This is a genomic window from Cerasicoccus frondis, assembly GCA_031296915.1.
In the GTDB taxonomy this organism is placed as follows: domain Bacteria; phylum Verrucomicrobiota; class Verrucomicrobiia; order Opitutales; family Cerasicoccaceae; genus Cerasicoccus; species Cerasicoccus frondis.
The window spans coordinates 1-41,674 of record JAVDPC010000040.1 but is presented as its reverse complement, the minus strand read 5'-3'; the positions used below and the strand labels follow the sequence as shown (position 1 = coordinate 41,674).

Sequence of the window (41,674 nt, the reverse complement as noted above, 5' to 3'; positions counted from 1 at the left end):
CGACGCTCAAGCCGCCTTGCTGGACACGAAAAATCACTGCGGCCTGATCGGCCAATCTAGATGAAAAGTGCTCTAGAGGCATCATGAAGTTGCTCCAAAGCTTGCCCTTTGTCCGGTGAGACACCGGTCGTTATCGGTGTATCTATTGTCGGCCGGGCTCTTCGGCCAAATCGCGGAAATACTCTTCCACCAGTTCGCGGTATTTCTCGGGGGGCGGTCCACCCTCCTGCTGAAAGCGCATGCGCTGTTCGCCGATTTCGCGCATCAGGTATTCCTGCAACGTGCGCGCAGTGGCGTCGAGAACGGAGGCGGCGGAGGTCCCACCAGCGCCTTCGCCCGCCTTGGTCGCATTGAGCTCCGAACCTAGGCGTTCCAAGGATTGGTCTTGCAAGGCGCGACCAGCCTGAGAAATGGAATCGCCGAGGTTGCCAAAACGTGAATCCGGCTGCGCTTCTTCCCCGGATTGACCTTCGCCGGACTGGCTGGCTTGCTCGCTCTGCCCTTCGCCCTGGCCTTCTCCTTCACCCTCCCCCTGGCCTTCCTGGCCAAGCTGACTGCGCGCTTCCGCCACGCGTTCGAGCAGTTGACGCAATTCACTGGGCGATAGGCCGGGCAACGTTCCTGCGGCGGCATCGAGCTGGCTCGCGATTTCCGCCAAGCCTTCGGCGGCGGCGTTCTGAGAATCCGACGCCCGTTCAAATCGCCCGTAAAGCAGGGCATTGGCCGCACGGGACATATTCCGGTCCACGTTCTGCTCACGCGCCTGGCGGGCAACTTTGTCGAGCGCTTCAGCGGCTTCCGGGAAGACTTTGTTGAGCTCGCCGGTGAGCTGCTCCATCTCCTTGCGCAAGTCGTCCCAATTGTCGTTGAGTCCGCGCTGCTGCTCCTTGAGCGCATCTTTCTGCGCGTCGTCGGGGTTGCCTGCGGCGGCCCCACGGCTATCGGCTGCGGCGGCGCCCTGCCCCTGCGAAAGCTTCTCGGCCTGCTGCGCCAGCCCGGAAATGGCGGCCGTGGCCTGCTTGCGAATGCGCTCGTCCATCAGACCGGCGGCGTCCATGAGCCCTTGTCGGGCGCGCGCTCCGGCGCGACTGGCGCGACTGGAGTCCCCCTGTCGGGCGGCTCCGGCAGCCTGCTCCATTTGCCCCTCGGCGCCCCGCAAGGCGTCGCGGACATCCATGCCCTGCATCAGGCGGCTGAGTTCATTGGTCAACTTATCCACCTCTTCGCCGATTTCCTGCTGCATTTCCTGCAGCTCGTTGCGCTCGGATTCCCCCATGCCGGAGGACCGGTCAAAGCGTCGGTTCATCGCCGCCTGCTCGTCGGCCAGGCGATTCATTTCTTCCAAAGCATCCTGCATTTCGGCGATCGACATGCCGCTCTCGCCCTCGCTCTCCTCCTCGCTTTCGCCTTGGCCCTGCCCCTGCGATGGCTGCCCTTGCCCACTGGCGCCCTGTTGTTGCCGGGGGGGGAACAGCGCCTGCAAATACTTCTCCAGCCGGATCAGCATGGACATCGATTCCTGCATAGGGACGGTCGCTTCGCCCGGCTGGTTCGCGTTCGCGAGCTCCTCGGCTTCGACCATCTTGTAAATCGCATCGAGGAACATTTCATACGGCCTGCCCTCGTCGACGGTGCCCAAAATCGCGCCAACCTGCGCCAGTATGCTATTGGACTCGGTGGCGACCTTACCCAAGCTGGCGCCCAGCTCCTGACTGCCCAGCGTGCGGCGCTCGCCGACTTCGGCATCGGCGCGGTAACCAAGGCGTATGAGGCGCTTCAGCTCAGTGATGATCGCGCGGAGGTCGACATCTTCCTCGCTTTGGCCGCCGCCTCCGCCGCCCTGCGAATCCTCCTGCTCCTGCTCCGGACCATCGATGGACTCGACTGCTTCGATGAAGTAAATCTCCGAGCGGCTCATTTGGGGCTCAGGCTCCCGGTTATCCCAAACCTTCGCAAAATAGGTGATAACATCGCCAAACTCCACCCCCAGACGCGACAACTCGATGTTGGGCAGCGACGTTTGCTCCAGCGGGTAATTGCCGTCCGGCGCCGTAAAGACCTTGATAGGCGAGCGCGGCAGGCCGGACACCGAAATTTCCACCTCAACGCGGCTCACGCCATAATCATCAGCCGAGTAAATATCGAGCGGGACGATTTCATCGAGCAAGGCCTGGACATCGCGCCCCGGCTCGATCAGCGCGACCGTCGGCGGCTCATCCGGCCTCACTTCGAGCACATAGCTTTCGGTGACAGCTTCGCGGCCCTCATCATTGCGCAGGCGGAACTGGTATTCCGTCGTCTCGCGAGCCGTGATCTGGACCTCGCCTTCGAACGGATACTCCTCCTCGCCAACACGGAGCCACGTCTCGATGCCCGGCGCCGTGTCCAACCGGAAATACACCTTGCTGTCCTCTGGCGCAAAGAGATCGAGCAACTGCGTGAACGCCAATGGCTCCTCCTTCGTGTAAGCGGGGGGGGTGACTTTGATTTCCACTTCGTCGATTACGGGCGGATCAAACACCGTCACCGAATACCAATCCGACTCCAGCGAGGGCGTGCGCACACGGTAGTCAAAATCCGACTCCAACGCATAAGCGGTAAAGGCAAACTCGCGCTCGCCGACCATCGACATCGGGTAAGTCTCCACCTGCCCATCGACACGATAGTCGATGAATGCTTCGAGCCGCCAGCGATTGATGGTCGCTGTGATGTCAAGGTCTGTGCCAACGGGCGCATCGGCGTTGCCGGGCTCAATCGCGAGGCCAGTTTGCTCGCCCGCACGCAGATCCGCCAAGTAATACTGCGCCTTGAGCATGATTGCGGATTCGCGCGCCCAGTTCGACAGGAAGAACGACGCAATGACCAGGCCAATCACCACCAGTGGATGCAGGCGCTGCGGCAGCGTCGCCGTCCGAAAATTAATCTCCTCCGAACGCTTCTCCACGGACTGGAAAAGCGCGGCTTCGAGCGCATTCGTCGGCCCGCCCTTGCGCTGCTGGATTTCCACAGCGGTCGAGAGGCTTTCCCGCAAGTCCGGGTGCCGCTCTTCCACCATCCGCGCCAGCGTGATGAGACTCGGACGGCGCACGACGGCGTAGGCCAGGGCCAGCAAGTAGGCCGTTAGCCCAAGCACGGTCAGGGACAGGATCAGCTTAAAGGCGCTGCTTTCCAGCCACGGGTCAATGCCGTTCAACGCATTGGCCACCAGCACCGCCAAGCTAAATGCGCCTAAAAACGAGAACGCCAGCACGATCAACAACAGCCACAGGAGCGCGCCCCGTTGCAGTTTCAGTCGTTCAAAAAATTCGGGCAATGGATTCAAGCCGCGACCTCCGTTCCGTGTTCCATCCGCGTCGTGAGCGCGGTTTCGAGGATGCAAGCTAGCAGCGCAAAAGCCGCCAGCCAAGGCCATAAAGGCTCGCCCGGCTCTTCACCGGCGGCTGCAGTCGAGGCGAGTTGCGGCCCGGTTTGCTCGCCCAACAGACGCGCGCGAACATCAGCCAGCACAGCGCCTTGGGCAACCGACTCTGCCCGCGAAACATTCACCTGCACTGCGGTGTTGCCCACCATCACGACGCCTGGGCGCGAGGTGTCAAACTCGCCAGCCATGCCATTGGGCGTCAGGTCAGCTGGTACGGGTTCGCCGACCGAAATGCTTGGCACGCCTTCGTCGGCTGCCAGAGATTCGCCCAAAGTTTCCCACAAGACCGGCACAAACGAATTGCGCAGCACGAGGTCCGTCATCGCCGGATCAAATTCGAGCGCGCTGACCACGACTGCGCCTTTGCCGAGACGTTCGCGGATGAGCAGCGGGCTGCCGTCCTCGGTCTGCAGCAGCACCTCGGCGCCAGCTCCGGGCTTGACCTGCCAGTGCTCGTAAATGTCCGTCAGGTAGAGGTCCTCGCGCGCGTCGTCGTCAAACACCTTGGCCAAAGCGCCATCCACTGGCAACTCGCCGATACGGTAAGTCGAAGCCTCATTGCGCGCGCGGCGCGGCTTGCCAACATACGCCGTTTTGCTGATGCCAGCTTCGCGCATCCCACGGAACATGCGAGGCGCGTTCTTGCCCGGAGTCACGAACAACACGCCGCCATTCTCAACAAAGGTCTTCATTTGCCCCCACATTGTCGCGTCGAAATAAGCGCCAGTGCCCGGCAGGTAAATGGCGTTCATTTGCTCGATCCAGTTGGGCTCATCACCACTGACGGGCAGGAAATCGAACTGCGAGGCGCTGGAATCGTCCCCCACCTGCAAGGCGCGGGAGACAAAGCTGGCTTCCCGCATTTTGCCGGGCTCAGCATCCAGGGGCAACAAGGCGCCAACCACCGCTGAGCCGGGATCGCCCAGCCAGAAATAATACGTGTCGTCGCCCGCGTAGGGATTGGTTTCCGGGTGGGATTCGTCGCTGACGACCGCCAATTTCAGCTCCGCCGCCTGCGGGCCGGATGCGTTGTCTTCGGCGCGCACGTCGATGGTCACCAGTTCCGCAGCGTTGGGCTGGAGCGTGATCTCCTTTTCCACCCTGGGCAGATCCAGTGACAAACGCGCTGTCACGGGCGCCGCGTTGTCATTACGCACCCGTGCGAAAATGCGGAGACTGCCGTCGCGCTTGTTAAACGCCTTCACCCACTGGATGCCCACGTTGTTCCAGGGGTCCGGACGGACTGAAATAAGCTCCAACGTTGACCCTTCCGGCAATCGCGGCGCGGCGACCTGTTGCCAGTCGGTCGATTGAAAATCGGACAACACAAATACCTCGCCTGGACGGCCATTCAGCAGGCGCACGGCTTCCGCAAAACCCAACGATGGCTTGCCCGCGCGATCAAATGTCGGCTTTGAGTCGCGCCACCCATCAAGGACGGCGCTGCGGTCCGTGGACGGCTCAAGCGCGAGGCGCACTTGATCATCGTAGATCACCAAGCCGATTTCCGCGCCCACCGGTTGCCCGTCGACGACTTGCTTCAGCGCCTCGGTCAGGTTGTTGAAGGTGGCGCGGTGCGACATGCTCGCCGAGGCATCCACCACGACCACCGCTACCGGAGTTTCCGGTTCGACGGGCGCCGCATCGCCCTCACTGACCCAACGCGGGTTCGCCAGCGCCAGGATCACCATTGCGTAGACCAGCAGGCGCATCAACAGCAGCAACCAGTCACGCAGGCGTCGGCGGCCCTGCTGCGGCAGGCGGGATTGCTCGATGTAGCGGATCGACGGGAACTTCAGCACCACCGCGCGCTCCCGGTTGATCAGGTGCACGATCACCGGCGCTGCGAGCGCCGCCAGCGCCCAAAGAAAGGCTGGAGAGCCGAATGCTAACATTCGGCGTGCCTTGGGTTCGGGTGCTTGATTGGTTGCGGCATGGGGAAATCTGTGAGGGTCACAAAGTGCGGTGATGGAGGTATTGGGCGAGCGCGAGACCAAGGCTGTCGGTCGTTTGCAGGCGCAGGTAATCGACCTGACTCTTAAAGAAACCGGTCTTCAGCGTCGCAAGAAATTCGTCCATGCGGCGCGTGTATTGCTCGCGGACGGAGGATGGCCAAGCGACAACTTCCTTGCCCGCTTCAATGTCCTGAAAACGCGTCACCTTGGGCTGCGGGAGATCAAGTTCATCGGGGTCGAGAACCTGCAGGGCAATCACGTCGCAGTGGCGGTAACGGAAATTGCGCAGCAGGCGCGGCAACTCGTTTTCGGACTCCAGCATGTCAGAGATCAGCACCACGATGCCGCGGTGTTTGAACGGATGCGTGAGGTTGTCCAACGTGCGCTGATGCGCGGCGGCGCCATGCGGCTTGAGACGCGCCAAGGAATGCATCACGCGACTAAGCTGCCCGCTGCGATGGCCTGGCTCAACGGCTTCGAGCAGCTCGTCGCTGTAGGCGAAGAGGCCCACGTTGTCACCCTGGCGACCGGCTAAATAAGCGATGCACGCGGCGATCATCGCGGCGTAGCGAAACTTCGTGCAGGGCGCGCGGCTTCCTGCGTAATCAAGGGAGCCCGAGCAGTCCAGCAGCACGGTGACGTTCATGTTCGTCTCCTCCTGATAGACCTTCGTGTAAAGCTTGTCGCTGCGCGCGAGCACCTTCCAGTCGAGGTATTTCAAGTCCTCGCCCGGCGAGTAATTCCGATACTGCAAAAACTCCGTCCCAAAACCATGAAACACACTGCGATGCATCCCGCTGAGAAAGCCCTCCACGGCCGTCCGCGCCAGCAACTGCATGTTCGCAATCTGCGTCAGGTGCGCGGGATCGAGGAGGTCTTTAACGGTGGTGGACATGGGATTATATTCTCACAGAGACACAGAGAACACGGAGAGCAAGCTACAGGGTTCCATTAATGGTTCGGGTGACTCCATTTTTCATGTATTCTTCGCCAAAATTGAGCAGGTAACCGAGCTTGAGCCCGGAGAGTTTGAGATAAGTAAGCAATTGTTTTTTGTGAACGGGAAGAATCGCTTCAATCGACTTTAACTCAATGATGACGCGTTGATTAATAATCAAGTCAGCCCGGAATCCGGTTTCGAATTTCTTACCATCATACTCAACCGGAATTGAAACCTGTCGCTCGACTGTGAGCCCCTGCTTTTCTAACTGATGCGCGAGCGTCATTTCGTAAACACTTTCCAAAAGACCGGGCCCCAGCGCCATGTGGAGCTTCACTGCCGAATCGACAATGATGGTGCCAATCTCGTTTTCGTTCATCTTTGTGTCTCTGTGTCTCCGTGAGAAACTTCGGCCCTATCCCTCCACGGTTTTCAGGAGCTCGGCGATGAGCTGGTCGCTGGTGACGCCTTCGGCTTCGGCGTGGAAGCTCGGGATGACGCGGTGGCGGAGGACCGGTTTCGCCAAGGCTTTGATGTCTTCGATCGCCACGTTGTAGCGGCCGTCCATCAGCGCGCGGGCTTTGCCGGCGAGGACCAGGGCCTGCGAGGCGCGGCTGCCCGCCCCCCACTTGATCTTTTCCTTGGCCAGACTGCTGGCGTTCGCAAGCGTTGGGCGCGTGGCGCTGACCAAATTCACCGCGTAACGGACGACCTCCGTCGACACCGGCACCGAGCGGACGAGGGTTTGAATTTCCTCGATCTCCGGCCCCGTGAGCACTGCGGCGGGCTTTTCCTTGTTCGGCGAGGTGGTCGCGGCGACCATGTTGATCTCGTCTTCTTTCGGTAGGTAGTCGAGCACGGTGTTGAGCAAAAAGCGGTCGAGCTGCGCTTCGGGCAGCGGATAAGTCCCCTCCAGTTCGATGGGATTCTGCGTCGCCAACACGAAAAACGGCGGCGCGAGCGGGTGAGTTTCGCCAGCGGCGGTCACCTGACGCTCTTCCATCGCTTCGAGGAGCGCGGCCTGAGTCTTCGGCGGAGTGCGGTTAATTTCATCCGCCAGGACCACATTAGCGAAGATCGGCCCCTTCACAAAGCGAAAGGCGCGCTTGCCCGTGGCCGGGTCTTCCTCGACGATTTCCGTGCCGAAAATGTCGGCTGGCATCAGGTCCGGCGTAAACTGGATACGCTTGAACGCCAACGACATCGATTCGGCCAAGCTGCGGACGAGGAGGGTCTTGCCGAGGCCGGGAACGCCGGTCAGCAGGGCGTGCCCGCGGGCAAACATGGTGATGACGAGTTCCTCAATGACCTGATCCTGCCCGACCACGGCCTTGCGGAGTTCAGTCATCAGTCGGTCACGAATTTCGTGGACGCGGGCGACGGCGTTTTCTCCGGTGGCGGGGGCAGGACTCGATTCACTCATAAAAAGTTTCTAGATGGTTGTAAGGCTTCCTTCTGAAGTAAGTTAGAATCTAACCTAGTTCCCGCAAATGCTTCGATAAAAAAATCTTCCAGAATCTGCATGAGAATTCTGTCATGGTAAGCGGCATGCTTGACCCACTAGATGAATGCCGTCTTAACAGTCTCTTAAATGACACCCATTGTGGTCATATTTGCCTTGGTCTACGTTGGTTTGGCGCTGGGAACTGCTCCATACCTGAAAATTGACCGTACGGGCATCGCCATGCTGGGCGCCATTGTGATCGTCGCGGGGGGGTGGCTGCCCGAGCAGACGGCGTGGGACTCAGTAAACACCGAAACGATGTCGATCCTCCTGGGTATGATGATACTTTCGGCTCATTTGAAGCTGAGCGGCGGTTACCAGCTCATGACGAAGAAAATCGCCAAGGCTGACCTGAAGCCGCCAGCAATGCTTGCCGCAATCATCGGGCTATCCGGACTATTCGCAGCTTTTTTAACCAATGACGTGGTCGCGATGGCCATTGCGCCAGTGCTGATCAGCATTTGCCACAACCGCAACCTCGACCCCATCCCCTATCTCCTTGGGCTATGCTGCTCGGTCAACGCCGGGTCCGCGCTGCTGCTGATTGGCAGTCCGTCCAGCATGTTGGTGGGCCAGACGCTCGATCTGAAATTCCTGCCTTTCATGTTTTCCATGATCATACCAACCGTCTTTTCCTGCTTTAGCATTTGGGCGGTGCTGGCTTGGTGCTACCGGGGTAAATGGCGTGTGGAGGAACAACGCGGACAATACAAGGAGCCCGACATTGAGCAAAACTGGGTTGGCATTTGGATTGGCCTATTCGTGCTGGCGGCGCTGGTCTGTGTTTACTCATTTACTGACCTGCCCCGCGACCTGGTGGCGCTCGGGGTCGCAGGCTTCTTCTTCGTGCACACGCGCATCACCACCCGACGCCTGCTGCAGGAAGTCAACTGGCAATTGATCATGTTGTTTTTTGCGTTGTTTGTGGTCAACGCCGCCTTCAACAGCACTGGCTTGCCCACCAAGGCAGTCGATTGGATGTCTGCGCGAGGTGTGGACCTGCATGACTCATTGTGGCTTTTCGCGTCAACGGCCGTTATCAGCGATATGTTCAGCAACCTGCCTGCCGTCATGCTGCTGCTGCCCTATGCGGAAGGGCATCGCGATGGCGTGGCCATGATCCTTGGCTGCACCATGTCGAGTAATTTGGTCATCTTCGGCAGCTTGGCGAATATCGTGGTTGTCGACACGGCTGCGCAGCATGGCATCAAAATCAGCCTCTGGCGGCATTCCAGCATCGGACTGCCGATCACTATTCTCAGCATGGGCTTTGCTTTTCTCTGGCTCTGGCTGATGTGATTTTTGCCGTGCGCCACGCCTGGCAGCCTGCTTAGCTGGCAGCGCCATGATACACATTCCGAAACACGACTCAGGCTGGAAAGTCGGCGAGGGCTACCGCAAACAACCCCTGCTCCTACCTGAGCAATTAAACTGCGAAGGCGCGCTGGTGCAGGTGGTTGAGATCCCGCCGCATGCGCATTGCCCACTGCATCACCATAAAAAGCAGACCGAAGTCTTTTACATTCTGGAGGGCCGGGGGGAGATGTCCATCGCCGGACAAACGGTCCAACTCTCTCCGGGCGACCTCGTCACGACCGAACCCGGCGAGCTGCACTCCGCCACGAATCCCCACGACAAGACGTTTCGCTACGTCGTCTTCAAGACCAACTGGGACCCGGAAGACACATATTGGTGAGCACCAAAAAACCGGCAACGTAAACGCTGCCGGTTTTGGAAAAAGGAATGTCTTCCTGCTTAGTCGCGCGACATGAAGATGCGCAGGACATACCAGAAGAGGACTGCGACAGCGGCAAACAACTCCAGCGAAGCAGCGACATACTGGTCTTCACCATAATGGTGCAGGATATTCGACGTCGTATAGAGGATCATGCCTGCGGCTAGGATGACCATCCCAACCGAGAACCAAAGCCCCAGATTGAAGCCGAAGACGACACCGCCGATAATCAACCCAACGGCGACCAAGCCGCCCACCATCAGGAAGGTGCGCATGAAGGAGAAATCTTTACGCGTAATGAAGACCGTCGCCGTCAATCCTGCCACCAGGAGCGCCGTCACGGTGCCTGCCTGATAGATGAGCACATTGCTCCCAGCCTTATATTGAGCCAAAAGGAGGATTGGCACAAAGATCAGCGCTTCGGCCACCACGTAAAGACCCAGGCCAAAATATTGTGAGCCCAATGACTTGGCGCTGGAAGCAAACATACGCGCCACCCAGCCAATGACCACAAAGGCAGCCAAAATGCCTAACCAGGCGCCGCCACCCTTGTTCAAGAGACCAATTGCGGCGTTGCGCACTGGCTCAAGGCCAAGCAATACAGCCTCCAGTGCAATAAAAGCGGCGATAGCGCCCGCGAGGTGCGCGTAGGTGCGGCGAATGAATTGAGCGCGAGTCGTTGGCTCGGCGTCCGCCATGGAACGAATTTTGTAGTCTTGTGAGTACATGGTAAGTATTTTTTGATACAATGAACATCACGAAGCGACCTGGATCAAGGCTAATCGAACAATTAATAAAGAATACTCGCGACCGGCGCTTGTCATTGATCTGGAGCGTTAAATCCCTTTCACTCAGTCATTATGACGCCATCCATTTTTTTTCTTTTGGTCATCGCGCTGCTTGCACCTGCTCCCAGCAAAGAGTCTGCCACGCCCAGCGTTTCGGACAAAGCACTGACTGAAGTCGAGCAAGTCTTCGTGGGCAAATGGAAGGGTAGCCGCGCCGACTACCAATGGGAAATCGAGCGATTTCCCGACCGCACTTTCGAAATTGCCATGACCGAGGTTTTCGAGGGCGTTAAATACCACAACTGGGGTCGCGGCGTCTGGCGTTGCGAAGACGATGTCTACTACTGTGACTGGCAGGAATGGACTGGCGATGAGGGAGATTTGGGCGACGAGTTCAGTGAGCGCATCAAGTCTTATTCTCCCAAAAAGATTGTCACCCTAACCGACGACGAGATTGATCCGAACAATATCGAAATCAAGGTGACCCAGTTTAAGATGCCCGAATGGGACCTAAAACCCAATGCCAGCGAGTAGGCCCGTTTTCTACTGACACCAACTGCAATCCGTTTATTCAATCAACCCATGACCACTACCACCGTCGGCTCCTACTTGGCCACCCGTCTTGAGCAAATCGGCGTGCGCCACTACTTCGCCGTTCCCGGCGATTACAACCTCGTGCTGCTGGATCAGCTCCTGAAAAACGAACGCCTCGGCTTCGTGGGCTGCTGCAACGAACTCAACCTCGGCTATGCGTGCGACGGCTATGCCCGCGCTCAGGGCGTGGCCGCCGGCTTTGTGACCTTCTCCGTTGGCGGCCTGTCCGCGATCAACGCCATCGCCGGCGCCTACGCCGAAGACTTGCCCATCATCTTTGTCTCCGGTGGTCCCAACACCAATGCCTGGCCGGAAAATCGCCCGCTCCACCACACGCTGGGCGAAGTCCGCTACCGCTACCAGCTCGACATGTTTAAGCAGGTGACGGCTTGCGCGGTGTCCATCGAGCACATCGACGACGCCCCCGAGCTGATCGACCGCGCCATCAACGAATGCCTGCGCCGCCGTAAGCCGGTCTACCTCGAAATCGCCTGCAACCTCGCCGGCGAGCAGATCCCCTCGGCCCCCAACCAAAAGCTCACTGCGCCCGTCCCCTGCGACGAAGCCGCGCTGGACGCCGCCGTCGAACACGCTGCGGTGATGCTCAACACCGCCGTCAAGCCCGTGCTCGTGGGCGGCGTGAAGCTGCGCCCGTGGGACGCCGATCAGGAGTTTAAGAAACTCGCCGAAGCCAGCGGCTACGCGGTCGCCATGATGCCCAATGCGAAAGGCTTCTTTTCCGAAAACCACTCGCAGTACATCGGCACCTATTGGGGGCCGGTCAGCACGCCCGCCTGCGGCGAAGTCGTGGAAAGCGCCGACGCTTACCTGTTTGCCGGGCCGACCTTCACCGACTACACCACCGCCGGCTACAGCGCTCTCATCAACAAGGACAAGCTGATCCAGGCCAACGCCGAGCGCGTCAAGCTCCCCGGCCGCACTTACAACAACGTGCCACTGCCGCTCTTCCTCGCGAAGCTCGCGGAAAAGGTGAAGCACAACCCCAACTCAATCGAAGCCTGGGAGCGCCTGCGCCCCGAGCCTTGCTGTCGCCCCCAAACCGAGGCGGACACTCCCCTGCTCACCCGCTACGTCACCGACCGCATTCAGCACATGCTCACGCCTGACATGACCCTACTCGCCGAAACTGGCGACTCGTGGTTCAACGGCGTGAAGACCAAGCTGCCCGACGGCGCCGCATTTGAAATCCAAATGCAGTATGGCTCCATCGGCTGGTCCGTCGGCGCCACGCTCGGCTACGCCATGGCGACCAAGGGCGAAAAACGCGTCATCTCGATGATCGGCGACGGCTCATTCCAGCTCACCGCGCAGGAGCTCTCGACCATCATCCGCTACAAGCTGAACCCAATCATTTTCCTGATCAATAACCGCGGCTACACGATCGAAGTGGAGATCCACGACGGCCCCTATAACAACATTAAAAACTGGGACTACGCCGGCCTGATGAACGTCTTCAACGACGAAGACGGTAATGGTTGGTCCACCCGCGTCGCCACCGTAGGGGAGCTCGACGACGCCATCGAAAAGGCGCTCGCCCATGAAGATGGCCCGTCGCTGATCGAACTCACCATTGACCGCGACGACTGCTCCAAGGAACTCCTCGAATGGGGCACCCGCGTGGCCACCGTCAACAGCGCCCCGCCCAAGTGGCAGTAAGGGGAAGGAATGATGAATGCAGAATGATGAATGATGAAATCCAGCATATCAGGCAACTGGCGAAGGAAACTTTCCCGATTTAGCCCTTTCATCATTCATACTTCATCATTCATCATTAAAATCACCCATGCCCGATCCCACCGAACAGCCAGCCAAGCCCAACACCACTGCATCGCCTAGCCCGGCGGCGAACGTCGACTGGCCGATCATGCTGTCGACGTATTTTGGGGCGATGGTGATTTTTTACCCGCTGATCCGATGGCTGTTTCACACGACTGAAAATAGCGACCAACTGCTGCATGCGCTGATCGTGCTCGCGGCGGCAGGCATGTTTTTGCTGATGGAAAAACGTCGACGCCTGAGCCTGGTGCTCGTGCACGACCGCCACAGCGTCACCCTGCTCGCGATCTCGTTCAGCATCGTCGCCGTGTGCTTGCTCCCCCTGAGGTGGGACACGCCAATCGGCTTATTCCTGCAGGCCGCTTGCCTGCTCGTCGCCTTTAGCCTGACGCTCGCCGCGCTGGTCCGCTACACCCTTGGCCCCATCATCGCCAAGGCTTCACGTGGCTTCCTGGTGGCGTTTACCTTTTTCATGTTCCTGGCGCTGGCGTTGCCCGTTCTCGACTGGCCAATGCGCGCCCTCGCCGGTCGCGGCTCCATGAACCTACTGCAAAAGCTGGGCGTTGGCGCAGAATTGCAGTTCGCCAACATTCCGTCGCCTCAGTTGGTCCTCAGCGTCGCGGGGCGCCCGTTTATTGTGGCCGCAGAGTGCAACGGCTTTGGCCTGCTGTCGGCCTCCATTTTGCTGACCATTCTGCTCGCCGTTTACCGCAAACTAAAAGCGGTGGATTTCCTCCTGGTGCTGATCCTGGCAACCGTCACCGCCTTCATCGGCAACACGCTGCGCATCCTGATCATTGTCCTCCTGGCCCCCCACGTGGAGAACTACCTGCTGATGCATGAAATAGTCGGCCTCATCTTCTTCTACGGCGCCCTCGGCTTCCTCTGGTGGTTCGTCTACGGCTTCGGCAGAGACGGCAAGAAGCAGGCCTAAGCCAGCTTTGCGTCAAATTAACTGAGCATTGCCACATAACAAAAAACACGAACCCGTCGGCTCGTGTTTTTTGAAAACGCTTTCTTGGGCTGGCGTGACTGCATAACAGCCAGTGGCCATACGCCCGCGTTATTAACTTTGTCTTGAATCCTGACTAATACAATCAGGAAATATTCAGTTGAATCAAGTAAAAATTCATTTCAAGCTGAATAAATGGGAAACCTTATCTCTTTCAGTTTTGATATCGGACATTCGAGCATCGGCTGGGCCGCACTAAAATCAACTGACACAGCGCCCCAAATACTCGGCTGCGGCGTGGTCACCTTCAGCCCGGATGATTGCCAGAATCATGCGCGCGCCGCATTCCGCCGTGGGCGACGCCACATCGCCGCGACCCGCAACCGCATGAAGCGGCTAGAAAAACTACTCCTGCACATGGGCGTACTGAGCCAAGCGGATATTGAGCTGGCACGGACCAAGCCCCACCCATGGCCTTGGCTTCTGGCTGCCAAGGTGCTCACTGGAAATTATCAGCAACTTTCCTGGCTGGAGCTGTGGGCGGTGATCCGTTGGTATGCCCACAACCGCGGCTACGACGGCAATGCGCTTTGGTCTGGCGTCGAAGTAGAAGACGACAAGGAAGACACGCAGAAGGTTGAAAACGCCAACCGCCTAATGGAGCAACACCAGACCTCCACCATGGCGGAAACGGTTTGCGCCTTCCTCGGAGTCGATCCCGCTCAAAACGCAGCGCCAGCACTGGAAGGCTATTTCAAGGGACAGGACGCCGCGTTCCCACGTGATGTCGTGCGGGCCGAGGTGCTAAAGATTCTGCAAGCCCACATAGGCAAGCTGCCACAGTGCGATGATGCGTTCATCGAATGCTTGTGCGGAACCGAGCACAACGCCTGGAAGCGCAAGCCATGCCCTACGATTCGCCTCCCCAAGCGGTTCCATGGCGGCCTGCTTTTCGGGCAAATGGTCCCGCGCTTCGACAACCGCATCATTCCCCTGTGCCGGATTAGTGGAGAGAAAACACCGGACAAGCATTGCCGCGACTTCTATCAGTATCGCTGGGGCATGCTCTTGTGCAACATTCGCGTCGAGGACGCCTTGGAAGGTTCGCGCAAACTGACAGCCAGCGAGCGCCAAGCGGTCAATGCCGCGATGGAGCAGACGGGCTACTTCACCAAGACCTCGCTCAAGCAAGCCATCACCGAGGCGACCGGCGCCGAGCCCTCCAATATCGATCAAATGTTTATCACGCCTGAAATGGAAAAGGCTCTGGTGCTCGATCCGGTCAAACGCGAACTCGCCACTCAAAAGCTAGCCACAATTTGGTCAACCATCCCCGAACACCTGCAAAAGCGCTTTGCTGGCCAATTGTTTAAAGGCAAGGCATGCAGCCTCAAGCTTTGGCTTGAAGCAATAGCCGCGCAGAAACTAGACTTGGGTGACTTCGAAACTGCCGTAGAGGAGAGCTACGCCGCCTATACCAAACGAAGTAAAAAGAAGGCGCGCAGCCAGGAAGAGTTTTGCGCGGACCGCATTCGGATCGACACCGCCAGTGGTCGTGCGCCCTATTCTCGGAAGCTCATGCAGCAAGCGTGGCTAGCCGTCTTTGACGACACCGTACCGGACCCCAAAGAATCCGGCGGTTGCTTGGAGGAAACACCGGAAATCGTGCTACGCCAGATCGAACGATCCATCGACGAGCAAACCAACAACCACTTGGTCCGCCACCGCCTGCTGATCTTCCGACGCTTGCTCAAGGACATGATCGATCAATATGCCGATGGGAGCGCCGAGAACATTGGCCAGATCACCGTGGAGGTCATCCGCGACTTACAGGAGTTTTCCGCCATGACGGCGAAGGAGAAAGCACAACGCATGGGACTCAAGCTCGCGGACCATCGACGCGCAGTCGCCGAAATCGAAAAAGAGCTGCCCAAATACGGCGGTAAGTATTCCATCAGCGCAGGGCTTATTAAAAAGGTGCGCATCGCACGCGACATGAACTGGACCTGCCCGTTCACCGGCAAGCACTACTGCTTCGACGATGTCGTAACGGGCAAGGTCGACCGTGAGCACATCATTCCCCGCTCGCTCCGCCCCAGTGACTCGCTGGACTCACTGGTCCTCACTTGGCCAGAAGTCAACCGCATGAAGGGCCAACGCACCGCATGGGAGTTCATGGCTAGCGACGAGCATAAAAAGGTGCCCGGAACCAACCTCCAGTTGCAAACCCTTGCCAACTACGAGAAGCATGTCCGCGCCATGAAGCCGGGCGTCGACCCGCGCAAAAAAGACAACCAGCTCTTCATTGAGGACGACCTTCGCCGCTGGCGGCGAAAGCTGCTCCTGCAAATCCCACACTTCGACAAACGCAAGAAATCCGATGGAGACACGGGCAATGGTTTCACCGGACGCGACCTCACCCAGACCAGCCACCTGAATAAGCTGGCCGCCCTGCAAGCGCGCGATGTGCTGAAGCAGGTTTCGCCCAATGGAGATGTTTCCCTGCGTGCGGTCACCAGCCTGTCCGGCAGTGTGACGGCTGCCGTTCGCAAAGCATGGAAACTGGAAGGCTGCTTAGCACAAGCCTGTCCAGAAACAAAGGATAAGAACAAAACAGAAGTTCGTGAGATCACGCATCTCCACCATGCTCTGGACGCAGTCGCCATTGGATTGGCAGCCCATTTCTTCCCGAAGGACGGGAGGCTTTGGGAACTGATGAGCCGCCGCCAGATACAAAGCGATAAAGATCAAAAAGAGTTTAAGCGCTTGGCGAAACAGAAGGTAACGTTCAGCGAACGCGGCTCATGGGACATCGTTGATCTGCCATCGGAATTGAAGAACGAAATTTCTGACAAGCTCTCTGAACGTCGAGTCATCCAGCATCAACCCAAAACCATGCGCGGCCTCAAGGTGCAGCAAAACACTTGGCGCGTCCTTGGGCAGGATGAGAAAGACGATCAAAAGATGATCATCACCTTGGCTAGCCGGGACGAAAACAAGAAGCGCCAGCGCAGCACCAAGACCGAAAAGAAAAGCAAACTGCTCGGGCTCAATCCCCAAAACGGCAAGGGCAAGCTGGCGAAGCTGAAGGGAAGCCTGATTGTGGAAGAAAACTATGGTATCTTGCTGGATCCAGAGCCAAGCATGTTAACTTACATGAATGTATGGCAAAACATTCAAGAGCACACTCAGAAAAACGGAATTTCGAACCCACGAATTCTAAGAATAGGTGACATAATTCATGTTTCATCCGGGCGATTCGCTGGAACTTGGAAAGTTCGTTCGATTAAAGACGACCGAAAGCAGGGGTTGGTTTTAGATCTAACTTACCCAGATATAATCCAGGTCAAAAGCAAAGGATATGGCATAAAGAGGCAGGTAAAAGTCGCCAGCCTGTTGAAAGAGAACCTGAGCATTGCACAGACATCATATACGGGTTAGCGTAATATGTCCTACCACATCGTCAACATCGACTCGCCGCGTTGCAGCATCAGTTGCAAGCAGGGTCAGTTGACGTGTGTGAGTGAGGACGGTCGGCGACAGCAGGCGCCACTGGAGGATGTTGCCGCCATCGTGATTACCAGCTTCTCGGCGCAATTACACAGCCACCTCCTCATGGAAGCCGCCAAGCACGGCGTGGCGCTCGTCATCTGCGAACGTTTCCAGCCAGTCAGCCTCTTGCTGCCCGCCAATCGCTCGACCGACACTTTGCTCACCAAAGCGGCGCTCACGCTCGAAAAGAAAAAGGTCGCTACGCTCTGGCGCAAAACGATCGACGCAAAATGCGCCAACCAAGCCTCGCTCGCCGAGCACCTGAACCCGAATCACGCCAAGCTGGAAACCCTGCGGAAGCGCGCCAACAGCAAAGCGCCGGGCAAAGAGAGCACCTGTGCTCGCTATTATTGGGGTATTTACGCCGACGCCCTGACCTTGACCGATTTTAAACGCAGCCGCGATGCGGGCGGCGCCAACGACTTGCTCAACTTCGGCTACGCGATACTACTCTCCCTCATTCTGCAGAAACTGTTTGCTTGCGGACTCGACCCAACGCTCGGCATTTCCCATGAGGTGCGCGAACGCTCCACCCCACTTGCCTACGACTTGATGGAACCGTTTCGCCCCTGCGTCGATTGGCGGGTCGCGCGCTGGATCACCGAAGAAGCCGCGCCTGATGACTACCGGGTCGACGGACGCTTCCGCCGATACGTAACCGATTTCACCCTGGAGCGCATCGGCTACCTGGGCATCGAGATGGACTTTCGCAACTGCCTGGAATCCGTCGTGCGCAGCTTCCGTCAAGCCGTGCTTAGCGGCCAAACCCGCCATTACAAACCGTGGACTCCCTCAAATTCAAAATGGGCTGGCTAGTCGTCGCCTTCGACCTGCCGGTCACCGAGAAAGAAGCCCGCAAAGCCTACACGGACTTCCGCCGATTCCTGTTGAAAGACGGCTTCCAGATGATACAGTTTTCGGTCTATGCAAGGCCCATGGTCACCCACTCCCGGATGCAGACCCACCTGCGCCGCGTGGAGCAGGAAATCCCGCCCAACGGGAGCGTCCGTGCTTGGTATGTCACTCAGGCGCAGTGGCAACGCAGCCTCGTCATCTACGGCAAACCCGCCGAAAAACAGGCTCCGGAAGACATGCCGGAACAAACGCTTTTTTGGTAAAACCTTCTTAATCAGCAGACTGGAGAATTCCAGTCTGCTCGATTAAGCTTTGGATTCAAGGCAAAGCTTTCGAGTTCGACTATCGCGCGTTGCTTGGAGTCTGCTCGATTAAGCTTTGGATTCAAGGCAAAGCAGCGGATCGTGGCGCCGCTGGTGGACGTCGAGTCTGCTCGATTAAGCTTTGGATTCAAGGCAAAGCTGAACTGTTATGGGTTAGGAATAGGAGTAGAGTCTGCTCGATTAAGCTTTGGATTCAAGGCAAAGCATGGGTGATTTGATCATGAGTGTGTAGCTAAGTCTGCTCGATTAAGCTTTGGATTCAAGGCAAAGCTCGGGCCCGGAGACATCATGAAGCATGGCCAGTCTGCTCGATTAAGCTTTGGATTCAAGGCAAAGCTGCACTTAGATAGGGTTCAGGAATACGTTGAGTCTGCTCGATTAAGCTTTGGATTCAAGGCAAAGCCGGCGGGCATCGTCAATGACGCCACGGCTCAGTCTGCTCGATTAAGCTTTGGATTCAAGGCAAAGCGTCAGCACCCTAGAGCACCTGGCGATTCGAGTCTGCTCGATTAAGCTTTGGATTCAAGGCAAAGCAGAACCTGGGGGGAGTTGTCTTGCGGTTGAAGTCTGCTCGATTAAGCTTTGGATTCAAGGCAAAGCTACCGTGCGGTTGCGGATGTAAGCGCCGCCAGTCTGCTCGATTAAGCTTTGGATTCAAGGCAAAGCCTGCGCCCACCATGTCTTCAGCCAAAGCAAGTCTGCTCGATTAAGCTTTGGATTCAAGGCAAAGCCTATTGCGGAGCGAAGCGAAGCACATGCCAGTCTGCTCGATTAAGCTTTGGATTCAAGGCAAAGCGAATGGCCCGCCCTCTACCGCGTTTCCCTTAGTCTGCTCGATTAAGCTTTGGATTCAAGGCAAAGCGTGACCTGCGTTAGTTGAGCCGCCTTGGATAGGTAACGATGCGAATAACCCACTGGTGTTTTGAGTGTAAAACCCACCAGTGTTTTCTGCCGCAACCCACTGGTTGGTTGCGGCGGAACCCTTAGGTGTTTTGTGTCGGAAAACACTGGTTGGTTGTGGCGCAAAACACCGGGGCATTGCGCCGGAAAACACTGGTGGGTTCTGTCAGAAAACACTAGTGGGTTTTGGCAGTTTGCCCCAGTGGATTTTGATGAAAAACACCAGTGGGTTTGGGCAATGCACAGGACGCCATTGTTGAGCCAGAAGCCTACCCGGCTGTTTGGCAAAGGCCGCACGAGGTTTTTGGCTACTCTGAATAGCCACCAGAGGATACTCCGAACGCAGCCAACCGCGTTTCGCACTTGGCTAATGGCGGGCATCCAGATTTAACTGGGCCCATGCGTTACGATCCTGCACCCGCAGCCCTCTTTGTCCGCAACCGCGAACGCCTGGCCCAGCTCTTGCCGACGGGCGCGATGGTCGTCATTCACGCGAACGATATTTTCCCGACCAACGCGGACGGCGTGATGCCCTTTAAGCAGAACGCGAACCTGTATTACCTATCCGGGATCGATCAGGAAGACACGGTGCTGATCCTATTCCCGGACGCTGCAGATGAGAAAGACCGCGCCATCTTGTTTGTCCGCGAGACGACCGAGCACCTGCGCATTTGGGAAGGCGAAAAGCTCACCATCGAGCAGGCCAAGGCGCTGTCTGGCATTGAGTCGGTCAAGCTGACCACGGCGTTCGACGGCGAGCTCAATCGCCTCGCCTTCCAGGCCAAGGCGCTTTTCTTGGAAACGAACGAACACCCTCGCGCGGAGGCCGTCACCCAGACGCGCAATGACCGGTTCATCGCCGCGTGCAAAGCGAAATTCCCCCTGCATGAGTATGGACGCCTCGCCCCACTCATGGCCCAATTGCGCGCCATCAAGCAGCCCGAGGAAATCGACATGATGCGCCAGGCCATCACGATCACCAAGGATGGCTTTGACCGCGTGCTGCAGTTCATCGAGCCTGGCGTGGGCGAATGGGAGATCGAGGCGGAGTTTACCCATGAGTTCCTGCGCTCGCGCTCGCGTGGCTTTGCTTACGCGCCCATCGTCGCCAGCGGCGCCAATGCGCTCTGCCTGCACTACATTGAGAACAACCAACGCTGCCAGGACGGCGATTTGCTGCTGATGGACATCGGCGCGGAATGGGGCAACTGGAACGCCGACCTCACGCGCACCTTCCCGGTCAATGGACGCTTCACTGAGCGCCAGCGCGCGGTCTATGACGCCGTATTGCGCGTCTTCCACTTTGCCGATTCCACGCTGCGCCCCGGCGTGAAGCTCATGGACTACACGCGCGCGGTGTATGACTGCATGGCGGATGAACTGCTGAAACTCGGCCTGCTGACCGAGGACGATTTAAAAACACGCACCGCCGATATGCCACTCGCGCAGGACCCGGTGCGTCGGTATTTCATGCATGGCGTTTCGCATTCGCTGGGGCTCGATGTCCACGACGTCTACCCCAGCAATACCGCCGTCGCCGAAGGCATGGTGTTTACGATTGAGCCCGGCATCTACATCACCGAAGAGGGCATTGGCATCCGGCTGGAGAATAACTTCCTCGTTGGCAAAGACGGCAACACCGACCTGTGTGCTGGCGTGCCGCTGACCGCCGACGAAGTCGAAGCCGCCATGGCGAAGTAGGCCTTGGGCCACAGGCTAGAGCACTTTTCATCTAGATTGTCCGATCAGGCCGCAGTGATTTTTCGTGTTCAGCAAGGCGGCTTGAGCGTCGCAGGCTGGAAGCCTGTGAGCGAAAAGCCAACAACGCTGGCGCGGAAAAGCACTCGGTTTAGGGCTTGGGGCCAGATTGAAAGTTCGCGGCGTTGGCATTTCAATCACGGGCTTCCAGCCCGCTCAATCAAAGCCGCCTTGCGCTGCATCCAATCTCTACCCCACCTGACTCGGCCAATCTAGATGAAAAGTGCTCTAAACCCCTGTGCGCTATTCTATTTTTTCAAAATGAAGGAATAGCCCACAGGCGGGACGCCTATGCTACGGTGTGTGTGAGCGAGCAGGCAAGTTACATGCCGCTTGCGTCGTCGGCAGAGACGTCACTCAATTCGACATCCATCGCCTCTTCCATGATTTCCTGCACCTTAACCTGGAATTCTGGGAGGTATTTGTTGGCCACTTCCTGGCCGATAAGCGCGCCTTTTTCGAAGAGGATGGGAAACTGCTTCAGCGCTTTTTCACCGGTGGGCGTCTGGTAGAAATTGAAAATATCCTGGAGCTCCTGTTCGGTAAAAGTGTCCGTGTAGAGCTTGACCATTTTTTCCATCATTTCGGGGTCGACCGCAATCTGGTTCGCCAGCTTCAAGCCCTCGGCGCGAATCTTTTTCACGGCTTCCTCGGGAATGCCCATCGCCTGTATCTGCTGCATGTAGGGCTCGTAAGCCGACATGAAAGACTCCACCACGGTGGCCTTGGGACTCATTTTCTCAAGGAGTTCTTTCGCGATGGCTGTCTTGCCAGCATCATCCGCAAAGGCCGCAGTCGCAAATAAGGCGGCGAACAGGAAAAGGAAAAACTTCTTCATGCAGTTGGGTCGTTGTTTGGTTTTGGCGGGAGCAGCCCCAGGGCTTCTCCCAAGGTCTCTTGACTAAAAAGCTTAAGCTGGCTGAGCATGGGCAAGTAGTCGATGACGTTCTTTGCCTCAACGATTTTTCCGTTTTCCCAACGCACGGAGAGGCTGAACTCAATCGCCACCGGGGTCTGCGTGAGGGAGTGGATGCCAGTAAAAACTGCGTGTCCAACCACGAGCCCATCTTGCTCGAGAACCTGCTGCACCTCCACGTGGTGGCCTTGGAAGTTCTTGAGAATGGTTTGGTAAAACGGCACGAAGCCAGCGGGACCAGACGCGGGCAGGTTCAACCCTTCAATAACGGTGTCCGGGGCAAGTAATTCGTAGATAGCGGCTTCGTCGCGGTCATTCCAGACACGCTGAAACCAGGCATGGGTCAGTTCGGTAGGAGTCATATTATAAATGGGGGGGATGGTCAAGTTATGCCCACATCCACCAAATTACAACTCTTTTGCCTTCACCTTGCGAAAACGCCCACGATTCTTGGAAGCAATGGACCGCATCGTGTCGATCTCGCTATCCCGGGCAATCGCGGTTTCATACTGGATGACATGGATACGCGCTTTTTCAGGCAAGGTGTCCTGCAAGCCGTCGATGATGTCGAGTATCTCGTCTTCAGATATCTTGTCGGAGCTGCCGCGATTGATCTCGCCATCCGTCACAATGAAGATCACTTCAGGCTCAAAACTGAATGCCTGCTTGAGCCCGGTGTCCAGTCGGGTCCCTCCCCCCTCCATGAGTTTGGGGCCATCGCCCCGCCGCGAACCAATGGTGGCGTTGGGACGTTCATCGATGTTGCGCACCCACCCCTCGGCGTCCTTCTTATTGGCGACCGTCGCTGGCACGAGAAAACTCTTCCAGGCCATGGAGCCGCCTTCATAGATGACGACGTTGAACAGCGTGTTCGCATTGAGCCGACTGATGAGCGTGACGGACTCGTCCTTGATCGTGGAAAAATCGAAATGATACATTTCTCCCTTTCGCTGGCGCTCAAACATCGAGTTCGACGTATCGATTAGGATAATATAGCGCCTGGCCTGCTCGCGAATGCCAAAATAATTCACCTCGGAAACACCCGCATTCAAGCTGCCCAGCGCATCCCCCAAGCCTGAGCCTTGCAGTAAGCCCTGGGCATTGGGCGTCGGGTTTTCACTTTCAAAAGGGGCGAACTCCGTGGTTGGCAGCGCCGGCATGTCGGGCAGCGGATCGGACAGCAGCGACTCGGTGGTCAGCTTGTCCACCGTCAACGGCGCACTGGCGGAAGATTGAAACTCAGCAATCGCCGCCTGATGCTCCAGTTCACGCTGGGGCAGGTAAATCGTCTTCTTGGCGATGAAGGCGGGATCCTCGGCAAGCTTTGGCGCAATGACCACCACGCCAATCGTCAGCGCCACGAGCAAAACCTGGATGACAATGGCGGCCAGAAAAGCGCCAGATTTGCCGCGCTTGCCTAAACGCTGGCTGCGCAACTCCTCCAATCGCCTGTCGGCGCCTTGATTCGCTTGGGTTTCTTCCATGGGTATGTTGCCGCCATTAAGCAACTACCGCGCCGATCGGCAAGCGCGTTGCGGTCAAACCGCCAAAGCGTTGAAAAATCGTCACAAACGGGGTCACTCAAATTTTTCAAAAAAATATTCCAAATACGTCTTGACGAATTGCCCTCGTAGCATACTTTCACGGTCTTTCCCACTTTAAGGGGTGGTAGTTCAGTTGGTTAGAACGCCGGCCTGTCACGCCGGAGGTCGCGGGTTCGAGTCCCGTCCATCCCGCCATTTTTAAACCCGCAAGCTCAGGTTTGCGGGTTTTATTTTGGCCCCGACGCTTCCCTAGGCGCTCCCTCTTTGCCTTTGGGCCATCCGATGGACTTCCCCTCATTCCAGTGGCCCTCAATGAGGATATTCATCGGAGCCTTCGGAATCCCCACCTCGCCGCTGCGTATCATGCCAATCAGCTTGTCCACGGAGCCTTGTCCGATGGCGAAGCAGGCTTGCTTGATGCCGCTGATTTCCGGCTCACCTTCCACACCGATACTCACCACGCTGACGTCCCGGGGAACCTGTATCCCCTCCGACTTGAACCACTCGATACATGCATCTGCAGCATAGGAGACGACTGCCTCGGGCTGGTGTTGATGATACCATTTCAGAAAATCTGACTTCTGCCCACGCGCCAGCGTCAGGATTGGCACGTGGTCCATCAGACCGTAGTCCCGGGTCGTCGTGTAGTAACTGCCTTTCCAGGAAGAGAGCACCCTCTCGTGAGCGACATCCGATAAATGCAGCCCAATCCGGCGAAACCCCCGATCGGCCAGTTGTTGCACCGCGTAAGCCATGCCGTAGAATGAATCATCATTCAGCGCATGCAAGTGCGGCTCCGCCAAACTATGACAAAGGCAGACACAGGACAAGGCAGGCCAGTTCAAATACAGCTTAATCCCGGGGCCGGGATGCGCGAGGATGACAACCCCCTGTATATTCCTCGACCGTAGAATCGCCGAAAGCCGCTCATGGGTCATATTGGGCTCATCCAGCCAAAAGGATTCGAGCTTGTATCCGAGCTTGCCCGCCTGCTCCAGCGCCCCGTCATACATCTCCAGAATGCCACGCCAGCCGTGCTTCCAGGCATTCCGGGATTCCCCCATGGTCAGCCAGGCAATCGTCCCCGTGTAATTGACGGGCTTGATGCTACGCCGATACGCCGACAACGAAGACAGCATGGCGTCGGGGTGGTAGCCCATCTCCTTGGCCAACTTAAGAATCCGCTCCCGGGTCCGCTCCGAGACGCCAGCTTGATAGCGCAACGCCAGCGAGACGGTCATTTTGGAAACACCGGCTTTGTCTGCAATATCCTGTATCGTTATTCGCCTCATTGGGGGCAAGGCGCAGTCCACTCGACCGCTTGGTAGTGTCGGCGTAAGCTACTGTTTCGCTGAGCATCATTCAAGGCTAACTCACAGCATTTTTACTGGTAAAGCTGGTGATCCATTGTCGGGCATCGCCCTTCAACATAGAAAAGCCAACGACTCATCCCCCCACCCCCAATGAGTTTACAGAGGCCTTGCCTGTTCACCCCTAACCACCCCATCTACCTCATGAAAACCCCGACGACTCCCCACCTCCTACTCGTTGCCTGCGGTATCATTGCCTCAGCGCAATGCCATGCCGAATCATTTGAATCCGGCGATATCAACGACCTACTCACCTCCGGCAACTGGACGATTAGCGGCGCCGCCAACGGATCCATCGCAGCGATTACCGACCAGCAGTCACACTCAGGAGGCCACGCATTGTATTTGTTGGACGCTGACCCCGATGGCAAACCATCGGCATGTGTGGCGTTCGATTCCAACCAGGGCAAAGGCGCGCTGAGCCTGGCCATCAAAGAGGTCTCTGGCGCATCTTCAGACAACCCTTGGCGCATCGATGTCAGCGACCTGAACTCAGGCGCATTTAACTTCAGCCTCGCCAGCTCTGGCGGCGAAACCGGAGAAATCATGCTTCTGGATGGGCAGGGCCAAGTCGTCAGCAGTATCGCCAAGAGCTTTACCGACTATGACGGCGCCCAATGGAACGCCTTTTCCATCGTGTTCGACCTCAATCGCGGCTGCGCCGTGTATTTAAATGACCACCCCAGCCCTATCCTGCTCAGCGAGGACTTGGGCACAACCTGGCGCGTGGGGCAAGCCCGCCTCTCCCCCGGCTACAACGCCGGAACCAACCACGCCATTTACATTGATGACGTGGTGATCGCCACCGGCCCCCGCTGCATCCTACAGGACTCGTTTGAAGGCTACGCATCGGGCTCGCTGGGAAATCAGTCCGCCTGGCGAGTTCAGGACGTCAGCCAAAGCTCAACGGTGAACATCAGCGCGGGCGAATCCTCAGATGGCGCTCAGTCCCTGCAAATCTCCGATAACAGTAACCAAGACTGCCCTCTGGTGGAAATCGGCGCCGCCGCCAATGTCACCTCCGGAAGCCTGACCTTCGCCATCAAGGAATCAACCGCTTCCAGCCAACCGGATCTCTGGCGCATGGACTTTACCAGCGTTGGCTACAATTCATTCAACTTCAGCCTGATCGCTGAAAGCGGTTCGGACATTCGGCTGGTCGCTGAGGGCCTGACGCTGGGCTCCATCAGCGCCTCGCAAGCCGGATACCAAGCCACCGGATGGAATGAGTTTCGCATCGTGCTGACTGGCCAAAACAGCGGCGTAAACATCTACCTCAATGGCGACGCCACGCCAATCCTCAGCAGCGCCAACACATCGGTCAACTGGACCATCGGCAGCATCAACCTGTCGGCGGGATACAGCAGTGGCGCCGGAGACTCCATTTACCTCGACAATGTGCAGCTTTACGACGACGCGCTCTATTTTGAACACTCCGTCTATCACAGCATGAGCGAAGGGGATTATTTTCAAGCATTCGAGCAAAGCAGCACCCATGCGCTGCTGCAAGAAGGCGAATGGTCGACACAAGACGTCGACAACGGGTCGATCATCTCCATTTCGTCCGAGAGCCAATACAGCGGCAATGGCTCGCTGCTGCTCAGGGATTTGGATGACGCCGGTCGCCCCATCGCCGTATGCGATCTCGGGTCCACCCAAGCAAACGGGCATTTTGCGTTCGCAATCAAAGAATCAAACTCGACGCCCAACAACGATCTGTGGCGCATCGACTTCTCCGAATCCGGGAGCAATGCGTTCAACTTCAGCCTCATCGGGCAGTCCAATGGCGTATTAGTCCTGAGTAATCCGAGCCAGGGCGTCCTGGCCTCAGTCAACGCCGCCAACACGAGCTATTCGACCACAAAATGGAACCTCTTCGAGCTCGTCCATAGTGAGGACGCCAACGCCATCGCGGTTTATCTCAACCAGGAAGCCGCGCCAATTCTCACGGCGCAAAACGCCGCTGTCGATTGGTCCATTGGCCGCGCTGAATTGTCCACCGGCTACAATGGCGGGGTGGCGGACGCAGTCTTTTTGGACGACGTTTGGGCCGGGCGTCAATTTTTGCACTACGTAGATTTTGAGGATCAAACCACCAGTCATTACACCCTCAGCGATGTGGAGTCAGACTGGCCCAGCACGACCTACTCCAACCTCAACGGTTTGGCCCCCTCTGAAAGCGCGGGGCTGCGGACCGCCGTCGTCCAGGAAAACGGCAACCAATCGCTCCAAGTGCTCTACCCAGCCGACCACTATGATCTGGGCGGCGCACAGGGCAGCGGCTGTAGTTTCGAAATCGAACTGCCCGCCGAGGCGGAATATTACCTGAGCTTCGACGTCACCTTCCAGCAAAACGAGGTCGGTGTTTTCGATTGGGTCAAAGGCGGTAAACTCCCGGGCTTAGCCGGCGGCACACACCCAAGCGGCGGCAACTACAGCCCCGATGGCTTCTCCATGCGCTACATGTGGAAGGAGGGAGGCAGGCTGGTTATCTACGCCTACTGGCTTGACCAACAGGGAACCGTCAGCGGCTCCAAGCACTACGGCCAGGATTTGGACTTGGGTGATGTTGTCCTGACCCCGGGCGTAACGTATGAGCTGGTCCAGCGGGTAAAGCTCAACACCCCCGGCGCCTACGATGGCGTGCTCCAAGTATGGATAAACGGAACGATGGTTTACGATGACCAAGCCCTGCGATTCCGCCAGTCGGGAGCCAATTGGCTGATCGACCAGTTTTACATGGCCACCTTTCATGGCGGCAATTCAGCCAGTTGGGCGCCGCCACGGGATAACCATGCGAGATTCGACAACTTTCGGATTTGGTCGCCGCAATGAGACGCCTCCCACCTAATCTTTACTTGTAAAGCGCCCTTGGTTTTGCCCTTCGGGCGACTAGCCATCAGAGTATATCCCATGAAACTACCCCAACCGATTCAGCACCTGGACAAACGTCGCCGCCAAGGATTCACCCTCGTCGAGTTGCTGGTCTGCGTGGCGATCCTCGGCATTCTCTTTTCCATACTCATCGTCGCAGTCGGCAGTGTTCGCACCTCCGCCCAAAACAGCAATTGCATATCCAACCTACGACAGATTGGCAGCGCCATCACGCTCTATATGTCAGAGAACCAGAACGAGCTCCCAGGCCCACTCTGGTCCGGGCAGGGGCCTTGGTTTAACTCCTACGACACGCGCTACCTGCCAGTCATGCTCCAGTCCTATCTCGATGTGCAGACCCAACCGCCAGGCTGGAACTATGCAGAGATTTTCAGTTGCCCCGCCTGTATGGACGCGCTCCCGGACCCAGAATCACGCGATGGCAAAAATTACTGGATGAACCAACGGATCATCATTGATGGAATCCACGTCAACCCCTGGGGCTACCGCAACTCCAGCGGCACAATCGACAATGCGCCCTCCACTGCCTTCAAGCTGACAAACGCCCCGGCCGACACCTACCTGATGGTGGATTTGGATGCGGACTTCTTTACCGACGGAGTGACCACCGGATGGCGAAGCGACATAGCAACCGGCCCGGTTCACGAAAGCCATCGAAACGCATTATTCCTGGATATGCACGTTGGGCAGATGAGCCTGGATCAAAAAGAAAAGTAACCCAGCCGACCGCCGATACTTTCTGCAAACCACAAACCAACTAATGTCATTGCGACTCACACCCACACTTCTCATTGCCGCGCTCGCCACGACCTGCGGTGCGGCAACGGCAGACCAAGAACCACCAAGCAACATGGAATGGACCGTTGATTTCGAAAATCAGAAACTGGGCCCCTACACCTTGGACAACATCAAGTCCGACTGGTCTAATTTACCCTTATCGAACATCAACGGCATACCGCTATCTGAGCAGTCGCCTCTGCGAGCCAGCATCGTCCAAACGGCCAATGGCAATGCGCTCGAGATTCTTTATCCGGCCAAGAGCTATGGGCTCGGCACCGGGAGCGGCGCGAGCTTCGAGGTAGCCCTGCCGCCACGCGATGAATACACGCTGACTTACAATGTCGAATTTCAGCCTCTGGAAGATGGAACCTTCGACTGGAAGCGAGGGGGCAAGCTGCCGGGGCTTAGCGGCGGAAGCCATCCCAGCGGTGGGAAATATCGCCCGGACGGATTTACGACCCGTTACATGTGGGGCCGTCGCGGCGACCTCGTGCTCTACGCTTACTGGCTCAAGCAACAAAGCATTGTTGGAGATGATGGTCACAACTACGGCGAAGCCCTGCCGCTGAATCACCATTTTAAACCAGGCCAAACCTATGAACTGAAGCAGCACATCAAGCTAAACACCCCCGGCCAACCCAACGGCCTCATGGAGATCTGGGTGGATGGCGAACTGAAGTATAAGCACTCTGGTCTGGTCTTTCGAGAAGCGGGCGCCAGTTGGGCCATTGATCAATTTTACTTCTGCTCCTTTCACGGCGGCAACAATGCGGACTGGGCGCCGCCACGCGACAATCGCGTACGTTTCGACAGCATCTACGTTAGCAGCCCTACTGAGTAGTCATCATCACCATCGATTGCATCGCGCATTTCGAATTTACACATAGCCTATCAAAAAAGGGACGGTCAATTGAGACCGTCCCTTACTGCAATACAAGCGATAACCCGTTACACGCGCATGACAGGATTTAAGCTTATCGGATCGAGAGCATAAAATCATCCAAGTGCGCCACGACAGTAGAGGCATCCCAGCTATGGATCCAAACCGCCACCGTTGCGGCTTTATCCGGGGCAACGGCTTCCAATTTAAATTCCTCCCAGGCATAGTCATTTTTATCGATATTGATAACGACCTGTCCGTTTGCCTGAGTAGAAAGCAGCTGGCCATCGGCATCCCAAAACAGCAGGTAAACGCCCAGCCCCTTGTCTTCCACCAAGCGCGCCCAGAAGGAAAGCTCGCAATGCTCGCCAGGCTTTACCGGAACACGATCAGAATAAAGCGATGATCCAGTTGCCGACGAATCATCGACTACCTCCAGACCGCTGTCTCCGCGATAGGCCGCATTGCCAACAATCCGGTTCATGCTCTTGTCGCCTTGAGCAACCCAGCCGCTCAAGCCATGTTCAAAACCGTCATTGGAGAGTTGATTCTTGCCTGCAAACAACGGAGCGGCGCTGAGGCAAACCGATAGAAACGAAACAAACGAGTACTTCATCATAGATTTATTTTAAGAGGTTAGCTCACTATTTTTAATAGTGAATAAATCCCGTCAACTGCTCGATCTATTGCGAATACTTTACCAGTATATAGCCCCCCATGATCAACCACCCGATGGCTTTCGTTATGGCTCATTGATTGGCTCTATACGGGTAAGCCCAAACCGTAATTTAGCACGTTAAGCCAACGGAACTATACAGGTAAAGTATGCACGCCATTGGCGCTAAAGAGAAATATGCCATTATCAGCACAGTTAACCTCACATCACACCTAACATTATGAAGAACGTTACTTACCTCCTCTCCTCACTTAGCATATTCGCGGTCAGCGCATCGCTGCAGGCTCAAGTCGTTTACCAGGATAATTTTGACTCATACAGCCTCGGCCCAATCAATGGACAAGGCGGTTGGGTAACCAGCTCAATTACTGGTTCATCCGCAGCAGACGTCTCCAACGCTGAGGCCTTGAGCGGCTCGCAATCATTGTACATGCTGGATGACAGCGCCTCAGATCGCCCAATCGCCCGGATTGATTACGGCCAAAACGTAACCGAATCGGTGTTCGACATCGCCATTTTACCAACCGGCAATGATTTCTGGCGCATTGACATGACCAGCACGGCCTCTGGCGTTTTCAACTTCAGTCTCCTTGGCAATGGTGGCGGAACCATTCGGTTGACGGACCAGTTTGGCGGCGTCATCACCTCAATCGCAACATCCTCCACCAGCTACAGCGAAACCGATTGGAACGAATTTTCCATCATCGCCAACGAAACCGACGGCACGGCGCGAGTCACCTTGGGAGGGGTCGAGATATTGAACGTCACAGACGCCAGCATCAACTGGACCATCGGCGCATCCGAATTTTCCCTGGGCTACAACGGCGGCACAGACATTGAAGTCTATTACGACAACCTGTCGCTGGCCCAAATACCCGAACCCGGCTATTACGCGACGCTGTTCGGCGCACTTTCAGTATTGGTTCTCACCTTGAGAAGCAGACAACAGCAAAAATAATTCTACGGACATTATCCTCGTTGCATTGGGCGGCCAATAAGGGCCGCCCTTTTTTTAGGCATGCTCGCAAAAAATTGCGACCGCCCCCTACGAACCTTCCTTGACGGCGACTTCTTCCGAGCTGGCGGCAATCTGTGAAGCGCGCTCAATGGCCTCGGCTATTGAAGCAACCGAACAAATATACCAAATGATGTTACCGCCGATGGTCTCCTCCCAATACTGAATGGTCGGCTTGCTCATATAATAGGCCGTGGCAATCATCGTAAAATCTTCCACTCGGTCAAACGGCACGGTGTAAGTCGCGTAACACAAATCAATGTCGACATTGATTTCGCGAAACTTGGTCATGTCGTAGTGAGTCAAATCGATCAGCCCAAGGGATTCATCTTCGGTGATTTCCTCAACCAACTGCGCCTCGTCGATCGCCTTGACGTCATAGAGGAGGATATTGAGCAAATTTGCGCCGCGCATATTCCCGCTTTGCACTGCTTCAAGCAGTTTCTCATTCGCGGCTTCCAGATCATCGGTCTTGATGAGGCCTCGCTCCAAAAGGGCGGAACCAAGAAAGCGGTTACTGCGTAAAATGAGCGGGCGGCGTTCTTTGTCAGTAAGCATGTCGCGTATGAGTTGAGTTGAAAATAAAAAGGGTTGGAATCCTCTGCTTATGCCGAATTAGCGAGTGCTCTATTACCTCAATTAGTCAAGGTGGGTGCTTTCCAAACGACTCAAGTCTTCCGGTTTACGGCTTGACCGTCATCGCCTGGCGGCAAGCTCCCGATGGATTAGAAAAGGATAAGAGCATGACGAGGTCTCGTGCACAGAAGAAGATTCCAATGATCTACACTAGGCGATCTTTACGATTTTGCAAAGGGAAATCTGAGCTGTGGAAAATGCGCCAAGTGCATGGATTGCTCTTGAAGTTGGCGTTGTACCTGCTAGAGAGTTAGCTTCGTCTACCGCCTAACTCAAATCAATACTGAACCATAAGTATGGCTACCAAAAAGACTGCAAAAAAAGCACCCGCCAAAAAGGCGGCTAAGAAAACGACTGCCACCAAGAAAACGGCGGCTAAAAAAGCTGCTCCTAAAAAAGCCGCAGAGCCTAAGGCCCCGGTTAAAAAGGCAGCAAAGAAGGTCGTCAAGAAAACCGTCAAGAAGGCGGCGAGCGAAGCGCCAGCAAAGTCTGCGTCCAGCACCCCTCCCCTCACCACCATCGTGGCAGATCTCGATGTAGGTTGGGGCAACACCATCTACATCCGTGGTGAAGGCGGCCCGCTGGCTTGGACCAAGGGCATCCAGATGGATTGCGCAGACGGCAAGTGGACTTGGTCGACAACCGACGCTCCAGAAGGCCTTGAGTTCAAGTTCGTGCTCAACGACAAGACCTGGGCCAAGGGCGAAAACATGACGGTTGCCGCCGGTTCCACTGCGGTTCTCCGCCCGGTATTCTAAGCAGCCTGATTGCTTGACCAACGCCAGCCAAGCGACCGCCCCGATTTCGGATTAGCGGTCGCGGGTGATGGCAGTCAATTGACACTTTAATTCTTCAGCGAGCGGCTCCAGTGGGCCGCTCGTTTTGATGTCTGCCCGGCGCCCCAGCAATTCCACCTTGGTAAAGGGCCATGGCAGGTAAAAACGATCCCAACTCCCTAAGCGCTTGGACCGACCATAGTTCAGGCTCAGCAAAACCACCGGGCAATCGGTTTTGCGCGCAATGAGCGCCGCGCCAGACTTGAAGTCATAGCAAGGTCCGCGTGGCCCATCCGGCGTGATGCCCAGATCCCCTTCATCCAGCACCTTCAGCGATTCACGCAACGCTTGCATACCGCGCCAGCTACTGGAGCCGCGAATTGCCCGAATGCCGATTTTCTCAAAAAAAGCCGCCAACCAGGCGCCATCCTTACTCGCACTGATGAGCCCATAAATGGGACGGTCCACATGGGGACGCCGAAAGCGGCGGTGCACCTCGCCAATGCCAAACAACCGGTTGTGCCACAGCACAAACACCGTGGGGCTGGGGTCCGCCAAACAGCGGCGCGCTTCCTCATCCGGCTGAATTCGCAATGTCGAACACCACGCCCGCGTGACAAACGCCAAGACCTCGACTGCGATCACGTGCCACCCCGACAGCTTGCGCACAGAGCGTGCCTTCGGCTGGGCCGTATCCTGATTTGAATCGACCATCACTTACTGAACCTGCGTATCGAGGGAAATGCGGGTGAGCTTGTGCTTTTTGACAAGATTAAGCACATCGATGATCCGTTGATACTGGATGGCCGCATCGCCACGGATACTCAACACCGGCGGCTCCGCCCGAGTGGACAGGCCGTTGAGCATGTCGTCTAGCTTGGCCAAGCTGACGCGCTCTTTGCCCCAATAAACCTGCCCCTCCTGATCGATCGAAATGACCTGGATTTCCATGTCAGCCCGGGACGGCTGATCACGCTGATCCTCCTTGGGCAAATTCAGCGGGATCGTCTGCTCCAACAACGGCGTCGTGATCATGAAAATGATCAAAAGCGCAAAAGCCAAGTCGATCAGCGGAGTCACATTGATCTCCGAGACCGCTTCCATGCTCTGCTTGCGACGAAACGTGCGGGCCATCTTAGTAATTTTCCTCGGGTTCGGCTTCGTCGATCTCGGTCTGCATTTCGAGTTCGATACGGTCCGCCAACGCACTGGCAAAGTTTTCCAGTTCAGTCACGAGCAGCTTCGTCTGCGTCAAAAGAAAGTTATAACCAAAAACCGATGGGATCGCGACCAGCAGCCCGGCTACCGTCGTCAACAAGGCGCCGGAAACGCCTGGAGCCAAATTCTGCAATGACGCAGAGTCCTGCAGCGCCATGGAGCCAAAGGCGTCCATCACCCCCCAAACCGTGCCCAACAAACCGAGAAACGGCGCACCCGTCACAATGGAGCCGAGCAGCACCATCTTCGATTCGTATTTCATCGTTTGCTGCGCCACGCCGCGCTGCAGGGAATTCTCTACGTGGCCCATGCGAATGCGCACCGCCCCTTCCCCAGAGCCTCCAGCATAGCGGCGGTAAGCCGTTACCGCGCCATGAGCCAACAGCGCGTAGGGACCCAGCCCAGTCGCCTGGGACTTCAAGTTCAGCACCAGCACAGAATTCACGTCCGCCAGCTTGCGCTCGAAGTTGTGGTTAAGCGAACGCAGGCGGGACAAGTCCAGGTACTTGCCGATCATCACCGACCAAGCCAGGATCGAAAAAATCGCCAAGGCCAGGATGATGCATTTGCCAGCGATATTCGACTGACCAAAATACGTGAAGACATTGGGACCGGCGCTGGATTGCGCCAAGAAAAGCGTGATGGAAGACCACTCAATCGGCATGGCGACAACGCAAACGCCTTATGAGCGCACTGGCAAAATCAAATTCCCCGCTAGGGTGAGTTTCTCAGAAGCCCTGGTCGCTAACGAAATCGATTACACGCGCTAATCTTTTAGGTTGAGATGGAAATTCGTGCTTCACCTTGGCGCATTCTGTCTCACAATGCCGCCCCATGACACCTCGTGACCGTACCCTGGAAGAACTCAGCAACAAGGCGGGCAGCATCAGCTCGCGCCAAGCACTCATTGGCTTCGACGGCTTCGTCGACAAGATCGTCCACCCCGTAAAGCAACGCCATGGCATGGGCGATGACTTTGATCGCATCGAGACCATTGCCGAGTTTGGCCAGCGCATTTGCGACGCCGCCGGCCACAGCGCCAATATCGAAATGTTCCAGCAGATGGAAAAGCTCGGCGGCAACGGCCCCATCATGGCCAACGCCATGCTTGGCGGGCAGGTGAAAGTGCGCTACATCGGAGCTTTGGGCAACCCAACGATCCACCCCGTGTTCGAGGAGTTTGCAGAGAAGACCAGCGCGGTATCCGTGACCAACCCTGGCATTACCACCGCCGCAGAATTTACCGATGGCAAGCTGATGTTTGGCGACATGGCATCCTTGGAGGAAGTCGACTACCCGCATATCATTGAAGCCATGGGGGAAGGCGCGTTCCTCGACGCCTGCGCCAAAGCCAACCTCATCGCCCTAGTCAACTGGACCATGCTTCCGCGACTGAGTGAGTTCTTCAATGACATGGTTGACAAGGTCCTCCCGAACATCGGCCCCGGCGACAATCGCCAGTTCTTCTTCGACCTGGCCGACCCGGCTAAGCGCTCCGAGAGCGACCTTCGCAGCGTGCTCAAGACCATTTCCCGATTCCAGCCCTTTGGCGCGGTGACGCTCGGCCTCAACTACAGCGAAGGCCGCCAAGTCGCCAAGGTGCTCGGACTCCCTGCCCCCACCGAAGAGCCAGACGACCTCAAGGCGCTCGCTACCCGCATTCGTCAGGAAATCAATATCTCCTGCGTTGTCGTCCACCCCACCCATTCCGCTGCCTGCGCCACCCGCGACGGCGCCTGGTGGGTCAAGGGACCCTACTGTGAAAAACCGAAAATCACGACCGGCGCGGGCGACCACTTCAACGCTGGCTTCATGTGCGGACGCTTGATCGACCTTTCGCCAGAGGCATGCCTCACCACCGCCGTTTGTTTTTCTGGACTTTATGTGCGCACAGCGAAAAGCCCGAGCCTCGGCGATGTGAATCGCTTCCTGAGCGAATGGTCAGACTAAATAATACGGGTAAATAAATTAACGCCCGCAAGCTTGACATCTAAAATAACAATTTCTGAGAATATCTCGGAATAGGAAGCGCTAGCTGTACTCTAAGGATAGCAGAACAATAACTATTCGAGAACATACCGCCAACAACTAGCCATCATAGCTTAGATTATACCCACATTAACGCAACTTATCGCACGAACAAACGAGGAATGCGTTATTGCCCTGGGAGTAATTTTAGCTAACTTGAGGCAACTTGGACCATTTTTTACCAATCATTAACCAACCCTTCCATGCGCCAAATTAAACATTTTTTATCCGCTGTCCTCTTTGCAGTTGCTAGCTGTAGCCTGCACCAGGCCCAGGCAGCTGAAATCGTCGTCGACAACTTGGATACAACCTATTATGACGGCGGCTTTAATTTTCCCTACTCATATAACATGGTGGCTGTTCAGTTTACAACTGGCGATACCGGAGCGGCCCGCGTGTGGAAGCTTCACAATATATTGGTCAACGTGGAGCATGCGAATGTCGATGGCTACTATGCATTACTGAAAATCCGACTACATGAGGATGATAATGGAAAACCAGGCAGCGTCTTGGAAAGCTTTAGCCCATCTGAACTCGATGATGGCCAAGTCATCGTTCGGGTTAACTCCAGCAAAACTCCCACCATGCAGCCCAACACAAACTACTGGGTTTCAGTTCACTACCAAGGTTTAGGTGAATTCTACTGGAGGCAAGGGGATGAATTGAATAGCGACCCAGCCGCGACGGGCGAGATCACTGGCTTAACTGCTGAGTCTCTTGACAATGGTAGCACTTGGGAGACCTATACACGATACCTTCCCACCAAGTTTAAGGTAAACGCCAATTTGAATCAGACCCGTAAAATCACCGTTACTGCGACTGACCAAAGTAAAGTTTACGGCGACACTCTCACCCTGGACAACACCGCGTTCACCGTGAAGGATATCGATGGCGACGACGAACTTCCCGATGGCGAAACCATCACATCCGTGACGATCAGTTCGGCCTCTGGCATGGACGCCAGCACCACCGCTTCCGCAGGAACCTACGTAAATGACATCGTCATCAGCGGCGCAACGGGCGCCAATGGATTCGATGTAAGCAACTACAGCATCACTTACCAGAAGGGTGATTTAATTGTTGAACCATACCCCATCACGGTAACTGCAGATCAGCAGGAAAAGGATTTCGGCACAGTTCTCACCCTCGATGACACCGCCTTCACCGTCGTTGGCGAGGACACCGTCATCTTCGACGGGAGCTCCGTCACCGTCATCCCCGGCAGTAGCACACTCCCCAATGATGAAACTATCGATGCCGTGACACTCAGCTCGGTGACCGGCATTGCTGACAGCGTCACTGCAGTTGCTGGCGTCTATGTCGACGAAATTAGCATCGTCGGCGTGGTTGGCAGCAACGGATTTGTTGAGTCAAATTATGACATCACCTACGTAAGTGGCGATCTAGTCGTAAACGCAGTGGGCAACACCACCCCAATGATGACTATTGGCGTGGACAGCGTTAGCCGGGAGGCAACCATCAGCATCGAAACTCAGATCGGCTATACCTACACGGTTTATACCAGCCCTAACCTGGAAACAGACAGCTGGACTCAGGTCGACCAAGTCATTGGTGACGGCAATCTCTACGAATACACCGACACCGATCCCCGCGATACTGACGAAGATCGCTTCTACAAAGCAGTGCGAACCGTTACGGACGCTTAGTTCAATCGACGCCCACCGGCCTTAGACGCCAGAGACAAATCATTTCGAGTCGCTCATCTTCGTAGCAATACGATGGTGAGCGACTTTGTTTTTGGGTATGATTTAGCTGGAGTTAAACGGCTGGAGCAGACCAATGCCAGTTAGTTAAAAATGCCTTGACGTCTGATTAATCATATGATTGATTTTAAATCTATCGTAAGATTTTTTATAGACTTACCTTAATTCATACCCCAAAGATCATGCCCTTAAAAAATGCCTTACTGAGCAGCATTGCGATATCTGCTGCCGGAGTACTGACCGCTGCAAACATCACCTGGGACGGCGACACAAACGTCAATTGGTCATCTGGCGGCAACTGGACTGATGGATCAAAACCAAGCCAGGATGACATTGCTGTTTTTGATGACCCGAGCGCGGTCGCGAACATGCCGGAAGCCCAAAACCAGAATGGTGAACGCGTAAACGGCATTCTCTTCAATCAAGCAGGCTGGACTATCGGCGCCGATGAGGACGGCTACGCGGAACTGCGCACTACGGGTGCGACGCTCGTTTCCAACGGAGTGGGCGTCAACACCATCACCAAACTGAAAACACAGGTGGACAGCACCCTGACTGTCGGCGACGGAAATGTCTTAGTAGTTCAGTCCTCTTCGGGAAATTTGAAGTTCACGGACCACTATGGAACCGGAACTTTCATCACATTCACCAGCTATAACACCTTCCCCATTATCCATAGTGGAACCTTCATTCTCAACGCCGACATAACCAACAATAACTCATCGTTTTCGCGAGATATACTCTCGGGCTCGGTGCTAGGCGGCTCTGGCTCCATTCAACAAACCAACGGAACCACGAGCAGCGGTTACACCTTCCATAGTGGCTCGACCTTTGCCCCTGGACTTACAGGCCCCACGGACACCACGGCAGACACCTTCACACTCTACATGGATCGTAATGACGGCTTCCGCGATAACCATTACAACATGGCAACCGGCTCGACCTTCGCGGTTAGCGTGTTTGCCGATGGGGCCAGCGATAGCCTGCACGTCACCGGGACATCCACCGATACTGGAGCCGGACGAAGTTACGTAGAGCTCAACATCAATTCCGGCGTAACACTCGCGCTGGAAGGAGACGCCGCCAACGGCGTCGCCTATACGGTGGCCTTGTTCGACGGCGCTGGAACCTTCAATGGTGAGTTCGACACGATTACGCTCAATGGGATAGCACTGACCGAAGGAGAAGATTACTCCATCGCCTACACGACGCATGACGCGTTTGCTGCTGGAACAGGCTCAATCGAAGTGACACTGACCATCCCCGAACCGCAAACCTATGCCATGGTCATCTTGGTTGGATTAGCAGTGATCGGCCTGCAAATCCGCCGCCGCCAAACATACCCGCGTTTTACCACGGATTGATTCCAGTCACTTCCTAAAAAGAATGCTCACGGATGGCAGCGAGCAACTGCTGGGCACATTGCGAATGGTTCTTCACATTGGGGTGCCAATCAGCGCCTAAGCCCTCCATACCGAAAGCATTGCTGAGCTTAACGACATAGACACGCTCATTGGCGGCAGCGATTTCATTCAAATAGGCCAGGATATCCCCATGCTTCTGTTCGCCGATCATCGGGCCAAAGCAGGCATAGATGTCCGCTTCTGGAGCGGTCGTGCGGACGTCATCGATTAACGCCTGGTATGCTGCTATAAATTCAGTTTTATCGGGAATGCCCAGGGCGATGTCGTTGGTGCCGAGATTGACGACCACAATTGTCGGCGTCCACTGAACTCCTGCCCGCTCGGGCGCGTTCTGGATTGGTAAAGCACTGCGCCAAATCTCCGGCAACTGCCCCTGCTGGTTGCCCTGACGATCTCGGAGCACTCCCCGCCCAGACCAGGCGGCGCAGCGGACATCTGCATCAAGCTCGCGCGCCGCGATAGCCCAGTAGGTCAACTCACCGTTTTCCGTATGGTGAGTAAATGGATCAGTATGGCTGTCCGCTTCATTGCCGTAGCCGCAACTAATTGAGTCGCCAATCACCTGCATTCGAATCGCTGCCTGAGCAGGCGGTTCGAGCAATTGCGCGCCGTCAGGCAACTCCAGCCCGAGGAACTGGATCGGCTGAAACAAGGGCTCGGTGCGGCGAAAAACGGTCACGGTGTGCGGCTGGCCATCCAGCCCCGGCACGGCGTAGCGCGTCTGCCCTTTCTGCAGGACGATGACCGAAGACTCCCCATCGTCAATCCGCACATTGAGGTAATTGTTTTTAAAACCAACCTTCGGATGCTCACCGCCGGGTGCAAAATCCTCCATGAGAATGTTCATTTCAGGCGCATCGGTGCGAACCTTGAATCCGATGCCAGTCCAGGCGCCCTTAAAATCTTCCGACCAAGCGCCTTGAAGGGCGATTTTCGGATCGCTTGGCTCAACTTTCTGCGGGAGTTCTCCTGCAGTCAAACGCAGGGAAGCCAACAATAAACAAAGAAACAGGGGAAGTCGACGATTCATAGCTTGATGCAAAGGCGCGTCGGCCGGTCAAGCAACCTCGAAAACAATCGACTCATTACCGATCCTTGGAACAATTACCAGCCGAACTCTGCTTACTATTTTGAATGAATCGGATGCCATGACCAAACGCGCCAACGCCTGCCTGTGGGCGGCATTCGGGCTTGGGGTTGTGCTGAGATTGATTCAGTATCTCTACAATCGGTCCTTCTGGCAGGACGAGGTGGAGTTGGCGCTAAATGTCATACAGCGTGACTTTGCACACCTTGCCGAGCCCTTGGCGGGTGACCAGGCCGCCCCCTACCTGGTGCTCGTGCTTTTCAAGGCCATGCACGCGCTTTTCGGTGTCAATGACTATGCATTCCGCTTCGCGCCACTGGCGTTCTCCATTGGAGGATTGGCGCTTTTCGTGCCGCTCAGCCGACGCTTGTTAAGCGCGAAAGGGGCCCTGGGAAGCGTCATCCTGCTCGCGATTGCCCCAACGGCGGTCAATTTCTCCGTCGAGTATAAGCAATATGCGGTCGACGGCTTCGCAACCATTTGGATACTGCTGGCGCTCACGCCACTGTTGGAAGGCAGGCGCACCCCTCACGCCTGGATACATGCCGCCATTGCAGGTGGAGTCAGCGTCTGGCTATCCTTTCCCGCTGTATTTGTCCTGGCCGGGGCTGGCACAGCCATGCTCTTTGCCCAATGGAAAGCCTGGCAGAAGCTGGGCCTTCCACTAACGCTGGTTGGCCTCTGGATTGCGCTATTTGCCGGGCATTACGCATTGGTCGGATCCGCTGCCGCAGACAACGACAGCCTGAATGATTTCTGGGGTGGCCACATGTTGCCACTGCCAACTTCCCTGGATAAAATCAATGTGTTCTGGCACAAAATGCTGCACATTGCGGACTACAGTCTGCCTTACCCGTGGCCCATTGTTCCACTCATGGCGGCCTATGTGGGATTTGCTTTCCTCGCACGTAAACGACCGGTGAGCGCGGCCGCAATCGGATTGCCTTTCCTCGCTGTAATGGGGGCGAGCATGCTTGGGCTTTACCCCATCTATTCCCGACTCATCCTGTTTCTGCAACCTCTCGTTTGCCTGGCCACAGGCGTGTCAGTCGGTTACCTGGCAGGCGCGGGAAACCCGCGTTCAAAGCTGAGAATTCTCTGCTATGCCGTAGCAGCATGCTTCCTCCTACCCCTCGTTTGGGAGAGTGGCGGCGATGCATGGAAACCATCAGAAAGACAAGCGACTCAGTCTGTGGCGCGGGCCCTGGCCGATGTTCGGCAGCCAGAACAACCTGTTCTTGTCAGACCACTGGAAGCTCGCCAATTGGGCTACTACGCGGAGCGGTATGGCATCCCAGCCGACTCCATTTGCGTGCGCAAGCCAGCCAGCGATGACCCGTCTGAAATCCTGTCCACGCTCTATCCCATCGACGGGCAAACGTTGATTTGGGTCTTTATCCTGCAGCGCTACGGGGCGGTCAATACCGCAAAAAACAGCTTGGAAAACACCCTTCGCCCAACTGGTCGCATCCTCGGGAGCCAGCGCTTCATGATGTGCGACCTTTACTTGATCGACGTCGCCGGTTTGATTCCTCCAGACAAAGCAACCAACAACTAGTGTGGTGTCAGCGAAGTTTATCTCAAAATAAGCTGTACTTTTTCGGAGAGCCCATTCATGCTCTTTTGCATGG

General features: G+C 56.3%; 34 protein-coding genes, 1 tRNA gene, 1 other RNA gene and 1 CRISPR repeat array. Of the genes, 19 read left to right on the top strand and 17 right to left on the bottom strand.

All coding sequences use genetic code 11. The features are described 5' to 3' along the window. Positions 1-142: 142 nt before the first annotated feature. From RBB63_RS21635 to RBB63_RS21615, 5 genes are read right to left on the bottom strand one after another with little or no spacing between them, the layout of a single operon-like run. Positions 143-3,322: a DUF4175 family protein gene (locus tag RBB63_RS21635; protein ID WP_309387353.1), complete on the bottom strand. Its 3,180-nt coding sequence runs from the start codon at positions 3,320-3,322 to the stop codon at positions 143-145. Next, positions 3,319-5,316 (bottom strand): BatA domain-containing protein, encoded by a 1,998-nt coding sequence (locus tag RBB63_RS21630; RefSeq protein WP_309387351.1) that lies wholly within the window; start codon positions 5,314-5,316, stop codon positions 3,319-3,321. The genes RBB63_RS21635 and RBB63_RS21630 overlap by 4 nt, the downstream gene beginning before the upstream one ends. A 58-nt stretch (positions 5,317-5,374) precedes the next feature. Next, positions 5,375-6,271 (bottom strand): DUF58 domain-containing protein, encoded by an 897-nt coding sequence (locus RBB63_RS21625; RefSeq protein ID WP_309387349.1) that lies wholly within the window; start codon positions 6,269-6,271, stop codon positions 5,375-5,377. A gap of 43 nt (positions 6,272-6,314) precedes the next feature. Beyond that, a complete protein-coding gene (locus tag RBB63_RS21620) occupies positions 6,315-6,695 on the bottom strand; it encodes a GxxExxY protein (RefSeq protein WP_309387347.1) in 381 nt (126 codons plus the stop codon). Between the two features lie 36 nt (positions 6,696-6,731). Then, a complete protein-coding gene (locus tag RBB63_RS21615) occupies positions 6,732-7,739 on the bottom strand; it encodes an AAA family ATPase (protein ID WP_309387345.1) in 1,008 nt (335 codons plus the stop codon). A 168-nt stretch (positions 7,740-7,907) separates the two neighbouring features. On the opposite strand from RBB63_RS21615, the gene RBB63_RS21610 reads away from it, so the two are divergent. Both RBB63_RS21610 and RBB63_RS21605 read left to right on the top strand, forming a co-directional pair. Then, positions 7,908-9,119: an ArsB/NhaD family transporter gene (locus tag RBB63_RS21610; RefSeq protein WP_309387344.1), complete on the top strand. Its 1,212-nt coding sequence runs from the start codon at positions 7,908-7,910 to the stop codon at positions 9,117-9,119. A 46-nt stretch (positions 9,120-9,165) separates the two neighbouring features. Beyond that, positions 9,166-9,516: a cupin domain-containing protein gene (locus RBB63_RS21605; RefSeq protein WP_309387343.1), complete on the top strand. Its 351-nt coding sequence runs from the start codon at positions 9,166-9,168 to the stop codon at positions 9,514-9,516. Positions 9,517-9,575: 59 nt separating this feature from the next. On the opposite strand, the gene RBB63_RS21600 is transcribed toward RBB63_RS21605, so the two are convergent. Further along, positions 9,576-10,283, bottom strand: coding sequence for a Bax inhibitor-1/YccA family protein (locus tag RBB63_RS21600; RefSeq protein ID WP_309387342.1), 708 nt, complete (start codon positions 10,281-10,283; stop codon positions 9,576-9,578). Positions 10,284-10,415: 132 nt separating this feature from the next. Here RBB63_RS21600 and RBB63_RS21595 point away from each other — a divergent pair, with 132 nt between their 5' ends. The 7 genes from RBB63_RS21595 to RBB63_RS21565 all read left to right on the top strand — a co-directional run bounded on the left by RBB63_RS21595 (position 10,416) and on the right by RBB63_RS21565 (position 21,017). Continuing rightward, entirely contained in the window at positions 10,416-10,877 is a 462-nt protein-coding gene (locus RBB63_RS21595; RefSeq protein WP_309387340.1) for a hypothetical protein, read from the top strand. A 48-nt stretch (positions 10,878-10,925) separates the two neighbouring features. Further along, the gene (locus tag RBB63_RS21590) at positions 10,926-12,614 is read left to right on the top strand and encodes a thiamine pyrophosphate-binding protein (RefSeq protein ID WP_309387339.1); all 1,689 of its coding nucleotides are present in this window, start codon (positions 10,926-10,928) and stop codon (positions 12,612-12,614) included. A gap of 127 nt (positions 12,615-12,741) precedes the next feature. Continuing rightward, positions 12,742-13,668, top strand: coding sequence for an exosortase/archaeosortase family protein (locus RBB63_RS21585; protein ID WP_309387336.1), 927 nt, complete (start codon positions 12,742-12,744; stop codon positions 13,666-13,668). A 213-nt stretch (positions 13,669-13,881) separates the two neighbouring features. Further along, positions 13,882-17,127, top strand: a complete 3,246-nt coding sequence (cas9, locus tag RBB63_RS21580; RefSeq protein WP_309387334.1) for a type II CRISPR RNA-guided endonuclease Cas9 — start codon at positions 13,882-13,884, stop codon at positions 17,125-17,127. Positions 17,128-17,133: 6 nt separating this feature from the next. Continuing rightward, positions 17,134-18,054, top strand: a complete 921-nt coding sequence (gene cas1 / locus RBB63_RS21575; RefSeq protein WP_309387333.1) for a type II CRISPR-associated endonuclease Cas1 — start codon at positions 17,134-17,136, stop codon at positions 18,052-18,054. Beyond that, positions 18,021-18,356, top strand: a complete 336-nt coding sequence (gene cas2 / locus RBB63_RS21570; RefSeq protein WP_309387332.1) for a CRISPR-associated endonuclease Cas2 — start codon at positions 18,021-18,023, stop codon at positions 18,354-18,356. Before cas1 ends, cas2 begins: the two co-directional genes overlap by 34 nt. Before the next feature lie 31 nt (positions 18,357-18,387). Then, positions 18,388-19,278: direct repeats of the CRISPR family, unit length 36 nt; unit sequence AGTCTGCTCGATTAAGCTTTGGATTCAAGGCAAAGC. Positions 19,279-19,715: 437 nt separating this feature from the next. Then, on the top strand, positions 19,716-21,017 hold the full coding sequence (locus RBB63_RS21565) for an aminopeptidase P family protein (RefSeq protein ID WP_309387331.1): 1,302 nt from the start codon (positions 19,716-19,718) through the stop codon (positions 21,015-21,017). 379 nt (positions 21,018-21,396) lie between these two features. Here the strand turns inward: RBB63_RS21565 and RBB63_RS21560 are convergent, their stop codons facing one another. From RBB63_RS21560 to RBB63_RS21550, 3 genes are read right to left on the bottom strand one after another with little or no spacing between them, the layout of a single operon-like run. Continuing rightward, complete coding sequence (locus RBB63_RS21560) at positions 21,397-21,912, bottom strand: DUF2059 domain-containing protein (RefSeq protein WP_309387329.1); 516 nt, start codon at positions 21,910-21,912, stop codon at positions 21,397-21,399. Beyond that, positions 21,909-22,352 carry an ester cyclase gene (locus RBB63_RS21555; RefSeq protein WP_309387328.1) on the bottom strand — a complete coding sequence of 148 codons (444 nt, stop codon included), beginning with the start codon at positions 22,350-22,352 and terminating at the stop codon, positions 21,909-21,911. The genes RBB63_RS21560 and RBB63_RS21555 overlap by 4 nt, the downstream gene beginning before the upstream one ends. Before the next feature lie 45 nt (positions 22,353-22,397). Continuing rightward, complete coding sequence (locus tag RBB63_RS21550; RefSeq protein ID WP_309387327.1) at positions 22,398-23,474, bottom strand: vWA domain-containing protein; 1,077 nt, start codon at positions 23,472-23,474, stop codon at positions 22,398-22,400. A 178-nt stretch (positions 23,475-23,652) separates the two neighbouring features. On the opposite strand from RBB63_RS21550, the gene RBB63_RS21545 reads away from it, so the two are divergent. After that, positions 23,653-23,729, top strand: a tRNA-Asp gene (locus RBB63_RS21545). A 32-nt stretch (positions 23,730-23,761) separates the two neighbouring features. Here RBB63_RS21545 and RBB63_RS21540 read toward each other — a convergent pair. Continuing rightward, complete coding sequence (locus RBB63_RS21540) at positions 23,762-24,826, bottom strand: LacI family DNA-binding transcriptional regulator (RefSeq protein ID WP_309387325.1); 1,065 nt, start codon at positions 24,824-24,826, stop codon at positions 23,762-23,764. Positions 24,827-25,048: 222 nt separating this feature from the next. Between RBB63_RS21540 and RBB63_RS21535 the strand changes: the two genes are divergently transcribed. From RBB63_RS21535 to RBB63_RS21525, 3 genes are all read left to right on the top strand, one after another. After that, a complete protein-coding gene (locus tag RBB63_RS21535) occupies positions 25,049-27,739 on the top strand; it encodes a polysaccharide lyase (RefSeq protein WP_309387324.1) in 2,691 nt (896 codons plus the stop codon). A gap of 78 nt (positions 27,740-27,817) precedes the next feature. Next, positions 27,818-28,516, top strand: coding sequence for a type II secretion system protein (locus RBB63_RS21530; RefSeq protein WP_309387322.1), 699 nt, complete (start codon positions 27,818-27,820; stop codon positions 28,514-28,516). A 43-nt stretch (positions 28,517-28,559) separates the two neighbouring features. Further along, on the top strand, positions 28,560-29,420 hold the full coding sequence (locus tag RBB63_RS21525; protein WP_309387320.1) for a polysaccharide lyase: 861 nt from the start codon (positions 28,560-28,562) through the stop codon (positions 29,418-29,420). A 133-nt stretch (positions 29,421-29,553) separates the two neighbouring features. Here RBB63_RS21525 and RBB63_RS21520 read toward each other — a convergent pair whose 3' ends face one another. Continuing rightward, positions 29,554-30,078, bottom strand: coding sequence for a carbohydrate binding domain-containing protein (locus RBB63_RS21520; RefSeq protein ID WP_309387319.1), 525 nt, complete (start codon positions 30,076-30,078; stop codon positions 29,554-29,556). Between the two features lie 277 nt (positions 30,079-30,355). Between RBB63_RS21520 and RBB63_RS21515 the strand changes: the two genes are divergently transcribed. Next, on the top strand, positions 30,356-31,093 hold the full coding sequence (locus RBB63_RS21515) for a hypothetical protein (protein WP_309387318.1): 738 nt from the start codon (positions 30,356-30,358) through the stop codon (positions 31,091-31,093). An 87-nt stretch (positions 31,094-31,180) separates the two neighbouring features. Here the strand turns inward: RBB63_RS21515 and RBB63_RS21510 are convergent, their stop codons facing one another. Both RBB63_RS21510 and ssrS read right to left on the bottom strand, forming a co-directional pair. Next, complete coding sequence (locus RBB63_RS21510; RefSeq protein WP_309387316.1) at positions 31,181-31,708, bottom strand: hypothetical protein; 528 nt, start codon at positions 31,706-31,708, stop codon at positions 31,181-31,183. A gap of 36 nt (positions 31,709-31,744) precedes the next feature. Continuing rightward, positions 31,745-31,923, bottom strand: a non-coding RNA gene (gene ssrS / locus RBB63_RS21505) — 6S RNA. 159 nt (positions 31,924-32,082) lie between these two features. Between ssrS and RBB63_RS21500 the strand changes: the two genes are divergently transcribed. Continuing rightward, complete coding sequence (locus RBB63_RS21500; RefSeq protein WP_309387314.1) at positions 32,083-32,544, top strand: hypothetical protein; 462 nt, start codon at positions 32,083-32,085, stop codon at positions 32,542-32,544. Between the two features lie 51 nt (positions 32,545-32,595). On the opposite strand, the gene RBB63_RS21495 is transcribed toward RBB63_RS21500, so the two are convergent. Genes RBB63_RS21495 through RBB63_RS21485 form a run of 3 tightly spaced genes read right to left on the bottom strand, consistent with a single transcriptional unit; the run spans position 32,596 to position 34,444 of the window. Then, on the bottom strand, positions 32,596-33,276 hold the full coding sequence (locus RBB63_RS21495) for a lysophospholipid acyltransferase family protein (RefSeq protein ID WP_309387355.1): 681 nt from the start codon (positions 33,274-33,276) through the stop codon (positions 32,596-32,598). Positions 33,277-33,279: 3 nt separating this feature from the next. After that, positions 33,280-33,696, bottom strand: coding sequence for an ExbD/TolR family protein (locus tag RBB63_RS21490; RefSeq protein WP_309387313.1), 417 nt, complete (start codon positions 33,694-33,696; stop codon positions 33,280-33,282). A 1-nt stretch (position 33,697) separates the two neighbouring features. Further along, positions 33,698-34,444 (bottom strand): MotA/TolQ/ExbB proton channel family protein, encoded by a 747-nt coding sequence (locus RBB63_RS21485; RefSeq protein ID WP_309387312.1) that lies wholly within the window; start codon positions 34,442-34,444, stop codon positions 33,698-33,700. 170 nt (positions 34,445-34,614) lie between these two features. Here RBB63_RS21485 and RBB63_RS21480 point away from each other — a divergent pair, with 170 nt between their 5' ends. The 3 genes from RBB63_RS21480 (at position 34,615) to RBB63_RS21470 (ending at position 38,896) form a co-directional block, all read left to right on the top strand. Further along, positions 34,615-35,730 carry a PfkB family carbohydrate kinase gene (locus RBB63_RS21480; RefSeq protein WP_309387311.1) on the top strand — a complete coding sequence of 372 codons (1,116 nt, stop codon included), beginning with the start codon at positions 34,615-34,617 and terminating at the stop codon, positions 35,728-35,730. A 281-nt stretch (positions 35,731-36,011) separates the two neighbouring features. Further along, a complete protein-coding gene (locus RBB63_RS21475; protein ID WP_309387309.1) occupies positions 36,012-37,475 on the top strand; it encodes a choice-of-anchor R domain-containing protein in 1,464 nt (487 codons plus the stop codon). Between the two features lie 239 nt (positions 37,476-37,714). Continuing rightward, complete coding sequence (locus RBB63_RS21470) at positions 37,715-38,896, top strand: hypothetical protein (protein ID WP_309387307.1); 1,182 nt, start codon at positions 37,715-37,717, stop codon at positions 38,894-38,896. 13 nt (positions 38,897-38,909) lie between these two features. On the opposite strand, the gene RBB63_RS21465 is transcribed toward RBB63_RS21470, so the two are convergent. Next, positions 38,910-39,986: an SGNH/GDSL hydrolase family protein gene (locus tag RBB63_RS21465; protein ID WP_309387306.1), complete on the bottom strand. Its 1,077-nt coding sequence runs from the start codon at positions 39,984-39,986 to the stop codon at positions 38,910-38,912. A gap of 100 nt (positions 39,987-40,086) precedes the next feature. Between RBB63_RS21465 and RBB63_RS21460 the strand changes: the two genes are divergently transcribed. Next, positions 40,087-41,601 (top strand): glycosyltransferase family 39 protein, encoded by a 1,515-nt coding sequence (locus tag RBB63_RS21460; RefSeq protein ID WP_309387304.1) that lies wholly within the window; start codon positions 40,087-40,089, stop codon positions 41,599-41,601. The last annotated feature ends 73 nt before the right edge of the window (positions 41,602-41,674 follow it).

Coding starts and splice junctions, on each gene's coding strand:
- RBB63_RS21495 (WP_309387355.1), bottom strand. CDS start 33,276: ATGGTCGATTCAAATCAGGATACGGCCCAGCCGAAGGCACGCTCTGTG.
- cas1 (WP_309387333.1), top strand. CDS start 17,134: ATGTCCTACCACATCGTCAACATCGACTCGCCGCGTTGCAGCATCAGT.
- RBB63_RS21480 (WP_309387311.1), top strand. CDS start 34,615: ATGACACCTCGTGACCGTACCCTGGAAGAACTCAGCAACAAGGCGGGC.
- RBB63_RS21565 (WP_309387331.1), top strand. CDS start 19,716: ATGCGTTACGATCCTGCACCCGCAGCCCTCTTTGTCCGCAACCGCGAA.
- RBB63_RS21520 (WP_309387319.1), bottom strand. CDS start 30,078: ATGATGAAGTACTCGTTTGTTTCGTTTCTATCGGTTTGCCTCAGCGCC.
- RBB63_RS21525 (WP_309387320.1), top strand. CDS start 28,560: ATGTCATTGCGACTCACACCCACACTTCTCATTGCCGCGCTCGCCACG.
- RBB63_RS21610 (WP_309387344.1), top strand. CDS start 7,908: ATGACACCCATTGTGGTCATATTTGCCTTGGTCTACGTTGGTTTGGCG.
- RBB63_RS21600 (WP_309387342.1), bottom strand. CDS start 10,283: ATGTACTCACAAGACTACAAAATTCGTTCCATGGCGGACGCCGAGCCA.
- RBB63_RS21625 (WP_309387349.1), bottom strand. CDS start 6,271: ATGTCCACCACCGTTAAAGACCTCCTCGATCCCGCGCACCTGACGCAG.
- RBB63_RS21620 (WP_309387347.1), bottom strand. CDS start 6,695: ATGAACGAAAACGAGATTGGCACCATCATTGTCGATTCGGCAGTGAAG.
- RBB63_RS21510 (WP_309387316.1), bottom strand. CDS start 31,708: ATGCTTACTGACAAAGAACGCCGCCCGCTCATTTTACGCAGTAACCGC.
- RBB63_RS21555 (WP_309387328.1), bottom strand. CDS start 22,352: ATGACTCCTACCGAACTGACCCATGCCTGGTTTCAGCGTGTCTGGAAT.
- RBB63_RS21595 (WP_309387340.1), top strand. CDS start 10,416: ATGACGCCATCCATTTTTTTTCTTTTGGTCATCGCGCTGCTTGCACCT.
- RBB63_RS21615 (WP_309387345.1), bottom strand. CDS start 7,739: ATGAGTGAATCGAGTCCTGCCCCCGCCACCGGAGAAAACGCCGTCGCC.
- RBB63_RS21490 (WP_309387313.1), bottom strand. CDS start 33,696: ATGGCCCGCACGTTTCGTCGCAAGCAGAGCATGGAAGCGGTCTCGGAG.
- RBB63_RS21560 (WP_309387329.1), bottom strand. CDS start 21,912: ATGAAGAAGTTTTTCCTTTTCCTGTTCGCCGCCTTATTTGCGACTGCG.
- RBB63_RS21550 (WP_309387327.1), bottom strand. CDS start 23,474: ATGGAAGAAACCCAAGCGAATCAAGGCGCCGACAGGCGATTGGAGGAG.
- RBB63_RS21515 (WP_309387318.1), top strand. CDS start 30,356: ATGAAGAACGTTACTTACCTCCTCTCCTCACTTAGCATATTCGCGGTC.
- RBB63_RS21470 (WP_309387307.1), top strand. CDS start 37,715: ATGCCCTTAAAAAATGCCTTACTGAGCAGCATTGCGATATCTGCTGCC.
- RBB63_RS21590 (WP_309387339.1), top strand. CDS start 10,926: ATGACCACTACCACCGTCGGCTCCTACTTGGCCACCCGTCTTGAGCAA.
- RBB63_RS21485 (WP_309387312.1), bottom strand. CDS start 34,444: ATGCCGATTGAGTGGTCTTCCATCACGCTTTTCTTGGCGCAATCCAGC.
- cas9 (WP_309387334.1), top strand. CDS start 13,882: ATGGGAAACCTTATCTCTTTCAGTTTTGATATCGGACATTCGAGCATC.
- RBB63_RS21605 (WP_309387343.1), top strand. CDS start 9,166: ATGATACACATTCCGAAACACGACTCAGGCTGGAAAGTCGGCGAGGGC.
- RBB63_RS21535 (WP_309387324.1), top strand. CDS start 25,049: ATGAAAACCCCGACGACTCCCCACCTCCTACTCGTTGCCTGCGGTATC.
- RBB63_RS21530 (WP_309387322.1), top strand. CDS start 27,818: ATGAAACTACCCCAACCGATTCAGCACCTGGACAAACGTCGCCGCCAA.
- RBB63_RS21465 (WP_309387306.1), bottom strand. CDS start 39,986: ATGAATCGTCGACTTCCCCTGTTTCTTTGTTTATTGTTGGCTTCCCTG.
- RBB63_RS21585 (WP_309387336.1), top strand. CDS start 12,742: ATGCCCGATCCCACCGAACAGCCAGCCAAGCCCAACACCACTGCATCG.
- RBB63_RS21630 (WP_309387351.1), bottom strand. CDS start 5,316: ATGTTAGCATTCGGCTCTCCAGCCTTTCTTTGGGCGCTGGCGGCGCTC.
- RBB63_RS21500 (WP_309387314.1), top strand. CDS start 32,083: ATGGCTACCAAAAAGACTGCAAAAAAAGCACCCGCCAAAAAGGCGGCT.
- RBB63_RS21475 (WP_309387309.1), top strand. CDS start 36,012: ATGCGCCAAATTAAACATTTTTTATCCGCTGTCCTCTTTGCAGTTGCT.
- RBB63_RS21540 (WP_309387325.1), bottom strand. CDS start 24,826: ATGAGGCGAATAACGATACAGGATATTGCAGACAAAGCCGGTGTTTCC.